Origin of the sequence: Marinobacter sp. (assembly GCF_048259445.1) — a bacterium.
In the GTDB taxonomy this organism is placed as follows: Bacteria; Pseudomonadota; Gammaproteobacteria; order Pseudomonadales; family Oleiphilaceae; genus Marinobacter.
On record NZ_JBLXHQ010000002.1, the window covers coordinates 227,722 to 285,392 of the forward strand.

48 protein-coding genes (2 of these 48 only partly in view) are annotated in these 57,671 nt (G+C 54.4%); 20 read left to right on the top strand and 28 right to left on the bottom strand.

All coding sequences use genetic code 11. The features are described 5' to 3' along the window. The 5 genes from ACN0RL_RS02480 to dctP (ACN0RL_RS02500) all read right to left on the bottom strand — a co-directional run. On the bottom strand, positions 1-911 hold the 5' portion of the coding sequence (locus ACN0RL_RS02480; protein ID WP_417513343.1) for an FAD-linked oxidase C-terminal domain-containing protein. It extends 562 nt beyond the left edge of the window; the window shows 911 of its 1,473 coding nt (coding positions 1-911); the start codon lies at positions 909-911; the stop codon falls past the left edge of the window. A gap of 10 nt (positions 912-921) precedes the next feature. Next, positions 922-1,347, bottom strand: a complete 426-nt coding sequence (locus ACN0RL_RS02485) for a GlcG/HbpS family heme-binding protein (protein WP_417513345.1) — start codon at positions 1,345-1,347, stop codon at positions 922-924. A gap of 19 nt (positions 1,348-1,366) precedes the next feature. Beyond that, positions 1,367-2,902, bottom strand: a complete 1,536-nt coding sequence (locus ACN0RL_RS02490) for a TRAP transporter large permease (RefSeq protein WP_417513347.1) — start codon at positions 2,900-2,902, stop codon at positions 1,367-1,369. Continuing rightward, positions 2,899-3,603: a TRAP transporter small permease subunit gene (locus ACN0RL_RS02495; protein WP_417513349.1), complete on the bottom strand. Its 705-nt coding sequence runs from the start codon at positions 3,601-3,603 to the stop codon at positions 2,899-2,901. Before ACN0RL_RS02495 ends, ACN0RL_RS02490 begins: the two co-directional genes overlap by 4 nt. A gap of 105 nt (positions 3,604-3,708) precedes the next feature. Next, on the bottom strand, positions 3,709-4,845 hold the full coding sequence (dctP, locus tag ACN0RL_RS02500) for a TRAP transporter substrate-binding protein DctP (RefSeq protein WP_417513351.1): 1,137 nt from the start codon (positions 4,843-4,845) through the stop codon (positions 3,709-3,711). A 264-nt stretch (positions 4,846-5,109) separates the two neighbouring features. Between dctP (ACN0RL_RS02500) and ACN0RL_RS02505 the strand changes: the two genes are divergently transcribed. The 6 genes from ACN0RL_RS02505 to astE all read left to right on the top strand — a co-directional run bounded on the left by ACN0RL_RS02505 (position 5,110) and on the right by astE (position 10,341). Then, a complete protein-coding gene (locus ACN0RL_RS02505) occupies positions 5,110-5,868 on the top strand; it encodes an FCD domain-containing protein (RefSeq protein WP_417513353.1) in 759 nt (252 codons plus the stop codon). Positions 5,869-6,023: 155 nt separating this feature from the next. Continuing rightward, positions 6,024-6,794: an ABC transporter ATP-binding protein gene (locus ACN0RL_RS02510; RefSeq protein ID WP_417513355.1), complete on the top strand. Its 771-nt coding sequence runs from the start codon at positions 6,024-6,026 to the stop codon at positions 6,792-6,794. Positions 6,795-6,879: 85 nt separating this feature from the next. Next, positions 6,880-7,632, top strand: a complete 753-nt coding sequence (locus ACN0RL_RS02515) for a transporter substrate-binding domain-containing protein (protein ID WP_417513357.1) — start codon at positions 6,880-6,882, stop codon at positions 7,630-7,632. Positions 7,633-7,701: 69 nt separating this feature from the next. Further along, positions 7,702-8,406 carry an ABC transporter permease gene (locus ACN0RL_RS02520; RefSeq protein ID WP_417513359.1) on the top strand — a complete coding sequence of 235 codons (705 nt, stop codon included), beginning with the start codon at positions 7,702-7,704 and terminating at the stop codon, positions 8,404-8,406. Further along, entirely contained in the window at positions 8,406-9,134 is a 729-nt protein-coding gene (locus ACN0RL_RS02525) for an ABC transporter permease (protein WP_417513361.1), read from the top strand. Before ACN0RL_RS02520 ends, ACN0RL_RS02525 begins: the two co-directional genes overlap by 1 nt. 169 nt (positions 9,135-9,303) lie before the next feature. Then, positions 9,304-10,341 carry a succinylglutamate desuccinylase gene (gene astE / locus ACN0RL_RS02530; RefSeq protein WP_417513363.1) on the top strand — a complete coding sequence of 346 codons (1,038 nt, stop codon included), beginning with the start codon at positions 9,304-9,306 and terminating at the stop codon, positions 10,339-10,341. A gap of 18 nt (positions 10,342-10,359) precedes the next feature. Here astE and ACN0RL_RS02535 read toward each other — a convergent pair whose 3' ends face one another. Both ACN0RL_RS02535 and ACN0RL_RS02540 read right to left on the bottom strand, forming a co-directional pair. Beyond that, positions 10,360-13,386, bottom strand: coding sequence for an efflux RND transporter permease subunit (locus ACN0RL_RS02535; RefSeq protein WP_417513365.1), 3,027 nt, complete (start codon positions 13,384-13,386; stop codon positions 10,360-10,362). After that, positions 13,386-14,465 (bottom strand): efflux RND transporter periplasmic adaptor subunit, encoded by a 1,080-nt coding sequence (locus ACN0RL_RS02540; protein WP_417513367.1) that lies wholly within the window; start codon positions 14,463-14,465, stop codon positions 13,386-13,388. Before ACN0RL_RS02540 ends, ACN0RL_RS02535 begins: the two co-directional genes overlap by 1 nt. Positions 14,466-14,629: 164 nt before the next feature. Here ACN0RL_RS02540 and ACN0RL_RS02545 point away from each other — a divergent pair, with 164 nt between their 5' ends. Then, positions 14,630-15,268, top strand: a complete 639-nt coding sequence (locus ACN0RL_RS02545) for a TetR/AcrR family transcriptional regulator (RefSeq protein WP_417513369.1) — start codon at positions 14,630-14,632, stop codon at positions 15,266-15,268. A gap of 18 nt (positions 15,269-15,286) precedes the next feature. On the opposite strand, the gene astB is transcribed toward ACN0RL_RS02545, so the two are convergent. From astB to ACN0RL_RS02575, 6 genes are all read right to left on the bottom strand, one after another. Further along, positions 15,287-16,627 carry an N-succinylarginine dihydrolase gene (gene astB / locus ACN0RL_RS02550; RefSeq protein WP_417513371.1) on the bottom strand — a complete coding sequence of 447 codons (1,341 nt, stop codon included), beginning with the start codon at positions 16,625-16,627 and terminating at the stop codon, positions 15,287-15,289. Between the two features lie 54 nt (positions 16,628-16,681). Continuing rightward, entirely contained in the window at positions 16,682-18,160 is a 1,479-nt protein-coding gene (gene astD, locus ACN0RL_RS02555; protein WP_417513373.1) for a succinylglutamate-semialdehyde dehydrogenase, read from the bottom strand. Positions 18,161-18,187: 27 nt separating this feature from the next. After that, entirely contained in the window at positions 18,188-19,261 is a 1,074-nt protein-coding gene (gene astA / locus ACN0RL_RS02560) for an arginine N-succinyltransferase (RefSeq protein ID WP_417513375.1), read from the bottom strand. A gap of 28 nt (positions 19,262-19,289) precedes the next feature. Further along, on the bottom strand, positions 19,290-20,336 hold the full coding sequence (locus ACN0RL_RS02565) for an arginine N-succinyltransferase (RefSeq protein WP_417513377.1): 1,047 nt from the start codon (positions 20,334-20,336) through the stop codon (positions 19,290-19,292). Between the two features lie 8 nt (positions 20,337-20,344). Further along, a complete protein-coding gene (locus ACN0RL_RS02570; RefSeq protein ID WP_417513379.1) occupies positions 20,345-21,559 on the bottom strand; it encodes an aspartate aminotransferase family protein in 1,215 nt (404 codons plus the stop codon). Between the two features lie 99 nt (positions 21,560-21,658). Beyond that, positions 21,659-23,110: an exonuclease domain-containing protein gene (locus ACN0RL_RS02575; protein ID WP_417513381.1), complete on the bottom strand. Its 1,452-nt coding sequence runs from the start codon at positions 23,108-23,110 to the stop codon at positions 21,659-21,661. Positions 23,111-23,280: 170 nt separating this feature from the next. Here ACN0RL_RS02575 and ACN0RL_RS02580 point away from each other — a divergent pair, with 170 nt between their 5' ends. Further along, positions 23,281-24,408, top strand: coding sequence for a DcaP family trimeric outer membrane transporter (locus tag ACN0RL_RS02580; RefSeq protein WP_417513383.1), 1,128 nt, complete (start codon positions 23,281-23,283; stop codon positions 24,406-24,408). A 60-nt stretch (positions 24,409-24,468) separates the two neighbouring features. Here ACN0RL_RS02580 and ACN0RL_RS02585 read toward each other — a convergent pair whose 3' ends face one another. The 4 genes from ACN0RL_RS02585 to aceE all read right to left on the bottom strand — a co-directional run bounded on the left by ACN0RL_RS02585 (position 24,469) and on the right by aceE (position 30,836). Continuing rightward, a complete protein-coding gene (locus ACN0RL_RS02585; protein ID WP_417513385.1) occupies positions 24,469-24,987 on the bottom strand; it encodes a DUF2478 domain-containing protein in 519 nt (172 codons plus the stop codon). A 93-nt stretch (positions 24,988-25,080) separates the two neighbouring features. Next, positions 25,081-26,346: an NADH:flavin oxidoreductase/NADH oxidase family protein gene (locus ACN0RL_RS02590; RefSeq protein WP_417513387.1), complete on the bottom strand. Its 1,266-nt coding sequence runs from the start codon at positions 26,344-26,346 to the stop codon at positions 25,081-25,083. 115 nt (positions 26,347-26,461) lie between these two features. Continuing rightward, positions 26,462-28,159, bottom strand: a complete 1,698-nt coding sequence (gene aceF, locus ACN0RL_RS02595) for a dihydrolipoyllysine-residue acetyltransferase (protein WP_417513389.1) — start codon at positions 28,157-28,159, stop codon at positions 26,462-26,464. 10 nt (positions 28,160-28,169) lie between these two features. Continuing rightward, positions 28,170-30,836: a pyruvate dehydrogenase (acetyl-transferring), homodimeric type gene (aceE, locus tag ACN0RL_RS02600; protein ID WP_417513391.1), complete on the bottom strand. Its 2,667-nt coding sequence runs from the start codon at positions 30,834-30,836 to the stop codon at positions 28,170-28,172. A gap of 648 nt (positions 30,837-31,484) precedes the next feature. Here aceE and ACN0RL_RS02605 point away from each other — a divergent pair. Next, the gene (locus ACN0RL_RS02605) at positions 31,485-32,849 is read left to right on the top strand and encodes a KamA family radical SAM protein (RefSeq protein WP_417513393.1); all 1,365 of its coding nucleotides are present in this window, start codon (positions 31,485-31,487) and stop codon (positions 32,847-32,849) included. 164 nt (positions 32,850-33,013) lie between these two features. Here ACN0RL_RS02605 and ACN0RL_RS02610 read toward each other — a convergent pair whose 3' ends face one another. The 8 genes from ACN0RL_RS02610 to ACN0RL_RS02645 form a co-directional block, all read right to left on the bottom strand. Then, the gene (locus ACN0RL_RS02610; protein WP_417513395.1) at positions 33,014-34,225 is read right to left on the bottom strand and encodes a CaiB/BaiF CoA transferase family protein; all 1,212 of its coding nucleotides are present in this window, start codon (positions 34,223-34,225) and stop codon (positions 33,014-33,016) included. A 47-nt stretch (positions 34,226-34,272) separates the two neighbouring features. Next, the gene (locus ACN0RL_RS02615; RefSeq protein WP_417513397.1) at positions 34,273-35,460 is read right to left on the bottom strand and encodes an acyl-CoA dehydrogenase; all 1,188 of its coding nucleotides are present in this window, start codon (positions 35,458-35,460) and stop codon (positions 34,273-34,275) included. Positions 35,461-35,527: 67 nt separating this feature from the next. Then, on the bottom strand, positions 35,528-36,844 hold the full coding sequence (locus ACN0RL_RS02620) for a TRAP transporter large permease (protein ID WP_417513399.1): 1,317 nt from the start codon (positions 36,842-36,844) through the stop codon (positions 35,528-35,530). Position 36,845: 1 nt separating this feature from the next. Next, positions 36,846-37,349 carry a TRAP transporter small permease gene (locus tag ACN0RL_RS02625; protein ID WP_417513401.1) on the bottom strand — a complete coding sequence of 168 codons (504 nt, stop codon included), beginning with the start codon at positions 37,347-37,349 and terminating at the stop codon, positions 36,846-36,848. Positions 37,350-37,407: 58 nt separating this feature from the next. Beyond that, complete coding sequence (dctP, locus tag ACN0RL_RS02630; RefSeq protein WP_417513403.1) at positions 37,408-38,421, bottom strand: TRAP transporter substrate-binding protein DctP; 1,014 nt, start codon at positions 38,419-38,421, stop codon at positions 37,408-37,410. Positions 38,422-38,478: 57 nt separating this feature from the next. Continuing rightward, on the bottom strand, positions 38,479-39,078 hold the full coding sequence (gene leuD / locus ACN0RL_RS02635) for a 3-isopropylmalate dehydratase small subunit (protein WP_417513405.1): 600 nt from the start codon (positions 39,076-39,078) through the stop codon (positions 38,479-38,481). Between the two features lie 6 nt (positions 39,079-39,084). Beyond that, on the bottom strand, positions 39,085-40,482 hold the full coding sequence (gene leuC, locus ACN0RL_RS02640) for a 3-isopropylmalate dehydratase large subunit (RefSeq protein ID WP_417513407.1): 1,398 nt from the start codon (positions 40,480-40,482) through the stop codon (positions 39,085-39,087). A 183-nt stretch (positions 40,483-40,665) separates the two neighbouring features. Further along, positions 40,666-41,457, bottom strand: a complete 792-nt coding sequence (locus ACN0RL_RS02645; protein ID WP_417513409.1) for a GntR family transcriptional regulator — start codon at positions 41,455-41,457, stop codon at positions 40,666-40,668. Positions 41,458-41,594: 137 nt separating this feature from the next. On the opposite strand from ACN0RL_RS02645, the gene ACN0RL_RS02650 reads away from it, so the two are divergent. From ACN0RL_RS02650 to ACN0RL_RS02680, 7 genes are all read left to right on the top strand, one after another. Beyond that, positions 41,595-42,152, top strand: coding sequence for a tautomerase family protein (locus ACN0RL_RS02650; RefSeq protein WP_417513411.1), 558 nt, complete (start codon positions 41,595-41,597; stop codon positions 42,150-42,152). An 85-nt stretch (positions 42,153-42,237) separates the two neighbouring features. Beyond that, positions 42,238-43,128, top strand: coding sequence for an isocitrate lyase/PEP mutase family protein (locus tag ACN0RL_RS02655; protein ID WP_417513413.1), 891 nt, complete (start codon positions 42,238-42,240; stop codon positions 43,126-43,128). A 22-nt stretch (positions 43,129-43,150) separates the two neighbouring features. Further along, positions 43,151-43,828 (top strand): isochorismatase family protein, encoded by a 678-nt coding sequence (locus tag ACN0RL_RS02660; protein WP_417513414.1) that lies wholly within the window; start codon positions 43,151-43,153, stop codon positions 43,826-43,828. Between the two features lie 81 nt (positions 43,829-43,909). Then, a complete protein-coding gene (locus tag ACN0RL_RS02665) occupies positions 43,910-44,854 on the top strand; it encodes a polysaccharide deacetylase family protein (protein ID WP_417513416.1) in 945 nt (314 codons plus the stop codon). Then, positions 44,851-45,786, top strand: coding sequence for a polysaccharide deacetylase family protein (locus ACN0RL_RS02670; protein WP_417513418.1), 936 nt, complete (start codon positions 44,851-44,853; stop codon positions 45,784-45,786). Before ACN0RL_RS02665 ends, ACN0RL_RS02670 begins: the two co-directional genes overlap by 4 nt. Before the next feature lie 3 nt (positions 45,787-45,789). Next, a complete protein-coding gene (locus tag ACN0RL_RS02675) occupies positions 45,790-47,202 on the top strand; it encodes an FAD-dependent oxidoreductase (protein ID WP_417513420.1) in 1,413 nt (470 codons plus the stop codon). 316 nt (positions 47,203-47,518) lie between these two features. Then, positions 47,519-49,519, top strand: coding sequence for a hypothetical protein (locus tag ACN0RL_RS02680; protein ID WP_417513422.1), 2,001 nt, complete (start codon positions 47,519-47,521; stop codon positions 49,517-49,519). Between the two features lie 44 nt (positions 49,520-49,563). Here ACN0RL_RS02680 and ACN0RL_RS02685 read toward each other — a convergent pair whose 3' ends face one another. Both ACN0RL_RS02685 and trxA read right to left on the bottom strand, forming a co-directional pair. Then, on the bottom strand, positions 49,564-50,721 hold the full coding sequence (locus ACN0RL_RS02685; RefSeq protein ID WP_417513424.1) for a helix-turn-helix transcriptional regulator: 1,158 nt from the start codon (positions 50,719-50,721) through the stop codon (positions 49,564-49,566). 161 nt (positions 50,722-50,882) lie between these two features. Continuing rightward, positions 50,883-51,746, bottom strand: a complete 864-nt coding sequence (gene trxA, locus ACN0RL_RS02690; RefSeq protein WP_417513426.1) for a thioredoxin — start codon at positions 51,744-51,746, stop codon at positions 50,883-50,885. Between the two features lie 174 nt (positions 51,747-51,920). Here trxA and lon point away from each other — a divergent pair, with 174 nt between their 5' ends. Then, positions 51,921-54,371, top strand: a complete 2,451-nt coding sequence (gene lon, locus ACN0RL_RS02695; protein ID WP_417513428.1) for an endopeptidase La — start codon at positions 51,921-51,923, stop codon at positions 54,369-54,371. 22 nt (positions 54,372-54,393) lie between these two features. Here lon and ACN0RL_RS02700 read toward each other — a convergent pair whose 3' ends face one another. Beyond that, a complete protein-coding gene (locus tag ACN0RL_RS02700; protein ID WP_417513430.1) occupies positions 54,394-54,894 on the bottom strand; it encodes a MarR family winged helix-turn-helix transcriptional regulator in 501 nt (166 codons plus the stop codon). A gap of 327 nt (positions 54,895-55,221) precedes the next feature. Between ACN0RL_RS02700 and ACN0RL_RS02705 the strand changes: the two genes are divergently transcribed. The 3 genes from ACN0RL_RS02705 to livM form a co-directional block, all read left to right on the top strand. After that, positions 55,222-56,334, top strand: a complete 1,113-nt coding sequence (locus ACN0RL_RS02705) for a branched-chain amino acid ABC transporter substrate-binding protein (protein ID WP_417513432.1) — start codon at positions 55,222-55,224, stop codon at positions 56,332-56,334. A gap of 161 nt (positions 56,335-56,495) precedes the next feature. Further along, on the top strand, positions 56,496-57,419 hold the full coding sequence (livH, locus tag ACN0RL_RS02710; protein WP_303596787.1) for a high-affinity branched-chain amino acid ABC transporter permease LivH: 924 nt from the start codon (positions 56,496-56,498) through the stop codon (positions 57,417-57,419). After that, a protein-coding gene (livM, locus tag ACN0RL_RS02715; protein WP_417513434.1) for a high-affinity branched-chain amino acid ABC transporter permease LivM crosses the window boundary here: on the top strand, positions 57,419-57,671 show its 5' end (the start). 1,019 nt of this gene lie beyond the right edge of the window; the window shows 253 of its 1,272 coding nt (coding positions 1-253); the start codon lies at positions 57,419-57,421; its stop codon lies off the right edge, out of view. The genes livH and livM overlap by 1 nt, the downstream gene beginning before the upstream one ends.

The following is a 57,671-nucleotide window of genomic DNA, read 5'->3' on the forward strand; positions in this document are numbered from 1 at the left end:
AAAACCGCCTCGGCCTCGGCGATGTGCTCGTGCACTTCTTCTTCAGTACCGTCCACTTCGCAAAGAAGCAGCGCTTTGGCATCACGGGGGTACCCGGCGCCGGCAAAATCATCAGCCGCCACAATGGCGTGGCCGTCCATCATCTCAAGACCGCCCGGAATGATGCCGTGTGAGATAATCCCGCCAACTGCATCGCCGGCTTTCTGAACGCTGTCAAAACCGGCCATCACGACCTGTGCCACCTCAGGCTTGGGCAATAGCTTTACCTTCACTTCGGTTACTACACCCAGCAGCCCTTCAGAGCCGGTCAGCAAGGCAAGCAGATCCATGCCACAGCTATCCAGCCCGCTGTTTCCGACAGTCACCACATCGCCTTCAGCAGTCACCATCTCCACACTAAGTATGTTGTGTACCGTCAAACCGTATTTCAGACAGTGCACACCACCCGAGTTTTCCGCTACGTTACCGCCAATGGTGCAGGCAATCTGCGACGAAGGATCCGGCCCGTAATAGAGACCGTATTGAGCAGCCTCCTCACTGATAGCGAGATTGCGCACACCCGGCTGAAGGCTGGCCGTTCGCGCCAGCGGATCGATATGCAGAATGCGGTTGAACTTGGCCAACGAGAGCACCACGCCCTCTTTATTGGGCATGGCACCGGCGCTGAGCCCGGTCCCTGCTCCCCGGGCAACTACCGGGACCCCGTGTTCGTTACAGGTGCGCATTATCCGCTGCACCTGAGTAACGGTTTCCGGCAACACCACCAGCAACGGCATTTCGCAGTACATGGACATGCCATCGCATTCGTACGGCTTTATCGTTTCGTCATCTGTAATAACGTATTCCGGATCAATAAAAGCCCGGAACTGATCAGCCAGTTCTGCTTTGCTGATCTTTGGTTTAGTTGCCATAACGCCTCTCTCAACCACGCTGGGTTTCGAAGTAGTCTATTCCGGCCTGAGCACAATCCATGTCTTGTTGTGGCGTACCAGAGCTAATCCCGATACCGCCGACAACCTCGCCATCAATAATCACAGGCAAACCGCCACCAACAGAGCTTATTCGCCCGCCCACTTCGGTATGAATACCAAAGGCCAGACTACCCGGTACGTTCACAGCGTTGTAATCATGGGTCGCCTTCTTTGCAGCAGCAGCTGTAAACGCTTTGTCCTGCGCGATGGTTACGCTCGTAATTTTGCCACCATCCATGCGTTCAAAAGCAACCAGGTTTCCGGATTCGTCCACGATGGCGATGCACATCGGAATGCCTATTTCCCGGGCCTTGATGGCAGCGCCTTCAATCAGCAAACGCGCCTCAACCAGATCAAGTCTCTTTATCGACAACATAAAACCCTTCTCCTTTTCATTAACCGTATACAAGCCCTGGCAGCCAGGTCACAACACCCGGAACAGCAATACAGACCATCAGACCAAAAGCCTGAATGGCGAGGAACACCAGGGCAGATTTGAAAATCGTTCCCATGGAAATTTCCGGCGGGCACACACCACGGATATAAAACAACGCATAACCGAAGGGTGGACTAAGAAACGACATCTGCATATTGACCAGATACAACACCCCGAACCAGAGCACCACATCATCCCCGTCCACCGGCGGCAAGCCGAAGAGACCTTCAAACGTAAGTGCTTTCACGATTGGGATGAAGATGGGAACCGCCAGCAACAGAATACCGACCCAGTCCAGGAACATGCCCAGCACCACCAGCAGCACCATAAGCAGGAACAGAATGCCGTAAGAGGACATGCCCGTACCCAGAATGGCGTCCGTTACAAATTGCTGACCACCCTGCAGAATGTAAAACCCGACAAACACAGAAGCCCCGAACATGATCCACAACACCATGGCAGAAGCTTTGGCCGTGGTTATTGAGGCCTCACGCAGGCCTCCGATGGTGAACTTGCCGTGCATCATGGCGACTACAATGGCGCCGAACGAACCTATACCCGCCGCTTCAACCGGTGTTGCAATGCCACCGAACAGCAGGCCAAGAACCAGACCCACGAGAATCAGGGGCGCAATAAGCCCCTTGAGAAGAGCCAGTTTTTCGCTCAGAGAGATGCGTTCTTCAACCGGAACGGGGGGACCGAGGCTGGGGTTCAGCCAGCTGCGAATCAACACATAAGCGATATACAGGCTTGAAAGCATCAGCCCCGGAATCACCGAGCCCAGGTAGAGCTCTCCCACCGACTGTTGGGCTACAACCGCATACAGAATGGCCAGTATGGAAGGCGGGATAAGGATACCCAAAGTGCCGCCGGCCATGATGGAGCCTATGGCAATCTGATGGTCATAACCCCGTTTGAGCATGGCAGGCAAGGCAATAATGCCCATGGTTACAACGGCCGCGCCAATAACTCCGACCATAGCAGCCAGAAGGGTAGAGGCGAGGATGGTTGCGGTTGCCAGGCCACCACTCAGCCCACCCATCCATTTGTAAACCACACTGAACATTTCTTCGATCAGCCCTGCACGCTCCAACATGGATGCCATGAATATGAACAGGGGTATCGCAGCCAGATCGGAGTTGGTCATCATCGGGAAAATCCGGCTGGGCACGATGTTCAACATCATCGAATCGCCCACCAGATAGACAAACAGTACTCCAAGGCCGCCCGTTACGAACGCCAGTGGCAAGCCCATCATCAAAGCAACGAAAAGCGAGCCAAACATCAGGTATGTCAACGGGCCAATTTCAACACTGCCAAGACTGCCTGCAAACTTGAACAGGAATTTCTCATCGCTGAACGGATCGTAAAACAGAATATTGATCATCTCGACACAGATGACAAAAGCGAACCCTACTGTGGCCAGAATCATCAGCCAGGTGCCAAGCTTACCCGCCAGGTTAGGGCCTGACGCAGTCGTTGTATTTGTAGTCATGCGACACGCTCCTGGCCGAGGCGGACAAACAGAACAATATCCTTGATGAGCTTGGATACACCGGCGAGCAACAGCAGAGCAGAGCCAAGCAGCATCATGCCTTTGACTGGCCAGTACTGGATGCCCCAGGTCTCAACCGTGGTTTCATTCATGGAGTAGGAGTTCTCGAAGAAGGTCCAGGAAGTGATCATCAGTACCAGCGCAAACAGGAAGAAAAACATCGAGGTAAATATGTCCATGCCAACCCGCCCTCTTATCGGCAAAAAGTTGTACACGACATCAACCCGCACATGGGCGCCATGCAGCATTGCAAACGAACCTGCGAGCAAATATTGCATTCCCAGGAGAAGGAAGCTGGCCTCGTGCACCCACACGGTTGGCTGATTGAACAAGTAGCGCATTACCACTTCAAAAAAGTAAAAAACGACCGCGTTGATCGTCCAGAAAGAGACAAATTCACCGGATTTGTCACTGATCCAGTCAATGGAACGAGTAAACCAGTTGCCTTCAAACTGAAGGAATATCAGAGGGTCATCTGATTCTGCCTGTAACTCACCAGGGGTCAATTCAGGCTCAACAGGCTCAGCACCCCGGGCAGTGGCCCATCGATACCACGCCATCATGATCAGCGGCATTACTGCCAACCAGCCCCAGTACAACCAGTGCGGCATTACAAATCCGAAGCCTTCTAGGTCAGACATCTTGTTACTACCTCAACCACAAGACAGGGAAGGAGGACGGCTCTTTTCCCGGAGCAGTCCCTGCCCTTCCCCACTATGTTTTTATTGTTGTCAGATAACGCGGGCTTATTTGCCTTCCACGCCTTCCAGATCAGCTTCGGTTACATAACCAACAGTGTCGTTCATCATGTATTCCAGCTGCATATCAAAAATTGCGCGGGCATCGTCATCTTTGTTGGCCCACTTGTACCAGATCGGAATCGCTTTGCGGCGGAACTCAGAAAGGTCAGCCTGGCTAAGCCGGGTAACCGTATCGCCATCTGCCTTGAACTTCTCCATGGCCTCGATGTTGCGCTTCTGAATGGTGAGATAGTGAACCTGCGAGTAATTGCGCACTTCATCTTCCACCAGCTTCTGCAGCTTCGGATCAAGATTGTTCCAGTTCCGCAAGTTGACAGTAAGGTCCATCAGATCCACGGGCTGGTAGATAGACATAACACCAGGAGGTCCGAACATGATGTAGTCGGTAACCTGGGAGAAGCCCAGTTCATAGTTCACAGCAGGGCCAACATAGTCAGCTGCGTCGATGGTGCCTTTTTCCAGAGCCGGAAAGATATCCGAGCCTGGCAGGCTGACCGTGGACACACCAAACTCCTGGAATACTTCCGCTACCATCCCGCCCGGCACGCGAATCTTCATGCCTTTGAGGTCGGCCAGACTGTTAACCGCCTTTTTGGAGTGGATAATGTTGGAATCGTGCTGGATCGGACCCACGTAGAACAGGCCGAATTTCTTATAAATTTCCCGTGTTTTTTCGAGCATCCCCAGTGAATAGAACATGGTGTCCCACTGGTGCGGTTGATCCGGCCCTGCAGGGTAGGATGACAGGAAAACCGATGCCGGAATTTTACCAGACCAGTAAAGAGTGAACGGGTTCATGCCCTGCAAAACGCCGTTGCGCACGGCCTCGAAAAGCGCGTTGTTATCAGCGGCTACCGCTTTGGCGGGGAAAGGCTTGAAAATAAGCTCTCCACCGCTTTTTTCTTCGATGCTCTCACACCACTCTTCAAACAGATCGTAGCCGACGGTGCCGGCATCCCAGACAGACTGGATTTTCCAGGTTGTAGCAGCGTATGCCTGACCGGCTCCCATCATCATAGCGCCGGCGAAGGCTGTGCCGAGTGCTGCGGTTTTCAGGAAGCTTCTGCGGGGCGAGGCTGTGCCGGTTTCACAGCCATTCGTATTGGTTTTGCTCGGTTTCATCGAAACGTCTCCACTAAAATTGTTTTTATAGAGTTCAGAGCAACACGGGCATAATGCCCAGTATCAAATACGATATTCGTGCGCCGACCCGGTTTAGTCCAGCAGGCAGTGTACTGGTCAGACCAGTTTTTAAATTTGAAAAAATGGACGAACCTCTCTGAATCGTCCATATTTACAGGGCTAAAGCGCATTTTGTGACTCAAGCCAACTAACAATAATTACACGAAACGCTGGTCAGACCAGTGGGTATCTACAGGCACCCTGATGGCTATTTCACAGGAAATCTCATACCGGCTGGAACGGATGATTCTCGACGGTGGGCTTGCGCCAGAACAAAAAATACCCTCGGAACGGCAACTTGCCGAACGCTTGCGGGTGTCTCGATCGGTTATCCGTGAAGCACTCCATGAATTGCAGGGGCGTGGCGTGATCGAAACCCGTCACGGAAAAGGCTCTTTCGTCTCCACAATGGTGCCCGGGTCTGCTGATCTTCGTGAACAGGGTCCTTTAATGCACCTCTTTGAAGGTCACCCGCGAACACTCTATGACTTGCTTGAGGTGCGAGAGCAGTTAGAGGGACAAGCAGCCTTTCTTGCGGCACAGCGGGCCACCAGTATTGATCGTCACCGAATAGCCAAGGCCTTCCGCGCTCTGGAAGAAACCGACCCTATTAGCAATGCACGCCCGGATCATGGTTTCCACCTGGCGATTGTCGAAGCCTCTCACAATCCAATACTGGTTCACGTGCTCAATAGCCTGAAAAACATGATGCTGATGACCGTTCAGGCGTCGGTTGCCAACCTCAACCCGCGTGCAGAGATGCGCAAGAAAATTGTTCTTCAGCACAGACAGCTGTACGAGGCGGTTATTTCAGGCAAACCAGCCAGCGCCCAGAAGGTTGCCATGGCCCATGTTCGCTTCGTCAGCAAAGCCATGCGCGATATGGAAAAAGAAGGCAGTACGCTGATCCGTATTCCCGTTGAACAAGAGGGCCAGGACAGCCAACGGGGCACACACGACTGAAACCAGCAAAATGCTTGCATTGGACACTCATTCCGCCACAATAAGTTGCGGGCATCAACGCTGAAAAATCGTAAAACTGTGTGGATAAGGTGTTGATTTCCACCTCCACAGTCCGTAAAACAATCGCCTTTGAACGACAGCTTCAGGAGCCACGCATGGCGGACCAAGCGCCTTTGATCTGCAGGGACATATACAAAACCTTTGCCCAGCTTGAAGTGCTGAAAGGTATTTCACTGGAGACCCGCAAAGGCGATGTTGTTTCCCTCATCGGCAGCTCCGGTTCCGGCAAAAGCACCTTCCTGCGGTGTATCAATCTGCTGGAGACACCCACGTCTGGCGATATTATTGTGCATGGGGACCCTATCCGGTTTACCAATAACCGCAAAGGCGAGCGAATTCCTGCCGACAACAAACAGGTGGAATTAATCCGCGCCAAGCTTTCCATGGTGTTCCAGAGCTTTAACCTCTGGTCACACATGACGGTACTGGAAAACATTATTGAAGCGCCGATCAACGTGCTCAAAGTTCCGAAAAAAGAAGCCATTGAGCGCGCTGAAGCCTACCTGAACAAAGTCGGCATATACGAGCGCAAGGATTACTATCCGGCGCAAATGTCCGGCGGCCAGCAGCAGCGGGCAGCAATTGCAAGGGCATTGGCCATGGAACCAGAGGTCATGCTGTTCGACGAGCCAACCTCTGCGCTGGACCCGGAACTGGTTGGAGAAGTGTTAAAAGTTATGCAGAGCCTGGCCGAGGAGGGCCGCACCATGATCGTGGTAACGCACGAAATGGCGTTTGCAAAGGATGTGTCGACCCAGGTGCTGTTTCTGCACCAGGGCGTTATCGAGGAGCAGGGAACACCCGAGAAGGTGTTTGACCACCCGGACTCGGAACGCATGAAGCAGTTCCTGGCTCCCAAGTTCTGACAGGCGGTGCTATCGTAACCGGTGTTGGACATAAAACTTCCATAAAAAATAACGCCTGAGAGGCGATCCACTGGAGAAGTGACACATGAAAAAACTGATGATTGCAGCAAGTTGCGCCCTGGCTATGTTTGCCAGCGGTGCCCAGGCCGAAGAGCGCAATCTGCGTATTGCTTTCGACGTACCTTATGAACCATTTGAGTATAAAGACGAAAACGGCAACCTGACAGGCTTCGAAGTAGACCTGGCTACGGCCATGTGCGAAGAAATGAAGGCCGACTGCGAATTCGTCATTCAGGCGTGGGACGGAATGATTCCGGGCCTGCTGGCCCGTAAATTTGATCTGATCATGTCTTCCATGTCGATCACCGCAGAGCGTGCGGAGCGGGTTCTTTTCTCCGAGCCATACTACAACACTCCAGGCGGCTGGTTTGGACCTGAGAGCTTCAATGCTGATGTTACCGACATGGACGCCATGAAAGGTAAAACAGTGGGCGTTCAGCGTGGCACCACCATGGATACCTTTGTAACCGATGAAATGAGCGGCGTTGTAACTATCAAGCGTTACACCACTGCAGATGACATGGTTCTGGATCTGGAAGGCCAGCGTCTGGATGCGGTATTTGTTGACTACCCGGTTGGCGAGCAAACCGTTCTTACCAAAGACGGCTTCAAGGAAGTCGGCGAGCCCGTCAAGCTCGGTGAAGGCGTAGGTGTTGCCATGCGCAAGCGCGACAAGGACATTGCTGACGAAGTGAACGCGGCCCTGCGTAAGCTGAAAGAAGATGGCACCTACGACGCCATCATGAAGAAGTACTTCGCCTACGACGTCAAGGTCTGATCGTTCAGATCTGACACTACGAGCCTCAGGGGGAGCCGTAACGGCTGCCCCTGACTACCGGACACTCCCATGTTTGATCTGAAAGGCTATGGTCCGGCCCTGCTGAACGGGGCGGTTGTTACCATCGAACTCGCCTTCCTGTCTCTTGCCCTCGCATTGGCGCTCGGGTTAATTGGTGCTGCTGCAAAGCTGTCAAACAGCCGGGTAGCGGTTGGCATAGCTACGTCCTACACCACTTTGATACGTGGCGTTCCCGATCTGGTGATGATGCTGCTGTTCTATTACGGTGGTCAGGTGGGCGTGAATATGCTCTCGGACTATATCTGGGCAACCTACGAAATCGATTTTTTCTTCCAGTTCAATCCGTTCATTTCGGGTGTGGTAACGATCGGGCTTATTTTTGGTGCCTACATGACGGAAACCTTCCGGGGTGCCTTTCTGGCAGTTGAAACCGGCCAGATTGAAGCAGCGCGCGCCTACGGGTTCAGTCGCTGGCATACGTTTCGCAGGGTGATGGTTCCGCAAATGTTGCGCCATGCCCTGCCCGGCATCGGTAACAACTGGCAGGTGCTGCTTAAAACCACAGCGCTGGTTTCCATCATTGGCCTCACGGATATGGTTCGTGTGGCCGAGGAAGCAGCCAAAGCAGAGCGCATGCCGTTTCACTTTTTTATTCCGGTGGCGTTTGTATATCTCGCCCTTACGGCAGGCTCAGAGCTTTTCATAAAGTGGCTCGATAAACGAGCGAACGTCGGCGTGATTCAGGAGAATTAATGATGCCTCCCGATTTTCTCGCTGCGTGGCTTAACAAGAACGATATTTTTACAGCCATGACCATCATGGAATACTGGGATGGCATGGTTACGACCGTCCAGCTGGTATTTCTGTGCCTGATCATCGGGCTGATTTTTGCGGTTCCCCTGGCCATTCTGCGCACGGTTAAAAATCCGTTTGTGTCTGGCCCGGTGTGGTTTTACACCTATATTTTCCGTGGCACGCCGCTGCTGATTCAGCTTTACATTATCTACTATGGCGTCGCCCAGATTCCCGGCATCCAGGAAACCTTCTGGTGGGAGATTTTCCGGGAGCCTTTCTACCCTGCCCTGCTGGCGTTTACTCTGAATACCTGCGCCTACACCACTGAGATTATTCGCGGTGCGATTATTTCGACCCCCCACGGTGAAATAGAAGCGGCTAAAGCCTATGGCATGAACTGGTTTATGCGGATGCGGCGCATTGTGCTGCCAAGTGCAGCGCGGCGGGCGGTTCAGGCGTATTCCAATGAGGTTATTTTCATGCTGCACTCGAGTGCGATTGCGAGTGTGGTAACCATTGTGGATCTTACGGGTGCGGCGAGGAATATTTACTCGCGGTTTTATGCGCCGTTTGATGCGTTTATCTTTGTGGCGCTCTGCTACATGGTGCTGACGTTTATTCTGGTGTTTGCGTTCCGCAAACTTGAGAATCATTTATTGCGGCATCAGCGGCCTGTGGGTTCCTGAGTTTTCATCGATCATCAAACTTCTATGTCTGTGCAAGGTCTGTCAGGGCATCACCTTCCGGGAGACGCTACGAGCACATCCATGTGGGCTTGACTGAAGCCATCCATGGCTTCAGACACTCCCGGAAAGGCTATAACCGCCCGCCCTTCGACCTTTTCGGGGAGCCTTCATGACAGAAAACGCACCAATACACTTATTTGATGCCCACCCTGATTGGCTATCGCACACGCTTGCCAACGCCACAGCAGATCTTCCGGAAATCAAAACCACTCTCCCGGACGGCACCTGCATAAGCCGCAAAGCTGTTGGTGTTTTACACCTAACCCCTCCCGCCGGTAGCGCCAATCCCAATCAGGAGGCGCTGATTATCTCCGCGGGCATTCACGGTAATGAAACCGCACCCATTGAGGTGCTGAACGCGCTGGTCAGTGAGCTGCTTCACGAAGAGTGGGAACTGGCGTGCCCGCTTTTACTGATTCTGGGGAACCCGCCGGCTATGGTGGCCGGGGAGCGGTTTCTGGAGGCGAATCTTAATCGGCTGTTTAACGGTGCTCATGCCAGGCCGGAATATGATGGGCTAACTGAAGCAGCTCGCGCAAAGTTTCTGGAGGACACTTGTCGTCAGTTTGCCATGACGCATCCGCAGGCCTTGTCCCATTACGATTTGCATACGGCTATAAGGCCATCCAAACGAGAGAAGTTTGCGCTTTATCCGTATGTTGCTGGTCGGCGGGTGCCGGAGGCGCAGTGCGATTTTCTGGTGGAAGCGGAGGTAGAAACACTGTTGCTTCAGCACAAGGCGGGCACTACGTTTTCGTCGTTTTCATCTTCTGTGCTGGGCGCAGAGAGTTTTACCGTCGAACTGGGCAAGGTCAGGCCTTTTGGCGAGAATGACCTGGCGCGTTTTGACGGAATCAAAACGGCTTTGCGTAGACGTTTTCGTGGCAAGCCGCGCCCGGGAAAGTTGCCGCAACCTGACCACTTCACCGTCTTTGAAGTGGTGCATGAGATTCTGAACACCGGGAAAAACTTCCGGTTTCACATCCCGGATGATGTGGCCAACTTTACGGAATACCCGCCTGGTGCCGTTATCTGGGACGATGACGATACCTCTTACCAGGTTGGTGTAACCGCCGAGGCCATTGTGTTTCCCAACCGGGATGTGCCGGTTGGCCAACGTGTGGGCCTGATGATCAGGCCCAGGTAACACTGTAGGCACAGAGGTCTAGGCCGGAGCGTTTTCCGGCTCTGCAACTTTCACTTTGATCAGCTGTGTGCAAACTGCCGGGATGACCAAAAGAGTCAGTACCGTTGAAGCGAGAAGACCCGAGATGATGGCCCAGGCCATGGGCGGCCAGAGTGTAGAGCTGGAGAACGCCAATGGCAGCAAGCCGGCCACGGTTGTTGCGGTGGTCAAGAGGATGGGGCGGGTTCTCTGCATCACTGCTTTGCGCATGGCTTCGTGGATGCTTTCACCGTTTTCCAGCTCCCTGTCCATCACGTCGAGCAGCACTATGGCGTTGTTCACCACAATGCCGACCAGGGCAATCACGCCAAGCAGCGACTGGAACCCGAAAGGCGATCCCGACAGCACCAGCCCCGGGAATATACCAACGGTGGCCAGGGGCACGGTCAGCAGGATGATGCCAACCCGCCGGAACGAGTTGAACTGAAGCAACAGGAAGAACAGCAGCAAGAGTATGCCAATTGGCGCGGCGGTTAACAGAGCACCGTTAGCATCTCCGGAGCCTTCGGCATCGCCGCCCATTTCCAGGCGCGTGCCTTCAGGCAGAGGGCTGTCTTCCAATGCAAGCTGCAATCCGTCCAGCGCCTGGCTGAAGCTGTAGCCAGTCAGCAGGTTTGCCGTCACTGTATTAAGCCGGGTACCGTTTCGCAAATAGCGCGCCGCAGGCTCCCAGGTAGTTTCTACACTGGCAACAGCGGATAGCGGAACCGCTTGTCCAAGATCGTTGTAGATATTCACGGAAAGCAGGCGTTCCAGGGGCAGCGATGTGCCTTCCTGGGACCGCAGCACGAGTGGAATCGGGTCTTTTTCCTGCCGGTAACGCTCAGCGACAACACCAAAACTCTGGCCATAAAGGCTCTGGGCCACATCGGCCCGGGTGAGTCCGTATCTTGCAGCGGTGGCATCGTCCACGTTGATCGCAATGCTTGGTACGCCAATGTCCAGATCGTGCCTGACATCCACGGTACCCTCAACCTGCCGTAAAGCGCTGAACAACCGCTCTACGGCATGAGTGCGCTCCTGGTCATCAGCGTGATAAACGCGAACCTCCACCGGGGCAATACTTGGAGGCCCCTGCCCGAGAACACCCACACCTACATCCAGCTCGGGCATCTGTTCACTCACATGGGTTCGAATCCAGCGAATCATTTCGGTGGTGTCTTCCAGCGTCGGCGTCGTCACCACCAGCCGGCCTCTGTTCGGCGCCTGGGGTGCACGCTGGAGGTTGTAATAGAACGAGGGCCCGGTATAGCCGACAAAGCGATGGATTTTCAGCGCATTCGGCCGCGTACGTATGGCTTGTTCCAGATCGGCCGCGGCTTCAGCGGTGCGCGCTTGATCCGTGCCTTCCGGCATAAAGAGTTCAACAATAACCTGAGGCCGATCGGCATTGGGAAAGAATTGCTTCGCCATAAAAGGCGTCACGGCCAGACTCATCACAACCAGCAAGGTACCAGCGGCGATCAGTCGACGGGGGTGACGATAAACCAGACCACCGAGGAACCTGGCCAGACCAATCAACCGGTCAGCCTCGGCGTTGCGGCGGGGTTTGAGGAACCGGGCCGCCAGCAGAGGCACCACAGAAATCGCCAGCAAATAACTGACAGACAGAGTAAGCATGATCATCACCGGCACGCCTCGGGTAAAATCTGCCGCTCCGCCTTTGGCAAGCAGAAGAGGTGCAAAGGCCGCAAGAGTGGTTCCGGTGGAGGCGCCAAGTGGCCCGGCGAGCTCGCTGACGGCATTGCGTAAGGCATCCAGACGACGCATGCCCTCATCCAGGTGGCCCTGAATGTTTTCAACAATCACTATGGCGTTGTCGATCAGAATACCCAGCGAGATCACCATGCCGATAACCGCAATCTGATGCAGCACACCTCCGCCAAGATCGTAGAGACCAACGCTTATCAAAGCCACCATCGGTAGAATAGAGGCCACCAGCAAGCCCATCCGGATACCCATGCCGGTGAACACTACGGCGACAATGATCAACACTGAAAGCACGAGGCTCCAGGCCAGATTATCCAGGCGATCCGAGACATTATCCGGCTGAAAGAACATCTCGCGGATTTCGTAGGGCTCAAAGTCAGGGCGAATTTGCGCGACCCGCTCCCGCACTCGTTCGCCAAAACGGATCGCATCCGTCGTGCCCTCTTCCATAATCAATGACAGCAGTACGACCCGCTCACCGTCAAACCAGGTCTCCGGTTGCCTCGGTTCGGCAGGACCTCGCCATACATCTGCGGCTGCTGCCAGCGGTACCTGAGAGCCATCGGGTAACTGAATGGGGGTTGCACGAATGGCATCAATGTCGGCAAATTCGGTGTTGGGAAGCACCGACAAACGGCGCCCGTCCACAACCACAAAACCACCGGGAGTAGTCTGGTTGCGCTGTGCGAGGGTTTGCAGTATCCGCGCCGGTGAAATGCCCAGTCGATACAATGCAGCATCATCCAGAGCCAGAGTAATCTGTTCGTCGGCATCCCCTTCCAGCTCAATACGGGACATTCCGCCAAGGTCGGAGAGATTTTGTTTAAGCCGTTCGGCCACATCCGACAGTTCGCTCACCGAAGGCGCGCCACCTATGGCCAGCACAATGGCCGGGTTGTCTATCAGGCGGTCATCCAGAGCCATCTGGCCAACATCATCGGGGAAATCCTGCTTTGCACGTTCCATCGCTTGCCGGATACGGTCCCAGGCCGGGTCCGTATCGTATATGTCACTATCAAGGCGAAGCCTCACCAGTGCGACGCCGGTGCGAGCTGTGCCTTGTGAGAAGTCCACTTCTTCTACCTGGCGAAGCTCATCGGTCAGCGGTCTCAGCACCAACCGTTCGACAGCATCGGCACTGGCACCGGGATAGCTCACCGAGATCAGGCCGGCACGGTACGGAAATGAGGGATCTTCCTGGCGCGGCATGGTGCTGTAAGCCGCGATACCCAACAGGCAAAGCATGGTAACCACCATGCCCAATAATCGCTGGAAGTTGAGCAGCCGGCGCGTCATCAACGCACCTCCACGGCATCACCGTCTGCAAGGCGAGTTATGCCCGCATAAACCACCTGATCGCCTGGCTTCAGCTCACCCGTGCGCACCACAACGCGCTCACCCACCACACGCTCAACCTGTATAGGCACTCGCCGGGCCACACCCTCTCGCACCCGGAATACCATCATGCCGTCCTCGCTGCGCACTACCGACAAAAGAGGAACGGTGATGGCAGATTCCCGATTCGGCGTGATGCCTACCTCAACTGGCTCACCCGTATCCAGCATATTTATGGGCAGACTGACCAGAACCGGATGCAGCTCACCACGGATTGCACCGGCCTGGGCAATTTCAACAACAGAACCAACAACCGGGGCCTCGCTGCGGTTCTGCACAGACCATACAGGCAGTTCCTGATCCAGAGACACATGCCCAAGCAGGTACGCCGGCACCCGAACCTCTACTTCCTTGCCTTCAGGTGAGGACATGCGCACAACCGGTTGGCCCGCCGCTACAAACTCGTCTTTTTCCACCAGCAGCGCCTCAACACGTCCGGCAAACGGCGCTCGCAAGGTGCTTTCCTCCAACAGTTGAGTCGCCTCAGCCAGCGCAGCCTGAGCTGTGGCCACGCTGGCCCTGAGGGAATCCCGGCGGGCCGCAATCTGCTCAAGGTTTTGCTCAGAAACCACACCACGCTCGTGTAGCCGGCTCGAACGTTCCCACTCACGTTTGGCCTGATCGTAACCGGTGTTCAGCTCTTCCAGCTTGGCTTTTGCGGAATCCCGTGCAGGCTCCAGTGCCGGGTTGTAGGCCCGGGCAAGCACATCGCCGGCAGCGACCGTCTGGCCCAGCTCTACCGCCCGCTCCTTCAGAGTACCGCTGATCTGGAACGTAAGAGTTGCTCTCTGGGTTGACCGGACAATGCCGGAAAAACGCAGGGTTATTTCCTGGGCCTCTCCCCCGGTGACTTCTGAAACGCGCACTGACACCGCGTGCTCACCCGGTGACTCCGGCGCATCAGCGGCTTTGCAACCGGAAAGTAAAAGGGCGCAGGCCACGAGAAAAATAAGGGCAGTAGGGATACGGAATGGTGTCATAAGGTGTCCTTTCTTCCTTGCTCATGTTGATATCGATACCGCTTCCTGCGGAAATCCGGTTTATTTGTTGCGACATAATGTCATTCTTTGACATTATGTCAATAATCAGCTTTCATTCTCCTGCTGGCAAACAGCCGGCAGAAAGCCCCTGACGAGAGAATCTGATGACTGAACCGCTGAAAACACGCCGCGAACGGGAAAAGCAGGCCCGCTACGACGCTATTCTGGACGCCGCAGAACGGGTCTTCTCGGAAAAGGGTTATGAGCGAACATCCATGGATGATATTGCACGCACGGCCAGCCTGAGCCGGGCGTTGCTGTATGTTTACTTCAAGGATAAGGCCGCCATTCAGAGGGGTATTATGCTGAGGGCCGGGCAGAGCCTGTCTGAGCGCTTCCGGAAAGCGAGACAGACCGCCGATACCGGGCTGGGGCAAATACGGGCTATGGGAGAATCCTACTACCGCTTCTATCTGGACGAACCGGACTATTTTTCGGCGCTCACAAAAGCGTCAACCGCTATGGCAGAAGCCGACGAAACCCAGGCCATGGAAATGCTTTGCTCGAAATCAGAACTCATGGAACTGATGACAGACGCCATCGAACTTGGGCTTGAAGACGGCACCATGAGCCGCCAACGCATCCATAGCCCGGAGCAGACGGCGCTTTACCTGCGAGGCGCCCTGCATGGAACCATTCTGCTATGCCAGTCGGAAACCGGTGCGAGCGATGGCAGCTTTCCCGCTGAGAATCTGATCCGGCACACGATGGACATGCTCACGTCGTCAATCGCCGCCTCCTGATGAGGCTCTGAAAAGCACCTAGATCTGGAAATCGTAGATAGAGCCCAATCCCAGAATACCGGTCAGCTCATCCAGCGCTTTGCGCACCTCATCCAGCAGCATGGGGTCAGCCAGGTCTTCCCGCGCAAGCTGATCACGGTAATGGGCTGCAACCCAGGTGGTCAGGCGCTCATATAGCGTGTCGGTCAAAATCACGCCGCGGTGCATGGCCTTCAACTCGTCATCATTCAGAACCACACGTAAGCGCAGGCACGCAGGGCCGCCGCCGTTGCGCATGGACTGCTTGACATCAAAAACTTCCACCGCCGTAATCGGCCCGCCTGCGGCCAGAAGCTTATCCAGATAACGGCTCACAGACGCGACTTCCCGGCATTCGCCCGGAACCGCCAGCAACATGCCGTCGGGCGTATTCAGCAGCTGGCTGTTGAACAGATACGAGGCCACTGCATCCTCCAATGGCACCTCCGCACTGCTGACACGAACGGCCTCCAGATTTGCTCCGATGAGGCGCGCACGGATATCGGACAACGCCTGGTCTTCGTTCAGGAATGCCATGTCGTGATAGAACAGGGTGTTGCCGTTGCCTACCGCAATAACGTCGTTGTGAAATACGCCGGCATCAATGGCGGCGGGGTTCTGCTGTGCAAACACCCGGTTCCCGTCTTGCAGACCATGCAGGCGGGCGACAGCCTGAGAGGCCTCAAGGGTCTGCCGGGCCGGGTATTTTTGCGGAGCCGGCGCCTGTTCGTTAAAGGCTGCCTGACCATACACGAACAGCTCCACCCCCGGCTCTCCGTAACGACCGCAAAGGCGGGTATGGTTGGCTGCGCCCTCGTCGCCAAAATGGCTGACCGAAGGCAGTGCCGGGTGATGGGCAAAATACGCATCATCCGCGAAGATAGACTTCAGCGTTCGACCGGTCACGCAGTGCTCAATGGAGCGGTGGAACTTGGCGCTCAGGTTAGCCGGTGTGAAATGCACCCGGTGATCGCTGGTATCGGCACTGGGTGAAACGGTAGCAGCATTGGCTGTCCACATTGAGGAAGCCGAAGATACGGCAGCCAGGATGGAAGGGCTGGATTTTGCAGCCCGCTCAAGAATCTGCGCGTCTGTGCCACTGAACCCGAGTGCTCTCAACGATGGAATATGAGGGCGCTCATGGGGAGGCAAAATGCCCTGAACATAACCGCGGTCGGCCAGGCGCTTCATTTTGGCCAAACCCTGAAGCGCGGCCTCCCTGGGGTTGGAAACCGCATTAACATTGGATTTGGACGCCACATTACCCCAGGAAAGCCCCGCGTAATTGTGGGTAGGGCCAACCAGGCCATCAAAATTTGCTTCTACCGCATGCTTTTCCATGATTTGGAATTCCGTCCGTCCGGATTCAGGGTGTCAGGGCCAAGAAACAGCTATTCAGGAATCAAAGCTCAGGCCCGGCGCCAGTTTTTCCGGCACTTCGCTTTTGCCAGCCTCAAGCGATGCCATGGGCCAGGCGCAGTAATCTGCAGCATAGTAGGCACTTGCACGGTGGTTACCGCTTGAACCCACGCCGCCAAAAGGTGCCGCACTGCTCGCTCCGGTCAACGGGCGGTTCCAGTTGACGATGCCGGCCCTGGCCTCCTCAACCAAACGTTCGTAAAGCTTGCGGTCGTCGGTAAGGATGCCGGCAGAAAGTCCAAAACGGGTATTGTTGGCCAACTCAAGGGCATCATCAAAACTCTTGTACCTATAAACCATTAGCAGCGGCCCGAAGAACTCTTCATCTGGCAATTCCAGCCCGGTTACATCCACAATACCGGGCGAAAGAAGGCCGGTGTCCGGTTTCACCTGCCTCATTTCCAGCAGGGATTTTCCGCCCTTCTCCAGCATATCGGCCTGTGCGGCCAGAAGCTTTTCCGCCGCTTGAACTGAAATGACCGAGCCCATAAACGGTTGAGGGCTGGCATCAAATTCCCCCACCTGAATACGGGCAGACACTGCCACCAGGCGGTCCAGAAACTCGTCGCCTTTCTTGCCTTTGGGCACCAGCAACCTGCGGGCACAGGTGCATCGCTGGCCGGCGGAGAGAAACGCTGACTGCAGGGCGTGATGCACTGCACCGTCAATATCAGAGATATCCTGAACGATCAGCGCGTTGTTGCCACCCATTTCCAGAGCCAGAATTTTCTCGGGCTGACCACCGAGCTGCTGGTGCAACAGATGGCCAACCGTCGAGCTGCCGGTAAAGAACAGGCCGTCAATCAAGGGATGGCTGGCGAGTGACTTACCGGTATCGGCAGCTCCCTGAACCAGATTGATAACACCATCCGGCAGCCCGGCTTTTTCCCAGAGTTTAATCGTCACCTCCGCCACGCCGGGCGTCAGCTCACTGGGCTTGAAAACAACCGTATTGCCTGCCAGTAAAGCCGGCACAATATGGCCATTCGGGAGATGGCCAGGGAAGTTATAGGGGCCAAAGACGGCAACCACGCCGTGGGGGCGGTGCCGCAACACTGCGTGACCGCCAGCGACATCCGATTCGGAGTGCCCGGTGCGGTCATTGTAGGCCTTCACCGAGATTCCGATCTTGCCGATCATGGCCGCCACTTCTGTACGCGACTCCCACAGGGGCTTTCCTGTCTCCAGCCCTATCTGATGCGCCAGCTCTTCTTTGTTCGATTCCAGCAGTTCGGCAAAGGCCTCAATAACCGCCTGACGCTCAGCAAAGCTTTTTCGGCGCCATTTCAGAAAGGCAGTCCGTGCGCCACGCACCGCCGCATCGACATCCGCAAGGCTGCCGCCTGTGCCTTCCCAAACGGTATCGCCGGTAACGGGCTGAACCGACTCAAACTCTGGACCATGACCCTGAAGCCAAAGCCCGCCAATAAACAGTTCGCCTGTCAGGTTTGCCATATTACTAGATCTCCCGTTACTGCAGATTCATGAATTTCGGCCTGCCGCTTTCACCGCAGTTTTTGCCCTGTCCTTCAGGGGTGCCAGCCGCACAGGATCACCAGTTTCAATCTGCAAGGCTTCGGCAACATCGGGCGGCAGGCTGACGGTATCCGTGCCAACACAGCTGGCAGGCACCGTTGTTACCCGGAAATTGCGGAACGAGCGATTGGACACCATTACCCGTTCTGCGGCCGGGACATCAAGATTGACCGCTTTGCGGGTTACCATGGCGTGGCGGTTTCTGCTGTCGCGAACCGTGCGGATTGTGTGCACGAATGCCTCCACTACGGGGCCACCGTCAAAGATGTCCACCAGACCGTTAAAGTTAAACCCCTCGGCCTGCAGCATCTTCAGTGCCGGCGCCGTATTGCTATGGACCCTGCCAATAACCGCTCGCGCCGAATCCGGCAGCATAGGCAAATAAATGGGGAACTTGGGCATAAGCTCTGCAATAAACGCTTTATTCCCAAGCCCGGAAAGCATATCCGCTTCCATGAACTCCATATCAAAAAATTTGCTGCCCAAAGCATCCCACAGTGGGCTAAGACCTTGCTCATCAGACACGCCGCGCATTTCAGCAAACACCTTTTCCGAGAAATGCTTGCGAAACTCATCCATATACATGAACCGACAGCGTGAGAGCAGCAAGCCGTTTCCACCACCCTGATAGTCGTCAGAGAGTAGCAGCGAACATATCTCACTGGTGTCGGTCATATCATTTGTGAGGTGCAACGTGGGTGTGCGCACGTGAACGCCCAACTCTTTCGAAGCGTTTACAGTAACGCTGAGCCGGTAGTTATAGAACACTTCATCCAGGCCGACCCGCGCCTGAATACCACTGATTCCGACCGCTTTTCCGGTTTCTGTATCTTCAAGGGCAAACAGGTACAGAGCGGCTTCCGGAGCGCAGCGCTGGTTAAAAGTCTCCCGGGCGAGATTGATCTTGCGCTGCAACAGATCCCTATCGGCAGGCAGCGTGGTCAACCCCTTGCCAGCCTTCTGTGCCATGGCATACAGATCTTCAAGATCTGATTCCTGAAGGGGGCGGATCAACAGCATGCTGCAACCCTCCTGAGGTAAATGCGCATCATAGTGGTGCCACCCTCACATCATCACCGGCGGTTTTGCCCAGCAGCTCCCAGACGCCCACATGCACCTTTACGCCGCCTCTGTCGAGCGTGCCTCCAAGGCTATCGGTTGCTCTGGCCAGAGTACAACGGAACCCGGCACCCTCCCCTGCAGAAATCAGACAGGTATCTCCACCTTCCTCGCTGGCGCCGTGCAGGATTTTCGGACGACTGGTAACCAGTGTGTGCAAGGCATCCGTGCGCGCCTCAAGAACCGGCCCACCATCAAAAATGTCCAGATAAGAGCCTGCCTGAAACCCTTCACGTTGCAGCAGTTCAAGATTCGGCACGGTCAGCTCATGGGGTTGCCCGAGGGCCGCCTGGGCAGCCTCGGAAAGCAGGGTGACATACACAGGGTTGGGGGGCATAAGTTCAGCAATAAAGGTTTTACTGAGCAGGCCGGAATACTGGTCGGCGGTTTCAAAATCCATATTGAAAAAATGACGCCCCAGGCTGTCCCAGAAAGGAACGCTGCCATCCGCAAGCTGAACGCCCTGAATCTCTACTGCAACACTTTGGGCGAACCAGTCCCGGTGCCCGGCGATAAAAAGTATCCGGGCTCGGGATAGCAGCTCGAACGCCTCCGTATTCCGCAGTTCGGGCGTGATGGAAAATGAGCAAAGCAGCGAGTGATCGGTCAGCGCATGGCTGGGATACAGAACATCAACCCGGCTGGAGATACCGAGTTCGTGGGAGGCATGGATGAGCGCATCGCGGCGATAGTTATAGAACGGCTGGCTATTACCCGCACGGGCATTAATGCCCGCTGTTCCATGTATCCTGCCGGTGGATGTGTTTTCGAGCACAAACAGAAATCGTTGTGGCCTGGCACCGGCGGTGGTTGGTTTGCCCGCCAGAGATGCAAGTGAGCGCTCTATTTTTTCCGCAAGAGCATCACGCTGCCGGGGCAGCGTGGATGAGAGGCGGGCGGTTTCTGAGCCAGCCGCGCCTGCAATCTCCAGTATCTGGCCCACGTCATCAGGTACTGCCGGACGTACCAGCCACATAAAAGCTCCTACGCTGTAAGTTTTTTCACCGCCGCTTCAAACCGCTCAAGCGCTTCATCAATGTCAGCATCCGGGATGATCAGCGAAGGCGCCAGCCTGATCACGTTGGCACCGGCGATCAACACCATCACACCTTCATCCAGGCCTGCGTTCAGGAAGTCTTTCGCCCTACCCTCCCACTTCTCGGTCAGCACGCAGCCCAGCAACAGACCCGCTCCGCGAACCTCACTGAAAATCCCATAGCGCTCACCGATATCCATCATACCCTTGCGCAGATGATCGGAGCGGGCCTTCACGCCCTTCAGAATGTCTGGCTGACTGACGGTATCGATTACCTTCTGGGCGACAGCACAAGCCAGAGCATTACCACCGTAGGTGCTGCCATGAGTACCTACCCCGAGGCTGGCTGCAACTCTGGCGGTGGTCAGCATGGCGGCAACCGGGAAGCCACCGCCAAGACCCTTGGCGGTGGTAAGAATGTCTGGCACTACACCGTACATCTGGTAGGCGTAAAGGTGGCCGGTGCGGCCCACGCCTGACTGAACCTCGTCAAAAACCAGCAGCGCGTCATTGTCATCACAAAGCTGGCGCAAACCTTCCAGGAATTCCGGGTCGGCTGGCACCACGCCGCTCTCACCCTGGATAGGCTCTACAACTACGGCACAGGTTTTAGCTTTTGAAATCAGCTTTCGTACCGATTCCAGATCATTGAAATCAGCATGGTGAATGCCACCCGGTGCCGGCTCAAAGCCTTCGAGGTATTTGGGCTGACCGCCCACACTTACGGTGAACAGAGTACGACCATGAAAGGCATTCTTGAACGAGATAATTTCATGCTTCTCCGGCCCGGTATGCTCCCAGCTGTAGCGGCGAGCCAGTTTGAAAGCCGCTTCGTTGGCCTCGCCACCAGAGTTTGCAAAAAATACCCGCTCAGCAAAGGTCAGATCACTCAGTGTTTTCGCCAACCGCAGAGCCGGCTCGTTCGTCATCACGTTGGAGAGGTGCCAGATTTTCTCTGACTGCTCCTGCAATGCTCCAACCAACCCGGGGTGTGAATGCCCAAGACAATTCACGGCAATGCCACCCTGGAGATCTATAAACTCACGGCCATCCTGATCCCATATCCGGGAACCCTCTCCTCGCACCGGAATGATCGAACCGGGGGCGTAGTTGGGTACCATGACTTCATCAAAAAGTTCGCGGCTGACAGGTTCTTTGTGCATAGATCTCTCTCAGAAAAGCAGTTAAGCCTGTAAAAATAGTAGAGTTGCCGGCGCGGGCAAGTACGTAGGTGTGCGGACCAATAGCTGATGATACGCCACTCAGGGCATAAGCACATCCGGCTCTCCGACCGCAGGCAGTTCGATTACAGATTGTACCTTATCATTCCGGCCCATCAGTGCCTTGACCAGCAACTTGTAGGAGTCCAGATCAAAGGTCACGGACTGGCCACGCAGTGACAGATCGTGAAGCTCATGTTCGTCATGCAAGGTAGCAACGTGCATCCAGTTGTAGACCACCAGAATATCAGATTGTTCTCTATCCTCTCTGCGCTCGACAATCGCCACCGGCCCTTTCCACGGCCAGGTTTGCAAACGAAGCTCGTGAAATGCGATCTGCACCCTCAGATTATAGCGAACAACGTCCTCAGTGCCCTCGCAGGCGCCTTTGCACCGCCCGAGGGCCCGTTGAAAACATGGGCCTTCATGCTCCGGCTCAAGCCCAAGCAACCGATTGCACAACTCGTTTTTTGCAACAATGCCGCTCAGAGCGCGCTCGGCATCCCGCTTGCTGCGAAACAGTCCGTAATAGCTGGCAAGACGATGCGGTTCTATTTCCCTCACCAGCCGCGCCTGCAGATAACCGGAATCATTTGGCGCAAGTTCAATACTCACCAGGTTTTTAGCTGCGCGGGAACGGCGGTTGAAAAGTGGATTGAGCGTTTTGATCTCCCGCAGCTCCAGCAACAAAGCCCCAAGCTCACCGGCGGTTTCTGTGCATTCCACCCGACGCAGGCTTTCAGAGATGCGCACGCCACGGCTGGTGTTGTGATCCCCGGAAAAGTGCGAGGCCACCCGCTGGGCGATATTGGTGCTCTTTCCGACATATAACAGCACATCGTTTTCGCCGTAGAACCGGTACACACCGGGGCCACGCGGTAATTCTTTCAGGGTATCGAGAGGTAAATGCGAAGGAATGCTCGGCCTCTGCAGCAACTCGGCAACCGCTTCTTCTATCTGCGCATCCCCTTTCTCCGCCAGCGCATGCCTGAAGAACGCCAGCATTGCGGAAACATCGCCCATAGCCCGGTGTCGCTGTACCTGATCCAACCCGTGCCGTTCAATCAGCACATCCATGTTGTGCTTACGGAACTCCGGGTACAGCCGGCGCGAAAGCTTCACCGTGCACAGGACTCGTGTTGAGAAAAGCCGCCCCAACCTGCGAAACTCCGATTTAATAAAACCGTAATCAAAACGCGCGTTATGGGCCACGAATACGGTATCCCGAAGCATCTCTTCGAGCTCATCGGCTATGGCTTCAAATAGCGGCGCATCGGCCACCATGTCATTGGAAATACCCGTTAAGCGCTCGATGAAAGGAGAAATGCGAGTGCCCGGGTTCAGCAGAGTCTGCCACTCGCCTGTTGTCTCGCCCGCTCGCCAGAAACGGATTCCGATCTCGGTGATGCGGTCGTGGGACAGGTTCCCACCGGTAGTCTCGATGTCGAGAAACGCAAACGTGGTGTTCGTGAGATGAGTACTTTTGGAGGTCATGACACCATCTTAATACCGAAAGATAGGTGCAGGCACCTGTATAAAAACGAAAAGCTGCCATAGACCTTCGTCTTATTATTATGCAAATTTATTTGAATTGTTATGAAATGGTAACTATCTTGACTGCGGGTCCTACAAAAATAATTGTCTAATGTGTGGAGACAACAACAATGCAAAGCAACAAATTGAGAATGGCTATTCGTGCGACGGCCGCTGTAGCAGTGCTGAGTGTAGCTGGTCAAGCGAATGCACTTAGTCTGAATGTTGGCGACGACGTTGAAGCCAGCCTTTACGGTTATGCGCGTCTGAACATGAGTTACGATCTGAACGATGACCGTGCAGTATCGACCCGCGCAGGCTCTTTCACTCCTGCCAATCAAGACATCGAAGGGCACTTCGGCGCTGATGCTCAGCAAAGCCGTTTGGGCGTGAAGGTAAAGCACAGCTCTGGCGTTGGCATTACGGTTGAAGGTGACTTCCGCGGTTCAGGCAACAGCGCTGGCAGCCTCCGCCTGCGTCATGCATACGGCGAGTACAACGGCTTCCTGGCCGGTCGTACCTGGTCCAACACTATCAGCTTCATAGCCTCCACCCCGGTTCTGGATTTTGACGGCGTCGCAGGCGGCTTTGGCAGCTGGGACCGCACCGAGCAGCTTCGTTACACCACTGGCGGAATGTCCTTCTCTATCGAGGATCCGAGCGCACAAGCAACCGTTGATGGCACAGGTCGTACCTCCGCACCGGCGCTGACTGCCCGTTTCGAGAATTCCGCAGATGCGCTTTCGTTTGCTGCATCAGCGGCTGTCAATCAAGTTACATCCGATGACGGCACCAACGATGACAGCGCATTAGGCTATGCAGTTTCAGGCGGCCTCAAACTTAAACTGAGCGACATGTTTTCTGTTATGGGCTCGCTTACCTACACCGATGGTGCCACCGGCTATCTGTGGCGTTCGGGCAGCAACTACTTTGGCCCAAGCGCATACCTGGACGGTAACAGCGTTGAAACTATCGCAGCCTACGGCGGTAACGTCGGCGTCAGCATGGCGCTGGGCGGCGGCAGGAGCATTAACGTAGCTTATGGTATGACATCAATGGATCTGGACGATGCGGTTGCGAACTCTTCGCTGACCAATGCCGCACCAGAAACCAACCAGAACCTTTTCGTCAACTATATGTGGACTCCAGTTAAAAACGTCATGATGGGCGTAGAATACGGTTACTTTGATCAGGAAACCGTTGCCGGCGACTCTGCAGACGCAAACCGTCTGATGTTCGCGGCACAGTACAGCTTCTAAATCGTACTGTTAAGCAAATAGAAAATGCCCCGGATTTCCGGGGTATTTTTGTTTCTGACCTTACCGCCTCAAAACGTCATCGCACCACTGATGCACCGCAACCTCTGAAAACGGTAAATCAACCGCTTCCCCACCGACAAACTCATGCCATTGCTGCAGAAATTTGCGTTTTACCACTGTCAACACTGGTATGCCCACATCCAGTAGCTGAATAAACTCTGTGCGACAACCTTTACCATCTATTTCCTGCTGACCAAACCGGTTCACGATAACCAGCCTGGGGGGCTGCTCCAGCAAAGCGCGCAGCACGCTGGTCGCCTCTGCCAGGCCATGAGGGTCCAGACAACAGGATTGCGACTCTTTTCCAAGGTTCTGTGCAATGGAATATTCCTGTCCTGTCTCCAGGTCCTGAAGCGCCATAGGTTTGCGCCGCAAACCCTGCTCATTCAGTGCCATAGCCAGCCCGGCCACTCTGTCGCCTCGGCGGTTCAGTTTCTCGGCCACCTGGTGCAGCAGCTTATCCACGGGCTGATCATCGTTATCGTAAATAATGGCCGCAAGATTCAGCTCTGTGCTCATACATTTAATACCTTCAGACTTTGCTTGAAGAGCCTATCGGGTTTGGGGCTGTGCGCATTGCGCTGGATCAGAAATGCCTGCCTTTGTTTAAACCTACTCCCCCGCTCGCAATCGGGTTCGGACGCCCCGGGTGGTCATCACCCCAAGCACCTCTACCAACGACCATAGACCCCGATCATGCTGCCGGGGCGGCTTGCCTTGCCCCATGCGACCAAGCTGGCGCGCGTACCAGCTCACTTCCATCAGAGCCATGTTATCGATTGCCTTGATACCAGTCTTGATCGGTCTTACCAAGCTGGTAAAAGATTCTCCCGACATGATCCGGTTTGGCAAATCCGGCTCCACCGCCAGCGGCCGGGCCAGTCCCACCAGATCCGTCGCTCCGGAAGCAACGGCATGGGCCATACCCTCACTGGTACGAAAACCTCCGGTAACCATCAAGGGCACAGCTGTTCGCTCACGAACCTTCTCAGCAAACTCCAGAAAGTATGCCTCACGGGCGAGCGTGCTCTTCTTTACTTCGGCATCTCCTTTGCCCTTTTCGCTTCCCTTCGCCATCGCAGGATTCTCATAATTGCCGCCTGAGATCTCTACCAACTCGGTTCCCTCACTTGCCAGAGCATCAATAACCGACAAAGACTCCTCCTCAGTGAAACCGCCGCGCTGAAAATCTGCAGAGTTCAGTTTAATGCCTACACAAAAGCTGGCCTGCGTTTTCGCGCGAATCGCTCTGTAAATTTCGAGCACAAACCTCATCCGCTTCTCAGCCGACCCACCCCATTCATCGGTGCGCTGATTGTGGTGCGGGGACAGGAACTGGCTAACCAGATACCCATGGGCACCGTGTATCTGCACACCATCAAACCCCGCCTTCTCGGCAATGGCAGCACTGCGGGCAAAGCGCTGCACAATATCCTCAATCTCCGGCCCCGTGAGCGCCCTGGGCGTTCCGAACATGCTCTGCATGTCTTTGCGGAAAGGGATTGCACTCGGCGACACCGGTTCCTTGTTGAGCATTTTCGGGATCTGCTTGCCCGGATGGTTCAGCTGCATCCAGATCTGCTTGCCACCAGACTTACCCGCACTTGCCCAGGCCTTCAGCAGCTCGATATCCCGCTCATCCTCAAGAACCACATTCTGCGGTTCACCAATATGCCGGCGATCCACCATCACGTTGCCCGTAATCGACAAGCCGGTTCCTCCTTCAGCCCAGGTGCGGTAAAGCGTGACCAGATCTTGCGTAACCCGGTTATCAATCGTACCCAGAGCTTCACTCATCGCAGACTTGGCGAAGCGGTTCGGAATAACCGTACCGTTCTTGAGTTTCAGCGGTTTCGAGAGTATTTCGGCGGGATTCATGGCGAGCGTCTCTGAGGGATTAGCAATCACTAACTAACAGGGAGTGAGGATACAAAAAATCCGCCTCAGCCAGAACGACTGGAGGCGGATTCAGCAATGCCTAATCTAACAGAATTTAAAGCAACAGCGTTCGAATATCCCCAAGAACCTGGCTAAGCAGAGACGTAAACCGCGCCGCATCTGCCCCGTTCACCGCACGATGATCGTACGACAGTGACAGCGGCAGCATCAGCCTTGGCTGGAATTCACTGCCATCCCACACTGGTTTCATAGCCGCTTTGGAGACGCCAAGAATTGCCACCTCAGGAGCATTCACAATCGGCGTAAATGCTGTGCCACCGATACCACCCAGGCTTGTGATGGTAAAACAGGCACCCTGCATTTCTGCGGGTTTCAGCTTCTTGTCCCTGGCTTTCTGGGCAAGCTCGGCACTTTCTGCCGCCAGCTCCCAAAGGCCCTTCTTGTCCACATCGCGAATTACCGGAACCATCAGCCCGTTAGGTGTATCCACCGCAATACCAATGTGAATGTATTGCTTGCGAATCACCTCTTTGCGCTCCATGTCCAGAGACACATTGAACTGCGGCAGTTCCGCCAGCGCGGTAGCACAGGCCTTGAGCAGGAACGGCAACGGCGTCATCTTCACGCCCTTTTTCTCACCGGCGGCTTTCTGTGATTTGCGGAAGGCCTCCATATCGGTGATGTCCGCGTCCTCAAACTGGGTCACGTGGGGCACGTTCAGCCAGCTACGCTGCATGTTAGCCGCCGTAACTGCCATCATGCGCGACATCGCTTCTTTCTGGACGTCACCAAACTGGCTGAAGTCCGGCAGCTTCACACCCGGGATACCGGAACCGGAAGCCACAGCGCTGCCCTGCTGGGCCTGTTGCAGCTGGCTCTTCACGTAGTTCTGCACATCGTCTTTCAAAATCCGGCTTTTAGGGCCAGATCCTTTGATGCGGGTCATATCTGCGCCCAGCTCACGTGCGAGCTTACGCACAGCAGGGCCGGCATGGACTGCAGCGCCGGGCGCTGGTGGCTCACTGACCGCACTCTGAGGCTGTGCCGCTGGTTCTTGCGGCGCCGCCTTTTGATCGGCCTCCGCTTCAGGCTTTGCATCCTGGCCGGACTCAGCTGGAGCGTCATCCTGGCCGCTGCCCTCTTCAACATCATCGTCGCCGTCGTCTTCGGAAACCGTCAACTCGAGCAGCTTGTCGCCCTCGGACAACTTGTCACCTTCGGCCACAAGGACCTTGACCACTTTGCCACCGAACGGCGACGGGATTTCCATGGAGGCCTTATCCGACTCCACGGTGACCAGAGGATCATCAGCTTCAACGGTATCGCCTTCCGACACGTTGATTTCGATAACCGGCACATCTTCCATGCCATCCAGAGGCGGGACCAACACTATTTCCGTGCGTGAACCACCAGACTTTTTCTTTGGTGCCGGTTTGCTCGGCTCCGGCTCAGCACCATCTTTGGAGCCGGATTCATTCTCTGTTTTTTCCTCGGCTTTCGCTTCCGACTCGCCAGTAGAATCATCAGAACCACCAGGCTCGCCGCTGGATTCGCCACTGGTTTCGAGAATGCCAACCACATCGCCTTCTTTTACCTTATCGCCCACCTTTACGCTGAGCTTGACGATCTTGCCTGCACCGGGGGATGGCAACTCTACGGAGGCCTTGTCGGTTTCAACGGTCAGAATCGGATCTTCTGCTTCAACCGAATCGCCGGCGCTGACCAGAAGTTCAATAACCTCAACTTCGTCTGCCCCGCCGAGATCCGGGACCCTGATTTCCTGTTCGCTCATAGCGGTCTCCTTAAAGGTGCGCCGGGTTCGGTTTGTTGCGATCGATTCCGTACTTGCGCATGGCTTCAAGAACCTGCTCTTGCTTGATCTCGCCGTCTTTAGCCAGAGCGGAAAGCGCCGCCAGGGCCACGTGGTAGCGATCAACCTCAAAGAAATCACGCAGTTTTTCACGGGTGTCGCTGCGACCAAAGCCATCCGTACCCAGGGTCAGGAAGGTTTTAGGGATGTATCCTCGCAGCTGTTCAGAGTGCAGCTTGATATAGTCAGTAGACGACACCACCGGGCCAGTCTGATTTTCCAGGCACTGGGTAACATAAGCCTTGCGACCTTTATCGTCCGGGTGCATGAAGTTCCAGCGCTCTACGTGCTGGCCATCGCGGGCCAGTTCGTTGAAACTGGTAACACTCCACACATCGGAGCTAACGCCCCAATCGTCTTTCAGTAGCTCGGCAGCCGCATTCACTTCATTCATGATGGCGCCAGAACCCAACAGCTGAACCCGCAGTTTGTTTTTACCCTTGCCTTTGGTTTCCACCGAACCGAACTTGTACATACCTTTGATGATGCCTTCTTCACACCCTTTCGGCATCGCAGGCTGGACATAGTTTTCGTTTTCCATGGTCAGGTAATAGAAGACGTTTTTGTTGTCTTCATACATTTCCTTCATGCCATGGTGAATCACTACTGCCATTTCATAGGCATAAGCGGGGTCGTACGCTTTGCAGTTAGGAATGGTGTTAGCCAGGATATGGCTGTGACCGTCCTGGTGCTGCAGGCCCTCGCCATTCAGAGTGGTGCGCCCTGCGGTACCCCCAATCAGGAAACCTCGCGCCTGCATGTCACCAGAAGCCCAGGCCAGATCGCCTACACGCTGAAACCCGAACATGGAGTAAAATGCATAAAACGGAATCAGCGGGAAATTGTTGTTGCTGTAGGATGTCGCAGCCGCCATCCAGGCAGCCATGGAGCCGCCCTCGTTGATGCCTTCCTGCAGAATCTGGCCCTTTTTGTCTTCGCGGTAATACATGATCTGTTCGCGATCCTGCGGCACATACTTCTGGCCTTCAGACGTATAAATACCCAGTTGGCGGAACATGCCTTCCATACCAAAGGTGCGAGCCTCATCCGGTACAATAGGTACCACGCGCTTGCCAACGCGCTTGTCTTTCACAAGAGCACTCAGAATACGCACGAATGCCATGGTGGTTGAGATTTCACGGTCGTTAGAGCCTTCCAGCACCTGCTTGAAGATGTCCAGATCAGGAATCTGCAGCGGCTGGCTGTCTTTACGACGCTTGGGATAGAAGCCGCCCAGATCCTGCCGGCGCTTCTTCATGTACACCAGTTCGGGACTGTCCGGAGCCGGGCGATAATAAGGTACGCTGTCCAGCTCTTCATCTTTCAGCGGAATCGCAAACCGGTCCCGGAACGATTTCAGAGTTTCGGTATCCAGCTTTTTCAGCGAGTGCGCGGTGTTGGTGGCCTCACCAGCCGTACCAAAACCGTAGCCCTTGATCGTGTGAGCCAGAATAACCGTGGGCTTACCATTGGCTTCGGTTGCCGCTTTCTTGTATGCCGCATACACCTTGTATGGGTCGTGGCCACCACGGTTCAGTTTGTTGATGTCTTCGTCGGTCCAGTTTTCAACCATCTTTGCCAGCTTCGGGTACTTGCCGAAAAACTGCTTCCGCGTCGCAGCCGGGCCGGCATTCGTGAAGCTTTGCAGTTCGCCGTCGACCACTTCATCCATGGCGCGCTGCATGGTGCCGTCTTCATCCTTCTCGAACAGAGGGTCCCACATACGCCCCCAAACCACTTTTATAACGTTCCAGCCAGCGCCGCGGAAGGAGCCTTCCAGCTCCTGGATGATTTTGCCGTTGCCCCGCACCGGACCGTCCAGACGCTGCAGGTTGCAGTTCACCACAAACACCAGATTATCGAGCTTTTCACGGCCGGCCTTGGATATACAACCCAGGGTTTCAGGTTCGTCGGTTTCGCCATCACCGATAAAGCACCACACTTTGCGGTTTTCCATCTCGACCAGCTCACGGCTGTCGAGGTATTTCATGATGTGCGCCTGATAAATGGCCTGAATCGGGCCCAGACCCATCGAAACCGTAGGGAACTGCCAGTAATCCGGCATCAACCATGGGTGCGGGTAAGACGATAGGCCACCACCGTCAACTTCTTCTCGGTACTTGTCCAGCTGCGACTCGTCAAACCGACCTTCCAGATAGGAACGGGCGTAAATGCCCGGCGACGCGTGCCCCTGAAAATACACAAGATCAGACTCGCGCTTTTCGTCACCGCCGTGGAAGAAATAGTTAAAGCCGACATCGTATAGCGTGGCTGCAGAAGAGAATGTGGAAATGTGACCACCAAGATCACCCGGGCGCTTATTGGCCCTGACGACCATCGCCATGGCATTCCAACGGATCAAAGAGCGAATGCGCCGCTCCATGAACAGATCGCCCGGCATGCGCGCTTCCTGCGTCGTCGGGATGGTGTTGCGGAATGGCGTGGTAATAGAATATGGCAACTCGGTACCGTCACGGCTGGCTCGCTCGGACAGACGCTCCAGAATATACTTGGCTCGGTCTACACCCTCATGCTCGATCAGTGATTCAAGCGCGTCGAGCCATTCACCGGTTTCAATGGGATCATCATCCTGGTACATCAAACCTCCCCCTTTATACTTCAAAAAATGCAGCAGGTGCCAAGGCTGGCCCCGCGCTTGAAAAATCGATTAGCTGAGAAACCCAGCCTATTTGTTATGAGCAATCCGCCAAAAAACGAACCTGCCTGCGGAGTGGCGTGCGTTCACCAAGCATAGAACAGCTTTCACACTTTTACCGCCCTGAGTGGCAGATTGGCCAGCTTAGAACCTAAAGCAAAAAAATATCCTGACCGAAACCAAAATTTCGTAGTATTTTTACTACAAATTATCTGTAAATACTGATTCAAACCCGAACCAATACGACAAACAGCAAGTAGAATTCCGATTAGTTACGCAATAATGCCTTTTTTTCGATCACCAGACAACCAGACTCAGACCAACGTCTTAGTCGTTATAGCTCCTGCTTTTTAATTACCGTGCTAAATGAAAAAAGCGCAGACCGTCACGATATAACCAAAATAATTTTTCGCAAATTCAATTATTTAAATAAAAAATCACAAAAAATCTTTATTTTTTCCAAACACCTTTTAATTAGACCTGAAACTAAACGGCAATTTATGTATACTCGCTTGCTCATTTTTTGACCATCGGGGCGGCGATAATCTCGCCCTCCTGAAAATTCAGACGCATACCCACAGAGGGCGAACCATGAACTCCATCGTCACCTTTCCAAACCGGATTCCCACTGCAGAATTCGAGGAACGACGCTTCAAGGTTTATACAGACCGCCAGCTAGACAAGATCGAGATCATTCAGAGCCTCCCGGAGGAGACTCTGTTTGAGATGAAGGTGGTAGCCAGCGTACTGCCCTTCCGGGTAAACGAATACGTGATCAACGAACTGATCAACTGGGACAAAGTGCCCAACGACCCCATTTATCAGTTGGTTTTCCCGCAGAAAGGCATGCTTAAAGATGAGCACTTTGAGCGTATGGCACAAATGCACCGGGACGGCGCTGAGAAAAAAGAGATTCAGGCCGTTGCCAAAGAGATTCGCGATGAACTGAATCCGCACCCGGCTGGCCAGATGGAAATGAACATGCCCGAGCTGGAAGGCGAAGTGCTCGACGGTGTACAACACAAGTATCGCGAGACCGTGCTGTTCTTCCCGGCTCAAGGCCAGACCTGCCATTCTTATTGCACCTTCTGTTTCCGCTGGGCCCAGTTTGTAGGTGATAAAGACCTGAAGATGTCGAGCACCGAGGCAGACAAGCTGCACGGCTACCTGCAGGAACACACCGAAGTCAGCGATTTACTGGTAACCGGTGGCGACCCCATGGTGATGAAAACCAAGAGCCTGGCCCAATACCTTGAGCCACTGCTAAAACCAGAGTTCGACCACATCCAGACCATTCGCATTGGCACCAAGGCTCTTACCTTTTGGCCTTACCGTTTTGTGACCGATAAAGATGCAGACGAGCTGATTGATCTGTTCGCCAAGCTGGTAGATGCAGGCAAGCACGTTGCGATCATGGCCCATTACAATCACTGGCAGGAAATCACCACGGACATCGCTGAAGAAGCCATTCGGCGCATTCGTGCAACCGGTGCCGAAATCCGTGCGCAAGGCCCGCTGATCAAACACGTAAACGATGATGCCGACGCCTGGGCAAAACTGTGGAAGAAAGAAGTACAGCTGGGCATCATCCCTTACTACATGTTTGTAGAGCGCGACACGGGTGCAAAGAACTACTTTGAAGTACCGCTGGCCGAGGCCTTCCAGATTTACCGCGAAGCCATGAAAAAAGTCAGCGGGCTGGCTCGCACTGCCCGCGGCCCCAGCATGAGCGCAGGCCCCGGCAAGGTGGAAGTTCAGGGCATTACCGAAGTCGCCGGCGAAAAGGTGTTCGTGTTGCGCTTTCTTCAAGGCCGCAACCCGGACTGGGTGCAGCGCCCGTTCTTTGCCAAATACAGTGAAACGGCTACCTGGCTGCATGAACTCGAGCCGGCATTTGGTGAGGAGAAATTCTTCTTTGAAGATGAGTTTGAGGCGATGAAGAAAGGTTGTGACTAAAGCTGCTGCCGAATAGCGGTGCAGAGTAATAAGAAGGCCAGACGAAGCAGTTCATCTGGCCTTTTACTTGAGCAATCTCACACTGTCAGCTGGCCTGGGCAACTCCCGACGCCGTCACCTTAATTGTCGCTCGCTTAAACAGACCCAACATTCAGCACTGGGGCTTATCGAATAATCCCTTTTTGCCGAAGCGAATCGAAGTACTCTTCACGATCAGGCAACAATTCAGACAAAACACTCGCAGTGTGCTCGCCTAGCTTCGGTGGTGGGCGATCCGCATTAAGAGGCTCGTTGTCAAACCGGATCGGATTGCTCACCAGGCTCATTTCTCCGGCTTCCGCGTGCTCCATGCGCATTTCCATACCACGGTACTGCACTTGTGGATCAGAGAACACTTCACCAATGCTGTTGATTGGCCCGCAAGGCACCCCTTCGCGTTCCAGCTCATCCAGCCAGAATCGTGAAGGTTTCGCTCGAATCAGTCGCTCGATCTGCGGTACCAGCAATGTCCGGTTCTGTACCCGGTTACGGTTGATGGCGAAGCGCTCATCCTCTGCAAGTTCAGGCGCTCCGGCCACCTTGCAGAAACGCGAAAACTGGGCATCATTTCCCACTGCCAGAATTATATGCCCGTCGGCTGTTGGAAACGCCTGGTAGGGTACGATGTTGGGATGGGAGTTACCTAACCTGCCCGGCGACTCACCAGAGGTCAGATAATTCAGGGCCTGGTTCGCCAGCATGCTGACCTGAACGTCCATCAGGGCGAGGTCAATATACGTTCCCTCTCCGGTCCGGCTACGACCAATCAGTGCAGAGAGGATCGAAGTCGCCGCGTACATGCCAGTGAACAGATCAATCACCGCTACGCCCACTTTCATAGGGCCGCCGCCGGGTTCGCTGTCCGGCTTGCCGGTGATGTCCATCAATCCGCCCATGCCTTGCAGCAGGAAATCGTATCCGGCCCGCTTGGCGTATGGACCATTCTGACCAAACCCGGTAATTGAACAATACACCAGATCCTGCCTGACCTGCTTCAGGCTCTCATAGTCGAGCCCATAACGCTTGAGCCCGCCCACCTTGAAATTTTCCAGAACCACATCGCAGCTTGCCGCCAACTCCCTGATCAGGGCTTGCCCCTCCGGCTGTGCAATATCCACCGCAACCGAACGCTTTCCTCTGTTGGCAGAGAGGTAATAAGCCGCTTCGTGATTTTCATTCAGATAGGGCGGTCCCCAACCACGGGTATCATCACCTCGTTCCGGGTGTTCGATCTTGATCACTTCCGCACCAAGATCAGCCAGGTGCTGGCTGCACCAGGGTCCCGCCAGTATGCGGGAAAGATCAAGAACCCGGATGCCCTCCAGGGGCTTATTCATCACGATTCTCCTGAGCGGGCACAGGTGCCCACTCGCTCAATTGTTGATCAGACGAATGCCTGAATACCGGTCTGCGCACGACCAAGGATCAGTGCATGCACGTCGTGGGTGCCTTCGTAGGTGTTTACGGTTTCGAGGTTGACCATATGTCGCATAACACCGTATTCGTCAGCGATGCCATTACCGCCGTGCATGTCCCGGGCCTGACGCGCCACATCCAGTGCTTTACCGCAGTTGTTACGCTTGATCAGCGAGATCATTTCCGGCGCCCAGTTGCCGCTGTCCATTAAACGGCCGACCTGCAATGCCGCCTGCAGGCCAAGAGTAATATCGGTTTGCATATTGGCGAGCTTTAGCTGCACCAACTGTGTGGCCGCCAATGGGCGACCAAACTGCTTGCGATCAAGAGTGTATTGGCGGGCGGCGTGCCAGCAGAACTCAGCCGCGCCGATAGTGCCCCAGGCAATACCAAAACGGGCCTTGTTGAGGCAACCGAAAGGCCCAGCCAAACCACTCACGTTTGGTAGCAGGTTTTCTTCCGGAACAAAGGCCTCATCCAGGACGATTTCACCGGTGATCGAGGCACGCAGGCTAAGCTTGCCTTCAATCTTGGGCGTGGAGAAACCTTTGGTTCCACGCTCTACAATAAAACCTCTGATCTTCCCATCGTGGGCCTCTGACTTGCCCCAAACAACGGCAATATCCGCAATCGGGCTGTTGGTGATCCACATCTTCTGTCCGGTCAGAAGATAGCCACCGTCAACTTTCTTCGCGCGGGTGATCATTGAACCCGGGTCTGAACCATGGTCTGGCTCAGTCAGACCAAAGCATCCAACCATTTCGCCACTGGCCAACTTGGGCAGGTATTTATGCTTCTGCTCTTCGGAACCGTAAGCCTCGATCGGATACATAACGAGAGATGACTGTACACTCATGGCTGAGCGATAACCGGAGTCTACTCTTTCAACTTCGCGAGCAATCAAGCCATAAGCGACGTGATTCAGCCCGGCCCCACCATACTGCTCGGCAACCGTTGCCCCCAGCAGGCCCATTTCACCCATTTCACTCAGGATTTCGCGATCAAACCGTTCTTCGCGGTAAGCGCTCAGAACTCGCGGTTGCAGCTTTTGCTGACAGTAGGCCCGAGCGGCCTCACTGATCTGGCGCTCTTCGGTTGTCAGTTGCTGGCTCAACAACAACGGATCGTCCCAGTTAAAACCTGATGAATTCGACATATCCAACCTCCTGAATTTACGAACGTTCGCTCCAGCTCATACGGCTAGCGTGAACGAGCGGTCTGATTTAGTTAAACGATAGATAAGGCAACCAGGTGACAATCTCCGGAAAGATCACCATCAACACAACCAACAAAATTGAGCAAATAATGTATGGAATCGATGCGAGGTAGATCTCCTTCATAGTTGTGCCTATGGGAGCAACACCCTTCATAACAAACAGGTTGAGACCAAGAGGGGGCGTTGAAAAACCTACTTCAAGGGCGACCAGCGTAACGATGGAGAACCACACCAGATCAAAACCCAGGGATTGCGCCAGCGGAAAGAAGAACGGCACGGTGATCATCATGATCGAAATAGCTTCCATGAAGGTACCCAGTGCCAAAAGCACCAAGACCATCGCCGTCAGCATCAGTAAGGGCGACAGGTCAAAGCTTATTGCCCACTGAATCAAGCCATTGGACGCCCCGGAAAACGCGAGTAACTGGCTGAATGTCGCGGAACCGAACACAATAAGGTAAGCCATAAGCGTTACTTTAAGCGCTCCGATAACGGACAATTTGAACGCTTCGAATGTCAGGGCCTTGAACAGCGCTGCAAGCACAATAACACCTAAAGCGCCGAAGGCTGCGGCCTCCGAGGGCGTGGCAAAGCCTGTCAACATCATAACGACAATCATCACGATAATGCTCAGCATCGGAACGATGTCACGCGTGGCAACCTTGAATTTCGTCGCTAACGGCGGACTCTCGACGTCATAGGCCGGAGCCGCATCAGGATCGAGTTTGGTCTTGATCCAGATGGTCACCATGTACATGGTTGCCAGAACCAGTCCCGGTACGATGCCGCCAATCAGGACATCGCCAATATCAATCTTGGCAAGCGTCGCCAAAAGCACTGCAATGGCTGACGGAGGTATGATGATGGCCAGGCCACCGGTACCCAGAATAGGCCCGATGGACATATATTTCTTGTAGCCGCGACGCTCCATCTCCGGTACCAGCAGGGAACCAAGCAACGCTGTCGAGCCCATGGATGAGCCGCTGAGCGTCGAAAACGCCGTACCGCCCACAACAGTGACATAGGAGAGGCGACCGGGAACCCGACCCATCAACAGATCAATGGCATTGAACATTCTCATACCGAGGCCGGTTCGGAAAAACAGTTCCCCCATGAGAAGAAACAGGGGGATTGGCACCAGGCCAAAACTGGAAAGCCCGCCGAACCCGTTATTCAAGACCTGGGTCACACCGACACCGCCGCCCATAAAATACCAGGCACCAACGATATTGGCTCCGATAAAGGCGAAGGCCACCGGGGCACCGATCAACATCAGAATCAGTACCATAGATAGAAGAAACAATAACGCGTCATGCCAGGCCATCTCAGATTTCCCCGCTTTGGACGCTATGGAACATGTCTTTTGAGAATATAAAACGGGTGAATTCAATGACCATCAGCCCGAAGCTGATTGGATAGGCAATCGTAAAAATCCACATGGGGATGAAATAGGTCCTGACGTCGTAATCGCCATCCTGAACATTGGAAATCACCAGCTCCAACCCTTTCCAGGCCAATACCAAGCTGATAGCCGCGCATATCAGCATCACAAATCGGGATAAGGCATTCAGAATTCTGGGTGGCAAGTGGCTGATGGCAACTTCAACGAACACATGTCCTTTCTCCCGGACCAGCCAGGGGGCTCCAAGCAGGGTCAGATAAAACAATGAATATTCTGTCGAGGTAAATAGCCATGCCGGGGGCTGGCCTCCGAAGTTCCGGATTAATACCGATGCGACCACCGCAACCATCAACCAGACCAGCATCAGCCCGGATACAAAGGCGAAAGCGTCAACCAACCTGTCATAGATGCGAATGAAAGGAGACATAAAGCCACTCGTTATATTGGCGGGAGAACAGGCCCGGCCGAAGCCGGGCGCTTGTTTGCTACTTGGTCGCAGGCTTATTGAACTTCTCGACAAGAGCCTCGTAGTTCTTCAGGCCATCGGGGTGTTGTTCCATACGCTCACGCATCCGGGCCAGAGAGGCTTCTTTTGCAGCGGCACTGTAGTTGGCTGCGGCATCGCCTTCTAACACAACCGGCGTCATCCCGCTTTCTTCAAGGGCAGCCTGTTGCGTCTCAGAGAGTTCCTGGAAGGCTTCTGCACTCTCACGCTCGTGCGCGATCGCTACTTTCTGCAGGATGTCTTTAGCTTCATCACTAAGCTTTTTCCAGCTATCCATATTGATAATGACACCCATGTCAGTGGAGTAGAACGCGGGTTCAATACGATAGTTCAGAAACTTGTCCCAGTTGAGATCCTTCATGCCAATTCTGGTCCAGCCTGTGGCATCAACAACATTGCGCTCCAGAGCAGAATAGACGTCTGTGGTAGGCAAACTGATTGGCTGAACTTTCAGATAGTCCGTAAAGAAGGCGTCGTAAACTGGATTGCTGCGCAGACGAATGCCCGACATATCCAGCTCGCCTTTGTCGTTCATCTTAGGCTCGTTGATCGTATAGAGGTTGTACTTCACACCACTGTCGAACCAACCAAGGTAGTAAACACCCATCTTCTTCTGGTGGATCTCGTTCAGCAGATCTATACCACCTGATTCGCGGGCATAAGCGGCATTTGTGTTGGAAGAAATCAGCGCGTCACGCTCGGGTATCCGGCCTGCGTAGAAACTGGCAGCGGTATAAGCCATATCGACCACACCATTGCGAGCGGCGTCAGGTTGCTGTGACAGACCGATAACCTCTGGTCCACCAAGAACCTTGATACGAACAACCCCTTCACCCTCTTCGTTAACCTTATCTACAAACTGCAGAAAGCTTTGCGAATAGACCAAAGAGGAAGGGAATGCGTGTACGGCTTTCAATTCCTGCTCTTCCGCCATGGCACCCATGGAGAACAGCAGCGAAACACCAGCAGTAAAAGCAAGGCAATGTTTTTTCATGGTGACCTCGTTGTGATTGTTATTTACGTTTTCGTTATTGGCTTTCCAGCGCCCGAACTATCCCAACCAGGGATAATGCTTTTTGTACCCCTCCCTGAAACTTTCTATCTTTGGCATTTCAGCGAGAGTCAGATCAATATCATCCCAACCATTCAGCAGCTTCAGTTTCCAGGTCGGGTTAATCTCGAATGAAACCGTTGTGCCCTTGCAAGTAATTGTCTGGCTGGCGAGATCGATAGCAATTTGCCCCGGCTCATCCGCCAGAAGTTCTAAAAGTTGCTCACCGTTCTCCTCTGAGACCAGAGCCGGCAAAAGGCCATTATTCACCGCATTAGAAGCAAAGATATCCCCAAAACTCGGCGCAATCACGCAGCGAAAACCAAAATCAGCCAGCGCGTAAACTGCGGCCTCCCGCGAAGAACCACCACCAAAATTTCGGCGTGCAACCAGAGTTTCAGCGGCCTTTGCATCAGGATTATTCAGAATTGAATCACGGGGCGTTCCGCTCGCATCGAAGCGCATGTCGTGCAGCAAGAAGCCACCGTAACCATTAGCTCGGGATTCTTTCATGAACCGTGCAGGGATGAGCTGATCGGTGTCGACGTTCTCTAGCGGCAGCGGACAAGCCAACGATGACAATTGAGTAAATGGTTTCATATCCGATTACTCCAGAATGTCGCGAATATCAGTCAGGTGACCAGTCACTGCCGCTGCGGCGACCATGGCCGGTGACATCAGATGCGTTCGGGCACCCGGGCCCTGGCGCCCTTTGAAGTTGCGATTGGTTGTGGAAGCACAGCGTTCGCCGCTGGCAACAAGGTCGCCATTCATACCAACGCACATGGAACAACCAGACTCTCTCCATTCGAGGCCGGCCTCGATAAAGATCCTGTCCAGCCCCTCGGCTTCTGCCTGAGCTTTCACAACAGTCGATCCTGGAGAGACTATCCCCGATACCTTGCAGGACTTACCACGAAGGACCTCGGCCGCCGACCGGAGATCTTCGATGCGGGCATTGGTGCAAGAGCCGATAAACACTTTATCGATTGCAACATCCGTCAGCTTCTGCCCAGGCTTAAGACCCATATAGTCAAGGCTGTCCTGAATCTGGCGGGCCTTTGCCTTTGAGCTGGCCTTGGCAGGATCAGGCACAGAACCGCCGATAGGCAGGGCTTCTTCCGGAGAAACGCCCCAGGTAACAATGGGCTCGATCTCTTCGCCTCTAAGTGTCACTTCTCGATCGAATTCCGCATCATCATCGCTAAACAGGGTGTGCCAGTATGCAGCAGCCTGCTCGAAGGCCTCGCCTTGTGGCGCCAGCGCGCGGCCTCTTATGTATTCAATGGTTTTTTCGTCCGGTGCAACCATTCCGCATCGGCCACCACCTTCAATCGACAGGTTACACAGCGTTAGCCGTGCCTCCACGCTCAGGTTCTCTACGACGCTTCCCGCGTATTCAATGGCGTAACCCCGCGCACCGTCTGCGCCCAAACGGGAAATCCATGCGAGGGCTATATCCTTGGCGGTCACCCCGGGAAGTAATTGACCTTCGATGTTGATACGCATCCGCTTGGGCTTGGTTTGCCACAACGTCTGGGTAGCCAATACATGGGCAACTTCCGACGCGCCCACTCCAAATGCCAGTGCTCCAAGCGCACCATGAGTTGAAGTATGGCTATCGCCGCAAACTATAATCAGACCTGGCTGCGTAATACCCTGCTCTGGCCCCACTACATGCACAATGCCCTGGCGCGGATCGTCCAGACCAATCAGCTTGACACCATGATGACCAGTGTTGCTGATCAGCTGTTCAATCACGTTGCGTATTTTTGGCTGGACCGCGATCAGATTACGGCTGTTGGTGGGAACGTAGTGGTCTGCAATGCCGATCGTGCATTCGGGGTGGCGAACAGGCAAGCCGCGCTCGGCCAATTTGTTAAAGGCATGAAAAGAGCCTTCATGCGCCAGATGCCGATCAACCCAAAGCAGGCTCTGGCCTTCATCGTTCTGGCAAATCTCGTGGGTCTGCCAAATTTTGTCAAAGAGTGTTTTACCTGCCATCGCCCTGCTCTCATTGTAAGTCTGTGGGTCGCTGCCTGGCGCCGAAGCGAAAGAACTTCGAACAATTGTCTATTTATAACATCTTCAAATGTATTATTTACTATACAGCTGAAGGTATAACACCCATTAAAACGTTGTCAACTCCTAATCAGCGCCCACTTGAACTGTTTTCGGCGAACAACATTAGTCTTTGTCCGATGCGAGGGGCTGCCAGTAACGCCCATCCTCACCGTCTGTTCGGCACAGGTCTATTTCCATGCGATATCGATCCGGTCGATAGAGGGCATGCAAATGCTCTACGCCTTTCCCGTCACTATCAAACACAACACGGGTCAGAGAGATCAAAGCTGAACCTACAGCGACATCCAGTGCGTCGGCTACGTCTTTCGTAGCCAGAACGGCAGAGATACTTTGCGTGGCGTGATCCAGATGCACACCACTGCGTTCCAGCAGCGCGAACAATGGCGTTGTTGCCAACTCACTTTCATTGTAGCTGATAGCTATGCGCTCAGGGACGTAGGTGGTGAGGTAAGAAAAGGGTTTGTCCTCCGCCAGACGAACCCGGACAGACCGCTGAACGCGCTCATTGGGCTGGAGACGCAGGCGTTCACTGACTCCGTCCGGGGGATAACCGTAGTTAAACTCCAACAACTGAACACGAGAGTTTTCACCGAGCTTGATGATGTTGGGAAGAAGGTTGGAAACGCTCGCCGTCATGATCGTTGCGCCCACAGGGCGCTCGCACACGATGGTACCGACCCCGGGCTTACGCGAGATCAGCCCTTCCTTTGTGAGCGCCTCAAGCGCACGACGTACAGTCACCCGCGAGACCCGATGCTCGTCAGCCAACTTGAGCTCTCCGGGGATCTTATGCCCTGCCGCCATGCGCCCGTTTATAATCGCGTCCTTCAACAACAGAAACAGCTGATGGGATTTGGTACCACCAGGCCCATTCGTGTGCAGGGATTGACCCATGCGGCTTACCTCTCAGTTACCCGGCCATTGAGACTTGACAGCCAATGGGGATGGCACATATAAATGTATTATTAATAGAACAATGAAATAATCAAGCAAGAATGCAGAAATGCTCTCCCCGAGAAAGAGGATTCTCCATGCCGATGTTACAGATCAACCTGCTTTCGGGCTACAACAGCGGGCTCAAACAGCGTATGACAAAAGCCCTGACGGCCGTTATTGCCGGCATAACCCGGGCCAAACCCGAAGCCATTTCCATCTGGATTCACGAAGTCGAATCGTTTAACTACAGCCGAGGAGGCCAGGCTCGTCAACCCGGTATAGGTGCGTCCGATCCGACACTATTGGTTCATGACTATCTTATGGCCATGGAGCAGCGCGAGCTGGATAAAGCCCAGGGGTTTCTCGGTGAAAACTTTGTGATGACCTTTCCGGGTAGCGGGAATCTGACATCACTCAGCCAGCTGGTGGAGTGGTCAAAAGGCCGTTATCGATTTGTGACCAAAACTCTCATCTCGACAAACGTTGCGTACGAGATGGATAAGGTAGTGGTTTTTGTAAACGGAACTCTGGCCGGAGAGTGGCCCGACGGCACTGCCTTCGATGGTGTTCGTTTCATTGACCGGTTTGAAATTTGCGATGACCGGCTGCTAAGGCAAGACGTCTGGAACGACCTGGCCACTGTACAGCCATGATTGCCACCAATAGGTAAAACCGAATTCGCAGCACCACGCCGATCGCCGGTTGCTGCTTCATGCAAATCAGGATGAGCACATAACCATGACGAACAACAACGTTACTTCCACACCCCTGAAAAGCAGACTACACAACCCCGATATCGTGGTAGCCCCCGGCGTGTACGACGCTCTGAGCGCGTCATTAGCAGAGCAGGCAGGTTTTGATACCGTTTATCTTTCCGGCGCCAGCCTGGCCTACACCAAACTCGGGCGCCCGGATATCGGTTTGATGAGTCTGACCGAGGTCAATGACACTCTGGGGCACATTCGCGAGCGCAGCGAGGTTTCTGTTGTCGTGGACTGTGACACCGGTTTTGGTAACGCACTCAATGTGATGCGCAGTGTACGCTTGCTGGAGCGCTCTGGCGCAAACGCCATTCAACTGGAAGACCAGACTTATCCGAAGCGCTGCGGTCACCTTCAGGGGAAAACCCTGGTGAGCGCTGATGAGATGGTCGGCAAAATCAAAGCTGCTCTGGACGCACGAACGTCTGAACAGACCCTGATCATCGGCCGCACCGACGCCATCGCCACCGACGGCATTGAAAAAGCGTTAGACCGGGCTAACGCCTATTATGAAGCGGGAGCCGACGTCGTATTTGTAGAAGGCATTCGCTCGTCTGCACAAGTCGATAAGGTGATGAAACAATTCAAGGGACGGGTGCCGGTAATGGCGAACATGGTTGAAGGCGGCGACACGCCCCTTCAGGACGCCGCCACGCTCGAGTCCATGGGATTTTCCATGGTGATTTTCCCGGGTGCACTGGTTCGTGCATTTACCCACATGGCATCCCGGTTTTTCGCTACTCTGAAAGCGGACGGTACTACTGACAACTTCCGGGACCGGATGCTGGATTTCAAACAACTTAACGACTATCTGGGCACCCAGAAAATGCTGGAACTGGGCCAACAATACGAGAACAGCGCGCGCTGAAACCGAATTCAGGAGGAACACCATGATTACCAGTGATAAAACCGCCAAAGAAATTTTCCACGAGGTCATGCAGAATCCGCAGCGGGTTCCGTTCGGTTTCGGCAAAAAAGCGATTCTGGTTAACGTCGACCCGCAGAAGGCATACACCCGCACCGATCTGTACAAAACAGCCTACGAGACCGACCCGCGCCAATTGGAGTATGTGAATTCCCTGGCGAAGCGGTTCCGTGAAATGAACTGGCCGGTTGTATGGACCCATGTAGCGTTTCTGGATTCGGCAGAAGACGCGGGCGTATGGGGAACCCGCACAGACACTCCCGACTCGCTTCAGAACATCAAGTACGGTTCTGATCGCACAGCTTTTGATGAGCGCGTCGAAATCGACGCGTCCAGGGACGTGATCTACACCAAGCGCATGCCGTCGGCTTTCTTTGAAACACCGCTGCAGTCTTTGATGGTATGGCATCAGGTCGACACAGTGATTATCACCGGTGGTTCCACGAGCGGTTGCATACGCGCTACAGCCGTCGAAAGCCTGTCACGGGGTTATCGCACCATCGTTCCCGAGGAATGTGTGGCCGACAAACACGAGAGCTATCATTACGCGAATCTGACCGACCTGCATCTGAAGTACGCCGACGTAATGAAGGTTCAGGACGTGCTGGGCTGGCTCGACGAGCGAATCGCCCAAAAGGACTGAACATTCCGGCAATGCCTTCGCAACGCGGTGGGGGTGCAGTCGCCTCATCGCCCGCGCCCCCATAACAAGAGGCGGAACGTTATGAAAGAGAGTCTCGGCGTCTACGACTATTGGCCGTATAAAGATCGCCCGAAAATCCAGTGGCCCAACGGCGCCAGAGTCGCCCTATGGGTAGCACCCAACATTGAATTCTACGAGCTGGATCCACCAGATAACCCGCACCGCAAAGCTTGGCCCCAACCGAGTCCCGCCCTCCCGGGCTACACCATCCGGGATTATGGCAACCGGGTTGGCCACCGTCGCCAGATGGCCTTGCTCGATAAATACGGTATTCGTGGCTCGGTATCTTTATCCGTGGCTATTTGCGAGCACCACCCGGAAATTATCGAAATGTGCGGTGAGCGCAACTGGGAACTGTTCAGCCACGGCATCTACAACACCCGCTATACCTATGGTCTGAGCGAAGAGCAGGAGCGCGACATGATTCGCGATTCCATCGAGACTATCCACCGCCACAGCGGCCAGAAATGCGCCGGCTACCTGGCGCCGGCACTGTCACACTCTGAGCGCACCCTGGACCTGTTTGCAGAAGTTGGTTCCGAATTATTCGGGGATGAAGCCGGCTTTTACACCTGCGATCTTTTTCACGACGACCAACCCACCCCGGTCACCGTTCGCAATGGCAAGCGCTTTATTTCCGTACCCTATTCCCTGGAAATGAACGACACCATCGTTTACGCCGTAAATAAAGTAGAACCACGGCACTATGGCAAGATGCTGAAGCGCCACTTCGACCGTTTGTACGAAGAGGGCAAAGAGTCCGGAACGGTTATGTGCATTCCAACGCATAACTACCAGGTGAGCTGCCCACACCGTCTCAAGGCATTCGAAGAGGCACTGGAATATATCACCGGCCATAGTGATGTCTGGATCGCCACCGGCCGGGAAATCGCCGAGCATTATCTGAAGCATGATTATGATGCGGCCCTGCAAGACATCGAAAGCAAAAAGAGGAGCGTGAAATGAGCCTCGACAAAACATACCTGGATTATCCCCAACGCTCCTACGGCCCTGATCACGAACGTTTCAGCTGGTCTATGCTGGCAGACCGTGCGCCAATCAAATGGCCCGAAGGTAAACGGGTAGCAGTCTGGATAAATACCTCTCTTCAGTTTTATCCCCTGAATCAGCGTGGCAAGCCTTTCAAGGTTCCCAACGGGATGACCATGCCCTATCCGGATCTGCGCCATTTTACGCTGCGCGATTACGGCAACCGAGTGGGCATTTATCGGCTGCTCAAAGCCTTTGAGCGTTACGGTATCCGGCCTACTTTCGCTATCAACAGTCAGTTAGCCCAGGACACACCCTATCTGCTTGAGCAGTTGAAGCAGTTCGATGCCGAGTTCATCTGCCATGGCTGGAACATGGATCATTTGCACTATGGCGGGCAAGATGAGCAAGAAGAAGCAGAGCTGGTTAAACGCTCTGTTGATACCTTGAACGCATTGATCGACACGCCCGTGCGCGGATGGCTCAGCCCCGCCAAGAATCAAAGCTGGAAAACGCCGGACCTGCTCACTGCCAACGGCATTGAATACTGTTGCGACTGGGTCAACGACGATATGCCCTATCGTTTCGACACCGGGAATGGTCCTTTGACGATGATGCCTCTGTCTACAGAACTGGAGGATCAGTTCATCATCGGGCAGAACCTGCATTCAGAGGACTCCTGGGTTGAGCAGGTCAAGGATGCCTTCGATTTTCTGCTTGAAGAATCCGCTACCCAAGGCGGACGCATGCTGGCACTGAACATGCATCCCTGGATGATTGGCCAACCTCACCGCATCAGCAGCCTGGAAGCCGTCCTCGAGTATATTATGGGGCACGACGAAGTTTGGCAGACCAAAGCCGGGGATATCCTTGAGGCATTCAACGCGCAAACCGACAAAGGGGATTGATCCGTGGCAGATGTCAGAACTGATGGCGATGCCATCAACTTTGATTTCAGCGTTCCTTTGGTCATCATCGGTAGCGGTGCCTGTGGCCTGGTCGCTGGCCTGACCGCGATGTCCAAAGGCATCGAAGCCGTTGTTCTTGAAAGAGACGACACACCCAGAGGCAGTACCTTCATGTCCTCCGGGTTTGTGCCTGCAGCCGGCACGCGTTTTCAGCGGGCCGCCGGCGTGGAAGATAGCGCGGCCAGGATGACAGACGACATCCTTCGCAAAAATCATAACGAGGCCGACCCTGCTATCGTGACCGCCTTGACCGAGGCGTCGGGCGAGGTGATTGAGTGGCTTGCGGACGAACATCAGATCCCGTTTGAATTGGTCGAAGGTTTTCTTTACCCCGGCCACACCCGCATGCGCATGCACTGCACTCCGCGGCGAACAGGTGAAGAACTGATGTCCTGCTTGCTGAACGCGGCTGAAAAGGCGGAGCTTCCAATCCTCACCGAAGCTCGGGTGACGACTCTACACGTAGACGACAACCGGCGAGTACGTGGCATTTCATACCAACGTCGAGACGGCTCCATCGAGCAACTGGGGTGCAATACGCTATTGTTAGCTTGCAACGGCTTTGGCGGCAACCCCGAATTGCTTGCTCGCCACATCCCGCAAATGGAAGATGCACTCTACTTCGGCCATCAGGGAAATCAGGGTGAGGCAGTTCTTTGGGGCGACGCATTGGACGCCAGCCTGAAGGATCTGGGCTCCTGTCAGGGCCATGGTTCAGTAGCCTGGCCACATCAGACACTGATCTCCTGGGCCGTCATGATGCAGGGGGGCATACAGCTCAATCGGGATGGGAAACGCTTTTCCAACGAACATGGCGGCTACTCCGAACAGGCAGCCAAGGTTCTGGCGCAACCCGATCAGATTGCATTCAACGTTTACGACGCCCGTATTCATGAGCAATGTCTGCAATTTGAAGACTACCAGAATGCTCAAACCGCAGGCGCAATCAAGATATTCGAATCTCTCGACGCTCTGGCCGATGGGCTGGATTTGCCACATAACGCGGTGCTGGATACGTTCGAGAGCATGCAGGAGCTTCAGGAAAGCGGCGAGCCGGATCAATTCGGGCGCCAGTTCATGGCCGAACAGAAACTGACTGCGCCTTACTATGTAATTCGGGTAACAGGTGCGCTTTTCCACACTCAGGGTGGGCTCGAGGTTACAACCGATGGCCGGGTTCTTGATACCGAGGGACATCCTCTACCCAACCTGTTTGCAGCCGGTGGCGCCGCACGAGGCGTTTCTGGCTCTGGCGACAGTGGCTACCTGTCTGGTAACGGGCTTCTCAGTGCAGTTGTGATGGGCGCTCTCGCAGGCCGGGGAGCTGCGAGGGCAATTGCCTCGACAGCGATATAGCTCGAAAGAATGCCAGATAAAGAGCTTTATCTGGCCTTCCCGCTTTCAGGAGCCCCCGCGACCGGCAGCCAAAACCTGCCACGCGGTGCCAGAAACCCCACTAAATAGTTAAAAACCGTGAAATTGTGTTTCTTTATATAACCGGCATTCACCCACCGCACTGTTGAAAGCCAGGCCCCGCTTGGGCTGGCCCCCTTCTTCCTGAATCCATTCTGAAAACGTTGAAACCTCGACACCCTCATATGGGGGCAGGCGTCAGAAAAAACAGATGCTAGTTTCATCGACTTCAACACGGCCGATTCATAAGGAGTTTTCGGTGAAACTGATAAAAAACATAGCAATCGCAGGCGCACTGTCTTCTTCACTACTGGTTGTTGGTTGCGGAGGATCATCAGACAGCGACTCGTCTGGCTCTCAGACCAACTCGCAAGATATTTCCGGCACAGCAACAGCACCGGCTGGTGCTGTCGCATACTACGAGACGCAAAATGCATTTGAACTGGCGCTGAACTTCTTCATTTCTCCGCTTGCCGCAGCCATTACAGGTCTTCAGCCGATTGAAGGTGCCGCCGTTGAGCTGATCCGGGTAGACAATAATGGAGATCAGGTAGGGGATGTACTGGCAACAACAGTAACCTCTATCACTGGAGACTACACCCTCAGGCTTCCGGAAGGGGTCAACCTGGCGGGCAACCTGGTTGTGAGAATCACCGGCCAGAACGCCAAGACCCTGCGCGCGCAAGTAGTAGAGCAAGACGTGGATATTTCCCCGGTATCCGAATTTGTGTTGCAAAAGTTTATTAACAACGGCGCCGACCTCGATCAGCTGGTAGTAACAGATGTTGTAAAACTGGCGGGAAGAGTAGAAGAGTTTGATGTGTCTCTAGCAGGATTAGCCAATCTGGATGCGGCGTTTGCTGCCCTGGAAAGCGAAATAGGCGACTTTGTTGAAAACGAAGTCGCGACTACGGGCGTTCCGGAAGGCAGCGCCGCCAGCATTGCGGGCAACTACCGCTCATCGGCAATTTCGTTCGGACTTTTCGACAGCGAAGGGTCTGGTATAGGTACACTCGCGAACGACGTATGGATGGGCCAGTTCACCTTTTCAGGAAATAACGGTGGCAACGTTACGATTAACCAGCTTTCCGAAGAAAGCGCCTACGGCCAAATTACTGGCGTAACGATAGACCAGGCCAACCTCTACTACGAGAGCGAAGTGGAGCCCGACATTAACGACACCTTCCCGGGCACGCTCAGCGCCAATGGCCTACTTTCTGTCTCTGGCGATTTTGAAGAAGATATTGATGGCGATTTCGGCTTCCGCTACCCCCCGACCGTCTACAATTTTTCACAGGTCGCAGAGTCCGGGCTCTTCTTTCTGTTAACCAACGAAGCGTCTGTTCGGTACAGCACAGTCGATACCAATGGCGATGGCGTGAAAGATGCCATTGATCCCGCGCAGAAAGCCGGCGATGAAATTTTCCGGAATCTGGAAGTGTTTGCCAAGCAGCCCACAGCCTTTGCAAATGCCGATCTTACTGGCAGTTTTGGCCGGGTCGCGATTGAATCCTACATCGGCAACGGGTTTGCAGAGGTGAGCACTGGAACCAATATTCTGACCTTCAACGGTAACGGCACTTTCACTTACGGCACGGAGACAGAGCGCAGCATTTTGATGGGCTCCAGCGCCAGCTACACGGAGTTTCCACCAGAACCCGAAGAAACTGACCTGCCTATTGTTATAAGCCCGAACGGCGACATCACTGCTGCTGGTCTTGATGAAAATGATCAGCCAGAAGCTGCAGACGGTTTTATTAACCACACGTTCGATTTTATGGCTTTTACCGATGCTGAAGGCAACAGCGGGCAAGACGCCTCCCTTGGTCAAACGCTTCTGTTAAAGCTACCAGCGGCGGCTCCGGATGTATCCGGCAACCAGTACAGGATGCTATTGGTCGCCATGCAATTGAGTGGTTCCGGCGAACTTGTTCTCTCCTCAAGCAAGTTCAATAGCTATGTAAACATGAGTTCATCAACAGCGGGCACAGTTGACGGCACCTTCTTCGAAGTCATCAAACCAAACCTTGGCGGTGACGTCTCGATCGAGACCTACACCGAATCAGGCACGAACCTGACATCAAGCATCGGTAGTGACGGAGCGACGACTCTGACCGTGGCAGACTCGGAAGGCACAACTACCATGGAAGGTTTCTTCAACGACGGTGCTACCCTGGGCATCTTCACGCTTCGCTATGCGGACACAGGTAGCGATCCCGACGAACTGGGCATGGTTATACTGGTGAAAACCAACAACTAGGATCGATACGCAGGGCGCGTCTTTTGCTGACCGCCCTGCCGACACTATCGCAATAAAGCCGAAAGAATCGTACTGATCAGCTGGCCTTGGCGAATTTGACCGGTTTTGTGAAAGATCTGCTTCAGATAACTTCGGACCGTTGCCTCACTTTTACCTCTCTTTTCCGCAATATCTTTCAGGCTGAGCCCGATAACAAGGTCTTCGCACACCTCCGCCTCCACCGGCGAAAGGGAAAAACACTCTGCAATCGCGGTCGCACCAGGAAACAACCTCGAGTCTGAATCGATCACCGTTATCAGCACGCCACCGGTGAGCAGCTCATTGTGTTCAAGCGGCCGGATCGTCATAACCAGCGGTGACTTGACCTCACGGCTGACAATCAGCGTCTCCGGTTGCGCAATACCGCTGCTTCCTGTGGCATCCGAGGCTCGCGTGATCGCACGGAAGAAGGCCTTCTGCGTCATCTCAGCTGAAAAACAGAAGCGCTCGGAACGAATACTCAGGCAACGCTCGTTTTCCAGCAGCACATTGCCGCGTTGGTTTACAAGCACCACCATACCCCGATTATTCAGAACGAAGGCGGCCTCCGGAATCAACTCGGCTATCGCAGACAGCGACTGCCCAGTGCTCGGATGCTGATGAAGGGTTTGCGCCAGGTTTACCGTTTGCCGCACAAACGGAACCAGGTGGTTCATGGCCTCGAGTTCCACGGGGAAATATGCGCCCTGGGCAAGGGTTCTCTGAACAGTGAGCAGTATGATGTGAGTGTCAGAGGCATCAACGACCAGCCATGCTGAGTCAAGCATGCTCTGATCAGACTCCCAGCGATCGTATTCATCGCCGGGCGGGCCGTTTTCCAGTAGCGGCAAGGCTGAGTTGAACAAACCAGGCTGCTGGGTGACGGCATGATTGGTGACCGCGTCGTGGGCGATCATATTGTTGTCCAGATACCACGCCACGAATTCATCCGTCAGGCCAGCGTGCCAGATATGCTCTATAGCGACGGGGGTTCTTCGGATAAAAGTAAGCTGGGCGGCGCAGCCGTTAACGGCTGTGGTCAGCATCGCAAGAAAATCATGAAAACCGGCCTGATGCTGCAAAGACTCGTAAAGGCACCGGATCAGTTCAGACTCATTTGGCAAGGCATTCTGAGAGTTCAATATTCCATGAAGTCGCTGAGACCCCAGTGCTTGAGACTCCATGGACTCTCCCGTTCGATTTGTTTTTATGGAAGCAGATTTCCTGTTTCAACAAACCAGACTATAGAAGAAGTTCAACTTATTTGAAGTAAAAAGGTTTTTCGGAGGGGCCGAACGAGACTCCGGGCTACCCGATTACGGATAGCCCGCCCTGGCAGAAAGGGTCAGTGCATCAGCGTATAAAGCTTGCGCCGGTAGGTACGCACATCCGGGTTGTTGTTACCCAACTTCTCAAACAGCTCAACCAGTGTGGTTTTGGCCACCTCATCTTTATATCTGCTGTCGACCTGCATCAGCTGGATCAGCAACTCCATGGCATCGGCATTTTTCTCCGCCAGCACGTTATGAAGTGCCAGCATGTGCAAAGCATTAGGGTCTTTCGGGTCCTGCTCCAGCGCCATTTCCAGATCTTTTACAGGTGGAAGCTCCGCAGATTGCTTCAGAAACTTTATTCTGGCGGCCAACTGCTTTGCCTGGTGTTGCAGCTTTTCCTCAGGCGGCAAGCTTTCCAGTACCTGCTCAGCGGTTTCAAGGTCGCCAGTTTCAGCTTTCAGCTGGGCAAGGTCGATCAGCACCTTGAGGTTCTCCGGATCTTCCCTGTTCATTTCTGAAAGAATTTCCATTGCGCCGTCTACATCACCCTCTTCCCAGATGCGATGGGCCTTTTCGTATGGAGCCTCTTCCGGCAGTTCGATGTGCTTTTCCAACACCTTGCGAATTTCACTTTCTGGCAAGGCACCGTTAAAACCGTCAACCGCCTGGCCATCCTTCACCAGGATGATCGTTGGCAGGCTGCGCACGCCCAGGCTGGAAGTGAGCTGCTCCTGTTCATCCGCATTAACCTTTGCCAGCCGGAACGCGCCCTTGTATTCGTTAGCCAGTTTTTCCAGCAGGGGCATAAGCTGTTTGCAGGGTGCGCACCACTCGGCCCATACATCCACAAGTACGGGCGTGGAAGCAGAGGCGTCCATTACCTCCTGCTGGAAGTTTTCCATGGTGGCTTCAAATATGTGGGGAGAGCTGCTCATGTCGGGCACCTGAGTTGTTCGCAACGTTGACTATTGGTTAATGCGTAGATGGGGCGCAGGGGTTCGGAATTCAAGAGCGGCCACCCAAGGTATTAGCAAAGCCCCTGCTTGAAAATATGACTTTAGGCTTCAGTTAGTAACCAGACACTTCTCCTACGAGGAAGCAGATACGGCATGAAAAACGAAAAAGACAACGATTCCCTGACAGAGTTTGAGGAAGATGTCACCGAGTACATCGGCAAGAACGAGCACAGTAAAGATCTCGTTCTGCCCCAGCATTCCATGCCCAAGCGGATGTATTTGCTGCCGGTATCAAACCGGCCATTTTTCCCCGCACAGGTGCAGCCGGTCGTGGTCAACCAGAACCCCTGGCAAGAGACCCTCAAGCGCGTAGGCGAAACCGACCACAAAATGCTCGGGATCTGTTTTGTGGATAATCATCAAACCGGGCAGAGCGTGCCGGAGAGCACCGAGCTGGCAGAAGTTGGCTGCGCAGTGCGCATTCATCACGCACAGAATAAGGATGGAAATGTTCAGTTCATTGCGCAAGGGCTCCAACGCTTTCGCATTGTGCAGTGGTTAAGGCGCAAGCCTCCGTATCTGGTAGAAGTTGAGTACCCGCAAGAACCCGAGGAAGATGCAGACGAAACGAAGGCCTACACCCTGGCCATCATCAGCGCCATTAAAGAGCTGCTGCGTACCAACCCGCTGTATGGCGAGGAAGTAAAACAGTACCTTTCACGCTTTGGCCCGGAGGACAGCTCCCCGCTGACGGATTTTGGCGCCTCCATGACCAGCGCTCCCGGCCCGGAACTGCAGGATATCCTGGGCACCCTGCCCCTGCTCAGGCGCATGGAAAAGGTGCTTCTGCTCATGCGCAAAGAACTGGAGGTGGCGCGCCTGCAGTCTGAGATCAGTGAGGAAGTAAATGAGAAGGTGCAGAAGCACCAACGTGACTTCTTCCTGAAGGAGCAACTAAAAGTCATTCAGCGCGAGCTGGGCATATCGAAAGACGATAAAACGGCAGATGCCGAGCGCTTTGAAAACCGCATGGCAGAGCTGAACCCGCCCGAGGCCGTGCAAGAGCGCTTTGACGAGGAACTGCAAAAGCTGCAGATTCTGGAGCAGGGTTCGCCGGAATATGGCGTTACCCGCAATTATCTGGACTGGTTGACCCAGGTTCCCTGGGGCCAGCATTCCGAGGATCAGTTTGATCTGGCAAAAGCCCGCAGCATTCTGAACCGTGACCACGACGGCCTTGATGATGTAAAAGACCGGATCATCGAGTTCCTGGCCGAAGGCACCTTCAAGGGCGAAGTAAGCGGCTCGATCCTGCTGCTCGTTGGGCCGCCAGGCGTGGGTAAAACATCCATTGGCCATTCGGTGGCGGACGCGCTCGGGCGCAAGTTTTACAGATTCAGCGTTGGCGGCATGCGTGACGAAGCAGAAATCAAAGGCCACAGGCGCACCTACATCGGCGCCATGCCGGGCAAGTTCGTGCAGGCACTAAAAGATACCAAAGTAGCCAACCCGGTGATCATGCTGGATGAAATCGACAAGATCGGCGCCTCCTATCAGGGTGACCCGGCTTCCGCGCTTCTGGAAACTCTGGATCCGGAACAGAACAGGGAATTTCTGGATCACTATCTGGATGTCCGCATGGACTTGTCGAAGGTGCTGTTTATATGCACGGCCAACCAGCTCGACACCATTCCGCGGCCGCTACTGGACCGGATGGATGTTATCCGCCTGTCGGGTTATATCGGCGAGGAAAAGCTTGCCATCGCCAAGCATCACCTGCTGCCGCGTCTTTTGAAACGGGCCGGACTGCTTAAAAAGCAGTTCAACATAACTGACGCTGCCATCCGCCAGATCATCGAAGGCTATGCCCGTGAAGCGGGCGTCCGGAACCTTGAAAAAATGCTGCACAAAGTCATGCGCAAGGGCATCGTAAAACTGCTGGAAGCCCCGGATGAGCCGGTGAAGGTAGGCGTATCTGATCTGCAGGAGTATCTGGGCCAGCCGGCATTCCGGAAAGAGAAATCCCTCAAGGGTATTGGCGTTGTAACCGGGCTGGCCTGGACATCCATGGGTGGCGCAACGCTGGGCATAGAGGCGTCCCGTATTCATTCCAGCCAACGCGGTTTCAAGCTGACCGGCCAGCTTGGCGACGTCATGAAAGAATCGGCTGAAATCGCTTACAGTTACGTCAGCTCAAACCTGAAACGGTTCAAAGGCGACCCCGGATTTTTCGACAAATCCTTCGTGCATCTTCATGTGCCGGAAGGCGCAACACCCAAGGATGGCCCCAGTGCGGGTGTAACCATGGCAACGGCCTTACTCTCGATCGCGCGCAGGGAAGCCCCTCAGCAGAATACCGCGATGACCGGGGAACTGACACTCACTGGCCAGGTTCTTCCTGTAGGGGGTATTCGCGAGAAAGTCATCGCAGCCCGCAGGCAGAAGATCAGCAATCTGATTCTGCCAGAAGCGAACAGGGGCGATTATGAGGAGCTACCGGAATACCTGAAAGAAGGCCTGACGGTCAACTTTGCCAAACACTACAACGATGTCTTTCAGGTGTGTTTTGGCAACAAACCCCGGTCCGGGTCGTCAGTGCACTGATGCGACTGGAGAAAGAAAAGGCTCATCCCTTTTCTTTCTCTTTCCATCCATCATCTTTCAGAACCGGCCCCACATCCAGAACCGGAGAGGCGTCTATGTCGTCAGCATCCATCATGTTCGCGACCCGCTGCATAGACGCGAGAATCATGTTCTGCTCCCACTCATGAAGGTTCTGAAACTTCTTGATGAAGTCTTCCTGAAGGGGGTTCGGCGCACGGGAAAGTATATCTGCACCACCCTCGGTCAGGTGCGCATGAACCTTGCGCTTATCCTGCGTACTGCGAACGCGGTACACCAGCTTCCGATGTTCCAGGCGATCAAGAATGGTTGTAACTGTAGCCTGGCTCAGGCTGACCTTGTCGGCAATGGTGCCAATGGTAACCTCACCCAGATCCCGGATTGTCCGCATGATCAAAAGCTGCGGGCCGGTGAGCCCGGCATTCTTGCTGAGACGCTTGGAATGAAGATCCGTTGCCCGAATAACACGCCTGAGTGCTACCAGAACATGCTCATGATTGTTCACTGTATTACTACTCCGCTGACGCCTTCCGACTTTTTGTTTACACCACTAACTATTAGAGTTCCTCACACCTTTGAATGCAAGTAGCGGTTTCCCCCCAGCCGAGCCCCAGTGCGCCATGTCGGTTGATATCAGCACAGGACAGTTGCGCGACCACCACAGTTTCCGCACACTGCCCTTCCCGGATCATCCTGACGATACTGAAGTTTGCGCCGGAGAATGTTAAATAATCAAAGAAGCCTTGGGCCAACTTGACAAGGCAGGATGTGTAGTGTTTGTTTAGCACTCTGAGAACATAAGAATAACCCTGAACCTAACAGGACAGACACAATGACAACTTCACTGAAAAAAATCGTAACCGCCGTTAGTGCTTCCGTTGCCCTCATGGGCGCAGGCCACGCAGCTGCGGAAATTCAGATTGGTATTGCAGGCCCGATGACCGGACCGGTTGCCCAGTATGGTGACATGCAGTTTTCCGGTGCCCGCATGGCCATTGAGCAGATCAACGCCAATGGCGGCGTGATGGGCGAGCAGCTCGTCGCAGTGGAATACGACGACGTGTGCGATCCCAAGCAGGCCGTTACCGTGGCAAACCGGTTGGTTAACGATGGTGTTCGCTACGTCATCGGCCACCTCTGCTCCAGCTCCACCCAGCCTGCCTCAGACATCTATGAGGACGAAGGCATTCTGATGGTCACTCCAGCCTCAACCAGCCCGGAAATCACCGAGCGTGGCTATGAGCTGGTTTTCCGCACCATCGGTCTCGATAGCATGCAGGGCCCAGTCGCCGGTAATTATATTGCCAGCCAGAACCCGGAGCGGGTTGCTATTGTTCACGACAAGCAGCAGTACGGTGAAGGTATCGCTACAGCCGTTCGCGACACACTGAAAGACAAGGGCATCGAAATTGCCATGTTTGAAGGTATTACCGCGGGCGACAAAGACTTCTCCTCCCTGGTCACCAAGCTCAAGCAAGCCGACGTTGATTACGTTTACTATGGCGGCTATCACCCTGAGCTGGGCCTGATTCTGCGCCAGGCACGCCAGGCTGATCTCGATGCGAAGTTCATGGGCCCTGAAGGCGTTGGTAACAAAGATATCAACACCATTGCAGGTGAAGCCGCGGAAGGGCTTTTCGTAACCCTACCCCCAAGCTTTGACACAAAAGCGGAAAACCAGGAGCTGGTAAAGGCATTCGAAGCCAAGGGTGAAGACCCTTCAGGCCCGTTCGTGCTGACCTCCTACGCTGCTGTTCAGCTGGTTGCTGACGGTATCGAAGCTGCAGGTTCCAAAGACCCGTTCGACGTTGCTGCAGCGCTTCGCAGCGGCAGCTTTGAAACACCAATCGGTACTGTGCAGTACGACAAGGCCGGCGATATGAAGTCATTCGAGTTCGTTGTGTACGAATGGCATTCAGATGGCAGCAAAACTCCGGTAAACTAAGCCAAATCGTTAATTAACGGTAATCATGAGAGCACCTTCTCACCGCGATCCGGGAGAAGGTGTTTTTCTAGGCTCCTTATGATCCTGTCTCACTTTCGGCCCGGTTATCCCGTGTCTGGTGTGTTTCAGAGAAGGGAGCGGGCCTCCGGAGTCAAACAACAATGCAAGACCTCCTGTATTTCTCTCAACAGCTCATTAACGGGCTGACGATCGGGAGCGCCTACGCCCTGATCGCCATCGGTTATACGATGGTTTACGGCATCATCGGCATGATCAACTTTGCCCATGGTGAGATCTATATGATCGGCGCTTATACCGCGCTTATCGCCATTACCGGCCTGACCGCTCTCGGCCTTGCCTGGCTCCCTCTGATTCTCATTGTTGCGCTTCTTTGCGCGATGATTGTTTCCAGCTCTATGGGCTGGGCAGTAGAACGGGTCGCCTATCGCCCGGTACGTGGCAGGCACCGCCTGATCCCGTTGATCTCTGCAATCGGTATGTCCATCTTCCTGCAGAACTATGTGCACCTCGCCCAAGGCTCTCGCAACGTCGGCTTCCCGGCGTTGATTGAAGGCGGTTTCAATTTCAGTGCTGATGGCGCCTTCGAGATGTCACTGTCTTATATGCAGATCACTATTTTTGTGACCACATTGATTTGCATGACGGCACTCTCGCTATTCATTTCCCGCTCCCGCACAGGCCGCGCCTGCCGGGCAGTTTCTCAGGATCTTGGCATGGCCAGCCTGCTCGGCATCGATACCAATCGCATTATCTCTGCCACCTTTATCATCGGTGCAGCACTGGCGGCGGTTGCCGGCTTGCTTCTGGGCATGTATTACGGCTCGGTTGACCCCTTGTTCGGCTTCATCGCGGGGCTAAAAGCCTTTACCGCAGCCGTGCTTGGTGGCATAGGCAGCATCCCCGGAGCCATGCTCGGTGGCCTGATTCTCGGCGTCTCTGAAAGCATGACATCCGGCTATCTCAGCGGTGAATATAAAGACGTCGTATCCTTTGGCTTGCTGATCCTCATTCTGCTGTTCAAACCCACGGGCCTGCTTGGCAAACCGGAGGTTGAGAAGATCTGATGGCTGCTAACAACTACAGGCACGCACTGTTCTGTGCGATTGTCACGCTGATTATTTCGTTCCCTATCCTTGGTTTCAACCTGGAAGCCAAGGGCATCAACATCACGCTCACCGGAGCCAAAACCTCAACGATCATTGCGGTAATAGTGGCGGCGATAGCGGTTTTCGTGTTCCAGGCTTACCGTGACTCGTTCATGGGCATTCTTGGCAAACTACCCAACCTTAATCCGCTGGCCGGCAAAGAACCCATGG

What these genes read in the sequence shown, in the direction of transcription:
- ACN0RL_RS02485 (WP_417513345.1), bottom strand. Translation starts at nt 1,347, where the DNA reads ATGTTGTCGATAAAGAGACTTGATCTGGTTGAGGCGCGTTTGCTGATT.
- ACN0RL_RS02490 (WP_417513347.1), bottom strand. Translation starts at nt 2,902, where the DNA reads ATGACTACAAATACAACGACTGCGTCAGGCCCTAACCTGGCGGGTAAG.
- ACN0RL_RS02495 (WP_417513349.1), bottom strand. Translation starts at nt 3,603, where the DNA reads ATGTCTGACCTAGAAGGCTTCGGATTTGTAATGCCGCACTGGTTGTAC.
- dctP (WP_417513351.1), bottom strand. Translation starts at nt 4,845, where the DNA reads ATGAAACCGAGCAAAACCAATACGAATGGCTGTGAAACCGGCACAGCC.
- ACN0RL_RS02505 (WP_417513353.1), top strand. Translation starts at nt 5,110, where the DNA reads ATGGCTATTTCACAGGAAATCTCATACCGGCTGGAACGGATGATTCTC.
- ACN0RL_RS02510 (WP_417513355.1), top strand. Translation starts at nt 6,024, where the DNA reads ATGGCGGACCAAGCGCCTTTGATCTGCAGGGACATATACAAAACCTTT.
- ACN0RL_RS02515 (WP_417513357.1), top strand. Translation starts at nt 6,880, where the DNA reads ATGAAAAAACTGATGATTGCAGCAAGTTGCGCCCTGGCTATGTTTGCC.
- ACN0RL_RS02520 (WP_417513359.1), top strand. Translation starts at nt 7,702, where the DNA reads ATGTTTGATCTGAAAGGCTATGGTCCGGCCCTGCTGAACGGGGCGGTT.
- ACN0RL_RS02525 (WP_417513361.1), top strand. Translation starts at nt 8,406, where the DNA reads ATGATGCCTCCCGATTTTCTCGCTGCGTGGCTTAACAAGAACGATATT.
- astE (WP_417513363.1), top strand. Translation starts at nt 9,304, where the DNA reads ATGACAGAAAACGCACCAATACACTTATTTGATGCCCACCCTGATTGG.
- ACN0RL_RS02535 (WP_417513365.1), bottom strand. Translation starts at nt 13,386, where the DNA reads ATGACGCGCCGGCTGCTCAACTTCCAGCGATTATTGGGCATGGTGGTT.
- ACN0RL_RS02540 (WP_417513367.1), bottom strand. Translation starts at nt 14,465, where the DNA reads ATGACACCATTCCGTATCCCTACTGCCCTTATTTTTCTCGTGGCCTGC.
- ACN0RL_RS02545 (WP_417513369.1), top strand. Translation starts at nt 14,630, where the DNA reads ATGACTGAACCGCTGAAAACACGCCGCGAACGGGAAAAGCAGGCCCGC.
- astB (WP_417513371.1), bottom strand. Translation starts at nt 16,627, where the DNA reads ATGGAAAAGCATGCGGTAGAAGCAAATTTTGATGGCCTGGTTGGCCCT.
- astD (WP_417513373.1), bottom strand. Translation starts at nt 18,160, where the DNA reads ATGGCAAACCTGACAGGCGAACTGTTTATTGGCGGGCTTTGGCTTCAG.
- astA (WP_417513375.1), bottom strand. Translation starts at nt 19,261, where the DNA reads ATGCTGTTGATCCGCCCCCTTCAGGAATCAGATCTTGAAGATCTGTAT.
- ACN0RL_RS02565 (WP_417513377.1), bottom strand. Translation starts at nt 20,336, where the DNA reads ATGTGGCTGGTACGTCCGGCAGTACCTGATGACGTGGGCCAGATACTG.
- ACN0RL_RS02570 (WP_417513379.1), bottom strand. Translation starts at nt 21,559, where the DNA reads ATGCACAAAGAACCTGTCAGCCGCGAACTTTTTGATGAAGTCATGGTA.
- ACN0RL_RS02575 (WP_417513381.1), bottom strand. Translation starts at nt 23,110, where the DNA reads ATGACCTCCAAAAGTACTCATCTCACGAACACCACGTTTGCGTTTCTC.
- ACN0RL_RS02580 (WP_417513383.1), top strand. Translation starts at nt 23,281, where the DNA reads ATGCAAAGCAACAAATTGAGAATGGCTATTCGTGCGACGGCCGCTGTA.
- ACN0RL_RS02585 (WP_417513385.1), bottom strand. Translation starts at nt 24,987, where the DNA reads ATGAGCACAGAGCTGAATCTTGCGGCCATTATTTACGATAACGATGAT.
- ACN0RL_RS02590 (WP_417513387.1), bottom strand. Translation starts at nt 26,346, where the DNA reads ATGAATCCCGCCGAAATACTCTCGAAACCGCTGAAACTCAAGAACGGT.
- aceF (WP_417513389.1), bottom strand. Translation starts at nt 28,159, where the DNA reads ATGAGCGAACAGGAAATCAGGGTCCCGGATCTCGGCGGGGCAGACGAA.
- aceE (WP_417513391.1), bottom strand. Translation starts at nt 30,836, where the DNA reads ATGTACCAGGATGATGATCCCATTGAAACCGGTGAATGGCTCGACGCG.
- ACN0RL_RS02605 (WP_417513393.1), top strand. Translation starts at nt 31,485, where the DNA reads ATGAACTCCATCGTCACCTTTCCAAACCGGATTCCCACTGCAGAATTC.
- ACN0RL_RS02610 (WP_417513395.1), bottom strand. Translation starts at nt 34,225, where the DNA reads ATGAATAAGCCCCTGGAGGGCATCCGGGTTCTTGATCTTTCCCGCATA.
- ACN0RL_RS02615 (WP_417513397.1), bottom strand. Translation starts at nt 35,460, where the DNA reads ATGTCGAATTCATCAGGTTTTAACTGGGACGATCCGTTGTTGTTGAGC.
- ACN0RL_RS02620 (WP_417513399.1), bottom strand. Translation starts at nt 36,844, where the DNA reads ATGGCCTGGCATGACGCGTTATTGTTTCTTCTATCTATGGTACTGATT.
- ACN0RL_RS02625 (WP_417513401.1), bottom strand. Translation starts at nt 37,349, where the DNA reads ATGTCTCCTTTCATTCGCATCTATGACAGGTTGGTTGACGCTTTCGCC.
- dctP (WP_417513403.1), bottom strand. Translation starts at nt 38,421, where the DNA reads ATGAAAAAACATTGCCTTGCTTTTACTGCTGGTGTTTCGCTGCTGTTC.
- leuD (WP_417513405.1), bottom strand. Translation starts at nt 39,078, where the DNA reads ATGAAACCATTTACTCAATTGTCATCGTTGGCTTGTCCGCTGCCGCTA.
- leuC (WP_417513407.1), bottom strand. Translation starts at nt 40,482, where the DNA reads ATGGCAGGTAAAACACTCTTTGACAAAATTTGGCAGACCCACGAGATT.
- ACN0RL_RS02645 (WP_417513409.1), bottom strand. Translation starts at nt 41,457, where the DNA reads ATGGGTCAATCCCTGCACACGAATGGGCCTGGTGGTACCAAATCCCAT.
- ACN0RL_RS02650 (WP_417513411.1), top strand. Translation starts at nt 41,595, where the DNA reads ATGCCGATGTTACAGATCAACCTGCTTTCGGGCTACAACAGCGGGCTC.
- ACN0RL_RS02655 (WP_417513413.1), top strand. Translation starts at nt 42,238, where the DNA reads ATGACGAACAACAACGTTACTTCCACACCCCTGAAAAGCAGACTACAC.
- ACN0RL_RS02660 (WP_417513414.1), top strand. Translation starts at nt 43,151, where the DNA reads ATGATTACCAGTGATAAAACCGCCAAAGAAATTTTCCACGAGGTCATG.
- ACN0RL_RS02665 (WP_417513416.1), top strand. Translation starts at nt 43,910, where the DNA reads ATGAAAGAGAGTCTCGGCGTCTACGACTATTGGCCGTATAAAGATCGC.
- ACN0RL_RS02670 (WP_417513418.1), top strand. Translation starts at nt 44,851, where the DNA reads ATGAGCCTCGACAAAACATACCTGGATTATCCCCAACGCTCCTACGGC.
- ACN0RL_RS02685 (WP_417513424.1), bottom strand. Translation starts at nt 50,721, where the DNA reads ATGGAGTCTCAAGCACTGGGGTCTCAGCGACTTCATGGAATATTGAAC.
- trxA (WP_417513426.1), bottom strand. Translation starts at nt 51,746, where the DNA reads ATGAGCAGCTCTCCCCACATATTTGAAGCCACCATGGAAAACTTCCAG.
- lon (WP_417513428.1), top strand. Translation starts at nt 51,921, where the DNA reads ATGAAAAACGAAAAAGACAACGATTCCCTGACAGAGTTTGAGGAAGAT.
- ACN0RL_RS02705 (WP_417513432.1), top strand. Translation starts at nt 55,222, where the DNA reads ATGACAACTTCACTGAAAAAAATCGTAACCGCCGTTAGTGCTTCCGTT.
- livH (WP_303596787.1), top strand. Translation starts at nt 56,496, where the DNA reads ATGCAAGACCTCCTGTATTTCTCTCAACAGCTCATTAACGGGCTGACG.